Annotated in this window: 47 protein-coding genes (2 of these 47 running past the window's edge); 27 read left to right on the top strand and 20 right to left on the bottom strand. The window is 41.1% G+C overall.

Annotated elements, in window-relative coordinates:
• The 3 genes from ACZ5AE_RS02650 to ACZ5AE_RS02640 all read right to left on the bottom strand — a co-directional run.
• Window positions 1-793 carry the 5' portion of a creatininase family protein gene (locus tag ACZ5AE_RS02650; protein WP_464569237.1) on the bottom strand. 59 nt of this gene lie to the left of the window's left edge, so 793 of the gene's 852 nt are visible here — the first part of the coding sequence; its start codon is at window positions 791-793; the stop codon falls past the left edge of the window.
• 48 nt (window positions 794-841) lie between these two features.
• The gene (locus ACZ5AE_RS02645; protein WP_464569235.1) at window positions 842-2,206 is read right to left on the bottom strand and encodes an MFS transporter; all 1,365 of its coding nucleotides are present in this window, start codon (window positions 2,204-2,206) and stop codon (window positions 842-844) included.
• A 190-nt stretch (window positions 2,207-2,396) separates the two neighbouring features.
• Window positions 2,397-3,149, bottom strand: a complete 753-nt coding sequence (locus ACZ5AE_RS02640) for a helix-turn-helix transcriptional regulator (protein ID WP_464569233.1) — start codon at window positions 3,147-3,149, stop codon at window positions 2,397-2,399.
• A 407-nt stretch (window positions 3,150-3,556) separates the two neighbouring features.
• Here ACZ5AE_RS02640 and ACZ5AE_RS02635 point away from each other — a divergent pair, with 407 nt between their 5' ends.
• A complete protein-coding gene (locus ACZ5AE_RS02635) occupies window positions 3,557-6,589 on the top strand; it encodes an efflux RND transporter permease subunit (RefSeq protein WP_464569231.1) in 3,033 nt (1,010 codons plus the stop codon).
• Between the two features lie 146 nt (window positions 6,590-6,735).
• On the opposite strand, the gene ACZ5AE_RS02630 is transcribed toward ACZ5AE_RS02635, so the two are convergent.
• The 4 genes from ACZ5AE_RS02630 to ACZ5AE_RS02615 all read right to left on the bottom strand — a co-directional run bounded on the left by ACZ5AE_RS02630 (window position 6,736) and on the right by ACZ5AE_RS02615 (window position 12,170).
• Window positions 6,736-8,814 (bottom strand): HAMP domain-containing sensor histidine kinase, encoded by a 2,079-nt coding sequence (locus ACZ5AE_RS02630; protein ID WP_464569229.1) that lies wholly within the window; start codon window positions 8,812-8,814, stop codon window positions 6,736-6,738.
• Window positions 8,789-9,475 (bottom strand): response regulator transcription factor, encoded by a 687-nt coding sequence (locus ACZ5AE_RS02625; protein WP_464569227.1) that lies wholly within the window; start codon window positions 9,473-9,475, stop codon window positions 8,789-8,791. Before ACZ5AE_RS02625 ends, ACZ5AE_RS02630 begins: the two co-directional genes overlap by 26 nt.
• A 233-nt stretch (window positions 9,476-9,708) precedes the next feature.
• Window positions 9,709-10,572 carry an alpha/beta fold hydrolase gene (locus ACZ5AE_RS02620; RefSeq protein ID WP_464569225.1) on the bottom strand — a complete coding sequence of 288 codons (864 nt, stop codon included), beginning with the start codon at window positions 10,570-10,572 and terminating at the stop codon, window positions 9,709-9,711.
• Between the two features lie 371 nt (window positions 10,573-10,943).
• Window positions 10,944-12,170, bottom strand: a complete 1,227-nt coding sequence (locus ACZ5AE_RS02615) for an MFS transporter (protein WP_464569223.1) — start codon at window positions 12,168-12,170, stop codon at window positions 10,944-10,946.
• A gap of 105 nt (window positions 12,171-12,275) precedes the next feature.
• On the opposite strand from ACZ5AE_RS02615, the gene ACZ5AE_RS02610 reads away from it, so the two are divergent.
• Complete coding sequence (locus tag ACZ5AE_RS02610) at window positions 12,276-14,045, top strand: ABC transporter substrate-binding protein (RefSeq protein ID WP_464569221.1); 1,770 nt, start codon at window positions 12,276-12,278, stop codon at window positions 14,043-14,045.
• Window positions 14,046-14,087: 42 nt separating this feature from the next.
• On the opposite strand, the gene ACZ5AE_RS02605 is transcribed toward ACZ5AE_RS02610, so the two are convergent.
• The 3 genes from ACZ5AE_RS02605 to ACZ5AE_RS02595 all read right to left on the bottom strand — a co-directional run bounded on the left by ACZ5AE_RS02605 (window position 14,088) and on the right by ACZ5AE_RS02595 (window position 17,151).
• Window positions 14,088-15,455 carry a dipeptidase gene (locus tag ACZ5AE_RS02605; protein ID WP_464569219.1) on the bottom strand — a complete coding sequence of 456 codons (1,368 nt, stop codon included), beginning with the start codon at window positions 15,453-15,455 and terminating at the stop codon, window positions 14,088-14,090.
• 102 nt (window positions 15,456-15,557) lie between these two features.
• Window positions 15,558-16,754, bottom strand: coding sequence for an MFS transporter (locus ACZ5AE_RS02600; protein WP_464569217.1), 1,197 nt, complete (start codon window positions 16,752-16,754; stop codon window positions 15,558-15,560).
• Complete coding sequence (locus ACZ5AE_RS02595) at window positions 16,735-17,151, bottom strand: MarR family winged helix-turn-helix transcriptional regulator (protein ID WP_464569215.1); 417 nt, start codon at window positions 17,149-17,151, stop codon at window positions 16,735-16,737. Before ACZ5AE_RS02595 ends, ACZ5AE_RS02600 begins: the two co-directional genes overlap by 20 nt.
• 398 nt (window positions 17,152-17,549) lie before the next feature.
• Between ACZ5AE_RS02595 and ACZ5AE_RS02590 the strand changes: the two genes are divergently transcribed.
• The 5 genes from ACZ5AE_RS02590 (at window position 17,550) to ACZ5AE_RS02570 (ending at window position 24,761) form a co-directional block, all read left to right on the top strand.
• Window positions 17,550-19,118, top strand: coding sequence for a transporter substrate-binding domain-containing protein (locus ACZ5AE_RS02590; protein WP_464569213.1), 1,569 nt, complete (start codon window positions 17,550-17,552; stop codon window positions 19,116-19,118).
• On the top strand, window positions 19,118-20,482 hold the full coding sequence (locus ACZ5AE_RS02585; protein ID WP_464573519.1) for a sigma-54-dependent transcriptional regulator: 1,365 nt from the start codon (window positions 19,118-19,120) through the stop codon (window positions 20,480-20,482). The genes ACZ5AE_RS02590 and ACZ5AE_RS02585 overlap by 1 nt, the downstream gene beginning before the upstream one ends.
• Window positions 20,479-21,465 (top strand): TAXI family TRAP transporter solute-binding subunit, encoded by a 987-nt coding sequence (locus tag ACZ5AE_RS02580; RefSeq protein WP_464569211.1) that lies wholly within the window; start codon window positions 20,479-20,481, stop codon window positions 21,463-21,465. The genes ACZ5AE_RS02585 and ACZ5AE_RS02580 overlap by 4 nt, the downstream gene beginning before the upstream one ends.
• A gap of 1,015 nt (window positions 21,466-22,480) precedes the next feature.
• Window positions 22,481-23,800 carry an MFS transporter gene (locus ACZ5AE_RS02575; protein ID WP_464569209.1) on the top strand — a complete coding sequence of 440 codons (1,320 nt, stop codon included), beginning with the start codon at window positions 22,481-22,483 and terminating at the stop codon, window positions 23,798-23,800.
• 163 nt (window positions 23,801-23,963) lie between these two features.
• Window positions 23,964-24,761: a fumarylacetoacetate hydrolase family protein gene (locus tag ACZ5AE_RS02570; protein ID WP_464569207.1), complete on the top strand. Its 798-nt coding sequence runs from the start codon at window positions 23,964-23,966 to the stop codon at window positions 24,759-24,761.
• Between the two features lie 161 nt (window positions 24,762-24,922).
• Here ACZ5AE_RS02570 and ACZ5AE_RS02565 read toward each other — a convergent pair whose 3' ends face one another.
• The 3 genes from ACZ5AE_RS02565 to ACZ5AE_RS02555 all read right to left on the bottom strand — a co-directional run bounded on the left by ACZ5AE_RS02565 (window position 24,923) and on the right by ACZ5AE_RS02555 (window position 27,937).
• Window positions 24,923-25,138: a hypothetical protein gene (locus ACZ5AE_RS02565; RefSeq protein ID WP_464569205.1), complete on the bottom strand. Its 216-nt coding sequence runs from the start codon at window positions 25,136-25,138 to the stop codon at window positions 24,923-24,925.
• Between the two features lie 118 nt (window positions 25,139-25,256).
• Window positions 25,257-27,452 carry a DEAD/DEAH box helicase gene (locus ACZ5AE_RS02560; RefSeq protein ID WP_464569203.1) on the bottom strand — a complete coding sequence of 732 codons (2,196 nt, stop codon included), beginning with the start codon at window positions 27,450-27,452 and terminating at the stop codon, window positions 25,257-25,259.
• Between the two features lie 74 nt (window positions 27,453-27,526).
• Complete coding sequence (locus ACZ5AE_RS02555) at window positions 27,527-27,937, bottom strand: hypothetical protein (protein ID WP_464569201.1); 411 nt, start codon at window positions 27,935-27,937, stop codon at window positions 27,527-27,529.
• Window positions 27,938-28,316: 379 nt separating this feature from the next.
• Here ACZ5AE_RS02555 and ACZ5AE_RS02550 point away from each other — a divergent pair, with 379 nt between their 5' ends.
• Window positions 28,317-29,189, top strand: coding sequence for a tyrosine-type recombinase/integrase (locus ACZ5AE_RS02550; RefSeq protein WP_464569199.1), 873 nt, complete (start codon window positions 28,317-28,319; stop codon window positions 29,187-29,189).
• Entirely contained in the window at window positions 29,186-30,328 is a 1,143-nt protein-coding gene (locus ACZ5AE_RS02545) for an IS91 family transposase (RefSeq protein WP_464569197.1), read from the top strand. The genes ACZ5AE_RS02550 and ACZ5AE_RS02545 overlap by 4 nt, the downstream gene beginning before the upstream one ends.
• A 320-nt stretch (window positions 30,329-30,648) precedes the next feature.
• On the opposite strand, the gene ACZ5AE_RS02540 is transcribed toward ACZ5AE_RS02545, so the two are convergent.
• Complete coding sequence (locus tag ACZ5AE_RS02540) at window positions 30,649-31,020, bottom strand: hypothetical protein (RefSeq protein ID WP_464569195.1); 372 nt, start codon at window positions 31,018-31,020, stop codon at window positions 30,649-30,651.
• A 23-nt stretch (window positions 31,021-31,043) separates the two neighbouring features.
• Entirely contained in the window at window positions 31,044-31,562 is a 519-nt protein-coding gene (locus tag ACZ5AE_RS02535; RefSeq protein ID WP_464569193.1) for an acyl-CoA thioesterase, read from the bottom strand.
• Between the two features lie 412 nt (window positions 31,563-31,974).
• Here ACZ5AE_RS02535 and yedE point away from each other — a divergent pair, with 412 nt between their 5' ends.
• From yedE to ACZ5AE_RS02495, 8 genes are all read left to right on the top strand, one after another.
• Complete coding sequence (gene yedE / locus ACZ5AE_RS02530) at window positions 31,975-33,204, top strand: selenium metabolism membrane protein YedE/FdhT (protein ID WP_464569191.1); 1,230 nt, start codon at window positions 31,975-31,977, stop codon at window positions 33,202-33,204.
• 69 nt (window positions 33,205-33,273) lie between these two features.
• Window positions 33,274-33,450, top strand: coding sequence for a sulfurtransferase TusA family protein (locus ACZ5AE_RS02525; protein ID WP_284037878.1), 177 nt, complete (start codon window positions 33,274-33,276; stop codon window positions 33,448-33,450).
• A gap of 298 nt (window positions 33,451-33,748) precedes the next feature.
• A complete protein-coding gene (urtA, locus tag ACZ5AE_RS02520; RefSeq protein ID WP_464569189.1) occupies window positions 33,749-34,990 on the top strand; it encodes an urea ABC transporter substrate-binding protein in 1,242 nt (413 codons plus the stop codon).
• 129 nt (window positions 34,991-35,119) lie between these two features.
• A complete protein-coding gene (gene urtB / locus ACZ5AE_RS02515) occupies window positions 35,120-36,022 on the top strand; it encodes an urea ABC transporter permease subunit UrtB (protein ID WP_464569187.1) in 903 nt (300 codons plus the stop codon).
• A gap of 25 nt (window positions 36,023-36,047) precedes the next feature.
• Window positions 36,048-37,127 carry an urea ABC transporter permease subunit UrtC gene (gene urtC / locus ACZ5AE_RS02510; RefSeq protein WP_464569185.1) on the top strand — a complete coding sequence of 360 codons (1,080 nt, stop codon included), beginning with the start codon at window positions 36,048-36,050 and terminating at the stop codon, window positions 37,125-37,127.
• Window positions 37,078-37,860 carry an urea ABC transporter ATP-binding protein UrtD gene (urtD, locus tag ACZ5AE_RS02505; RefSeq protein WP_464569183.1) on the top strand — a complete coding sequence of 261 codons (783 nt, stop codon included), beginning with the start codon at window positions 37,078-37,080 and terminating at the stop codon, window positions 37,858-37,860. Before urtC ends, urtD begins: the two co-directional genes overlap by 50 nt.
• Entirely contained in the window at window positions 37,838-38,533 is a 696-nt protein-coding gene (gene urtE / locus ACZ5AE_RS02500) for an urea ABC transporter ATP-binding subunit UrtE (RefSeq protein WP_464569181.1), read from the top strand. Before urtD ends, urtE begins: the two co-directional genes overlap by 23 nt.
• A 152-nt stretch (window positions 38,534-38,685) precedes the next feature.
• The gene (locus ACZ5AE_RS02495; protein ID WP_464569179.1) at window positions 38,686-39,102 is read left to right on the top strand and encodes a DUF1284 domain-containing protein; all 417 of its coding nucleotides are present in this window, start codon (window positions 38,686-38,688) and stop codon (window positions 39,100-39,102) included.
• 51 nt (window positions 39,103-39,153) lie between these two features.
• Here ACZ5AE_RS02495 and ACZ5AE_RS02490 read toward each other — a convergent pair whose 3' ends face one another.
• On the bottom strand, window positions 39,154-39,591 hold the full coding sequence (locus ACZ5AE_RS02490; protein WP_464569177.1) for a protein-tyrosine phosphatase family protein: 438 nt from the start codon (window positions 39,589-39,591) through the stop codon (window positions 39,154-39,156).
• A 246-nt stretch (window positions 39,592-39,837) separates the two neighbouring features.
• Between ACZ5AE_RS02490 and ACZ5AE_RS02485 the strand changes: the two genes are divergently transcribed.
• The 3 genes from ACZ5AE_RS02485 (at window position 39,838) to ACZ5AE_RS02475 (ending at window position 41,965) form a co-directional block, all read left to right on the top strand.
• A complete protein-coding gene (locus tag ACZ5AE_RS02485) occupies window positions 39,838-41,277 on the top strand; it encodes a L,D-transpeptidase family protein (RefSeq protein WP_464569175.1) in 1,440 nt (479 codons plus the stop codon).
• 140 nt (window positions 41,278-41,417) lie between these two features.
• Complete coding sequence (locus ACZ5AE_RS02480; RefSeq protein ID WP_464569173.1) at window positions 41,418-41,738, top strand: YbjQ family protein; 321 nt, start codon at window positions 41,418-41,420, stop codon at window positions 41,736-41,738.
• Between the two features lie 2 nt (window positions 41,739-41,740).
• A complete protein-coding gene (locus ACZ5AE_RS02475; RefSeq protein ID WP_464569171.1) occupies window positions 41,741-41,965 on the top strand; it encodes a hypothetical protein in 225 nt (74 codons plus the stop codon).
• A gap of 68 nt (window positions 41,966-42,033) precedes the next feature.
• Here the strand turns inward: ACZ5AE_RS02475 and ACZ5AE_RS02470 are convergent, their stop codons facing one another.
• From ACZ5AE_RS02470 to ACZ5AE_RS02460, 3 genes are all read right to left on the bottom strand, one after another.
• Window positions 42,034-43,218, bottom strand: a complete 1,185-nt coding sequence (locus ACZ5AE_RS02470) for an amidohydrolase (RefSeq protein ID WP_464569169.1) — start codon at window positions 43,216-43,218, stop codon at window positions 42,034-42,036.
• Window positions 43,219-43,263: 45 nt separating this feature from the next.
• A complete protein-coding gene (locus tag ACZ5AE_RS02465) occupies window positions 43,264-44,679 on the bottom strand; it encodes an MFS transporter (protein ID WP_464569167.1) in 1,416 nt (471 codons plus the stop codon).
• 215 nt (window positions 44,680-44,894) lie between these two features.
• Window positions 44,895-47,237 carry a helix-turn-helix domain-containing protein gene (locus ACZ5AE_RS02460; protein WP_464569165.1) on the bottom strand — a complete coding sequence of 781 codons (2,343 nt, stop codon included), beginning with the start codon at window positions 47,235-47,237 and terminating at the stop codon, window positions 44,895-44,897.
• Between the two features lie 309 nt (window positions 47,238-47,546).
• Here ACZ5AE_RS02460 and ahpC point away from each other — a divergent pair, with 309 nt between their 5' ends.
• From ahpC to nspC, 4 genes are all read left to right on the top strand, one after another.
• Entirely contained in the window at window positions 47,547-48,110 is a 564-nt protein-coding gene (ahpC, locus tag ACZ5AE_RS02455) for an alkyl hydroperoxide reductase subunit C (RefSeq protein ID WP_464569163.1), read from the top strand.
• Window positions 48,111-48,122: 12 nt separating this feature from the next.
• Entirely contained in the window at window positions 48,123-49,652 is a 1,530-nt protein-coding gene (ahpF, locus tag ACZ5AE_RS02450) for an alkyl hydroperoxide reductase subunit F (RefSeq protein ID WP_464569161.1), read from the top strand.
• Window positions 49,653-50,273: 621 nt separating this feature from the next.
• Entirely contained in the window at window positions 50,274-51,515 is a 1,242-nt protein-coding gene (locus tag ACZ5AE_RS02445; RefSeq protein ID WP_464569159.1) for a saccharopine dehydrogenase family protein, read from the top strand.
• Between the two features lies 1 nt (window position 51,516).
• Window positions 51,517-52,644 (top strand): carboxynorspermidine decarboxylase, encoded by a 1,128-nt coding sequence (nspC, locus tag ACZ5AE_RS02440; RefSeq protein WP_464569157.1) that lies wholly within the window; start codon window positions 51,517-51,519, stop codon window positions 52,642-52,644.
• Window positions 52,645-52,713: 69 nt separating this feature from the next.
• Here nspC and allB read toward each other — a convergent pair whose 3' ends face one another.
• A complete protein-coding gene (gene allB / locus ACZ5AE_RS02435) occupies window positions 52,714-54,123 on the bottom strand; it encodes an allantoinase AllB (protein WP_464569155.1) in 1,410 nt (469 codons plus the stop codon).
• A 185-nt stretch (window positions 54,124-54,308) separates the two neighbouring features.
• Here allB and allC point away from each other — a divergent pair, with 185 nt between their 5' ends.
• From allC to ACZ5AE_RS02420, 3 genes are all read left to right on the top strand, one after another.
• Window positions 54,309-55,562, top strand: a complete 1,254-nt coding sequence (gene allC, locus ACZ5AE_RS02430) for an allantoate deiminase (RefSeq protein WP_464569153.1) — start codon at window positions 54,309-54,311, stop codon at window positions 55,560-55,562.
• 136 nt (window positions 55,563-55,698) lie between these two features.
• Window positions 55,699-56,772, top strand: a complete 1,074-nt coding sequence (locus ACZ5AE_RS02425) for an ABC transporter substrate-binding protein (RefSeq protein ID WP_464569151.1) — start codon at window positions 55,699-55,701, stop codon at window positions 56,770-56,772.
• A gap of 108 nt (window positions 56,773-56,880) precedes the next feature.
• On the top strand, window positions 56,881-57,671 hold the 5' portion of the coding sequence (locus tag ACZ5AE_RS02420; protein WP_464569149.1) for an ABC transporter permease. Its footprint extends 25 nt past the window's final position; only the first 791 of its 816 coding nucleotides appear in the window; it begins with the start codon at window positions 56,881-56,883; its stop codon lies off the right edge, out of view.

The raw sequence follows: 57,671 nt of genomic DNA, 5'->3' as shown, positions 1-57,671 counted from the left end.
ATTCATCCACTTGACGAAGTGTTTCAACGATAGCCGGCATATCTAATGCTTTTACAAGTTCATTAATTGCTTGTACACCTGCATCTGCATACACTTCTCTTTCTTCAGGCGTTGTCAATAGCGGTGTAGCCATATGATCGGATGGCTCATAGAAGTAAGAACCCACTGCACCGGATTGATAAGCGTACTTCCCTAGTGTATTACCAGGATTCTTACTCATTCCCGCTAACATATGCTGCACATCATAAGTCACAGAATGAGATTCAGGTACATTCAATGGAACATCTTCTAATCTGCCTAAAATTTTATAAGCACCAATCGACATATCATGGAATGCATTCATCAGATCGAATTTGGCTGCCTCCGCTGCTTTTAATACGTCCATATATAGAGCAGGCACTTTCGTTTCATCAAAGAAATCACGAACCATGCCGCTTACGGTTAAATAGGCTGGGCCATGGCTGGTGATATAAATTTGCCGTCTAAAGCCTTGATTCAGCAATGACTTTGCAATTTTATCTAAATATGCCATACCGTCTTTAACGCTCATTTGAATGGTTCCCCGGCCGACAATCGTTCCGCCTGGGAAGAAATATGGCAAATTGTGCAATACAAGCCCATCTGATTCTTCCGCCATTTTTAAAGCAATAGCTTCTGCTAAAACCGTTTCAGAATCCAGCGGTAAAGCTCCATGTGTTTCCGTTACTCCAACAGGAACAAATATGATATCATTTCGATCTAAATATTCTTCGACTTCCCCATTTGTCAGTTTTGAAAGGAATCTAGTACGCATATAAACTTCTCCTGCCATTTCATTTTATAAGGATAAGGAAATCCCTTATTAAGACGCTCTTTTTTCTTTTAATGCTGCATACATTTCATTCGTTCTTTTTGCATTTAGATTATAGATTAATCCTACACCGATCAAAATGATGATAAATGCAAGGATTGGCATACCGGTGTACATTTTTGCTACGCCCTGTGCTACTGCTGGTGATTGAGATTTTGCACCAGAAACGAAACCGACCCAGCCCAAAGCGTAACTTCCAATCGCGGAACCTAATCCCATCCCTACTTTACGAGCAAAGGAATAGAGGGAGTAAAGTGTTCCTTCGTAATGTTTTCCAGTTTGAAGTTCAGCATAATCGATACAATCTGTTACAAGGGCCCAAACAACCATAACGAAAACAACTGAACCGATTGTAGCAAGGTTATATAAAACCATGAACACATAGACATTTTCAATCGTAACTAATGACATTACTAGTGATGCAGCTAAACTGAAGAATGCGGTACCAATCACTAAATTTCTTTTATTAAACTTAACAACGAGTTTAGGAACGATTGCGAATAACACAAGCGTAATACCAATGCTAATGAAAGAGTTAATTGCGAAAGCACCTGGCATATGATAACGTTCTGCAAAGACAATAGGAGCCAATTGGCTTACACCATTAATCATCAGGAGTGAGCCAACTGATGCAACCATCATACCGATTAATGGTCTATTTTTAATTGCTACCATAAACGCATCCTTAAATTGATAGTCGGAATTTGTTCCTGGGCCCTTTTCATCACGAATACGTTCAGTTGATAATTTTACAAGTCCTGTATAAGCTAATACGGACAAAATACTAAAGACAATGGCAATTTGAAAGAATGCCTCTGGAACCACTTTTGCGGCCTTATCATAAATAAACATTGGAACGAATGATAAAAATCCAAGGCCGACAACCATCCCGCCAATAGCACGGGCGCGAGATAATTTTGTGCGTTCAACAGGATCATTTGTAATAACAGATGCAAGTGAACCGTAAGGAATGGAATCGGCTGTATATGCAACACAGAAGAATAAATAAACGAATACTACCCATATATGAGTTGCTGCAGATCCCCAACTGGATACGTTCGCAAAAGCTAATAAACAGGAAACAGCTAATATCCATTTAGAAATATTAATATACGGCAAGAATTTATCGCCAGATTTGCCTAATTTCCAACGGTCAGGAAGAGTTCCCATCACTACATTGCAAATTGCATCAAAGAATTTACCTAATAAAAACATCGTCCCCATAAAGTAGGGGCTTACACCTAATACATAGGTACAGAAGATTAAGAAAAACCCTCCTATATATAGGTTAACAAAACTCCCCCCAATATCCCCCAGCGCATATCCAACCTGGTCTCTTACCCCAAACTTTTTCATACAAGCCCCCCATTTTTCTGTGTGTTTTTTTGTAAACGCTTAAATTAATTCTTGAAATTAAGTATATATCTCTTGGTTAAAACCTTTTTATATTATAGTTGCATCCTTTTATAGTATAATTGCGAAATTTTCTGTTTTATTAATTGTCCTAGAACGCACAAAATAAGCACATGAAATACTCATGCGCCTATCATTTCCTTTTCATTTTTTTAAATTCGACTGGGGTGATTCCTTCTACCTCTTTAAAAAATTTGGAGAAATATTGGGGGTTGCTGAAGCCAACCATGATGGCAATTTCCGTCATCGTTAGATTTGAGTTTAAGATGAGCTCCTTTGCTTCCTTCATTCTTCTTAAGTTCCGGTAATTACTAATCGTTATGCCTTTTTCCTTTTTAAATGCACGCATTAAATGAGAGGGATGAACATGTATTTTTCGGGCTATTTCCTCCATTGAAATGTCCTCTGCAAAGTTCATCTCTATATAGTTTTCTGCCTTCTCTACAATTGTTAAGCTGCCAGTATTTGATTTTCGAAGTTTAGGGTCAGAATACTCTTTTATCATAAATGAATGAATCTGATCTAGTTTCCCAATGGTTTCGGCATGCTCAATCATAATAGCATATTTTTCAGATATAAAGTGGCATTGCCATGGACTTAATCCTCCTTTTTCTGCTGCATAGCTATAGAGGGTATTGTGCGACAATAGAATATTTTTATAGGATCGCATTTTATTATTAGGGACTCTGTTTAGAAGGTTAAATTGGTCATCACTTAACTTCAAAAATGGATCCTTTTCAAAGTCAGTTATTAACTCCCGATCACCAATTTGAATTCTATAGAGTAATTTTTCTCTGAATTTATGGCCGGCTTCAATCAACTCAGGTGTAAGTCCATTTCGATTAATAGTTGAATTTGGGGTATCTGGTTGCAGATGATCGTTCATTCATATTCCCTGCCTTACGCATTTGGCTTATCCCCCTATTATATTATTTTTTACTACTATCTTGCATTTAATTAGAGACCTCATCCTACTCTCACTTCTACATCCGATTTTTAATGACAAAAGGAATCTAACTTGCAGACTTATGTCAAAGAGATCCATGTGAAAACGAGGAAAAAGAACCTTACTGATGCCTCATTGATGACGAAAGTCACATAGATTTATTGACTTTGGTTACTACATTGGAAATGCCCTGTGGCCCTATAATCAAGAGTGTTAAGTACAAACTGCCAGCTGAATGTCCCCTAAGGTTATTTTTTTGTAAATTTAGAAAAACGGACTATTCAGAATGTGGTAAAAAAGGTATAATTTACCTGTTTGTGATACTTTTGTACTAGGAGGTACATATTATGACTTGGTTTACAAAATGGGCGTTACGGAATAAGGCTGCATTAGCTTTTTCTGTCATTGCCTCAATGATTTTTGGTATTTTCAGTTACACCACGATTCCCATGGAGCTGATGCCCTCTGCTGATCAGCCATACGTTACGATTTCAGTCGTCGGCAACGGCGTCGATGCCGTAAGCATGGATGAACAGGTTACACAGCCAATTGAAAAAGCCATAAACGGCGTTAGAGGAAAACAAAATGTAGTCGCACAAACCGGGAATAACTTTACCCAGTTGACTGTCACTTTTGAGTCCAGCATTGATGTAAAAGAGGCAAAACAGCAAATTCAAGAAAGAATTTCGATGGTGAATCTCCCCAATGGAGTCATGAAACCATACGTAGTCAACCTCAACACATCGGAAATTCCAATCGTCGAATTAGGCCTTACCTTTGATAAGGAAATCGGCAATACCGAGCTAAATCTCATCGAAAACGAGATCATGCCGATGTTCCAAGACCTTAAAGGTGTCGGCAATGTCATCGTAAGCGGCGGAAGAAATCAACAAGTGATGATTAAAGTCGATCCAGAAAAATTAGCGGCTGCTCAATTCCCACTTGAAAAACTTTACACCCTTCTCCAAGGGAAAAATGCCTCAGTAGCGATGGGCGAACAAACGCTAGCCAACAAGGCAACTAGCATTATTGTAACAGGAAAATTAGAATCACTGGATGATCTCAAAAACATCAAGTTAATCGGTGACATCAAACTGCAGGATGTTGCTGACATTACCTTGCAAAAAGATACCGAAAACATCACCCATTTGAACGGGAAAACCTTTATTGATGTCGTGATCCAGAAGGATTCCACTTCCAATGCTGTAACTCTTGGAAAAGAAGTTCAAGACGTAGTTAAAACCATTAATAAAGACTACAAAGGAACATTGCAAGCTACGACTGTAATGAATTTAGGGGACACTGTCCTTGATTCGATCAATTCAATGACAAGAGAAGTATTGACCGGAGCACTATTTGCTACACTCATTATTTGGTTATTCCTGCGCAGTTTCCGCATGACCCTAATTACGATTGTCAGCATTCCATTGTCTCTATGCATTACAATGATTCTTCTTTCCTTCTTTGGCGTTACCCTAAATATTCTCACGCTTGGAGGAATTGCCGTATCAGTTGGACGATTAGTCGATGACAGCATTGTCGTAGTCGAAAATATTTATCGAAGAAAGAAAGATCATGAGCTAACCCCTGCCTTTTTAATTGAGGCAGTAAAAGAAGTGGGTGCAGCGATCACGTCATCCACACTCACAACAGTGGCAGTATTCCTTCCTATGCTGATTGTTTCTGGTGGTTTACGAGATCTTGTTGCCCCGTTCGCTATAACGATTACGTGTTCCTTACTATCTTCACTGCTGGTGTCGCTGACAGTGGTTCCGGCACTCAGCGCCCGGATGATGAAAAAGGTAAAGGTGAAAGAACACAAAAAGAATTCCTTTTACCCGTCCCTGTTGAAATGGTCACTTAACCATAAGTGGCTTCCAATTACAATAGCCGTTCTCGTTGTGGTTGGGTCTGTCGGGTTATTTGTCAACATGCCAAAAGGGTCTGTCGATCAGAAGGATTCCGCTTATATTGAAATTGACCTTCGCTATCATAACGGAACTCCATTTAGCGAAATGGAAGATGGAGTTGCCAAAATGGAGGACATTCTTGCCGATAAAGAAGGGGTAAAAACCCATATTGCCATTGCAGGCGTCAATGAGGACGCTGCCCAATATGGAAATCTGCAGGATGCAAACGTGGTCCGCTTTATGGTTTTTCCTAAAGAAGGGACCGATTCTGCTAAATTCGTCAAAGACATCCGAAAAACAAAAGACCAATTTCCAAATGCGGAGCTGACGGCAGATACAGCTGGCTTGCTAGGAGCAAATAAAACAACTGTCTCTGTTGATGTGATTGGAAAAAATGATGCTGATATTAAAAAAGCAGCAGATAAGGTGAAGGAAAAAATCAGCGGCATTGATGGTGTAATAAAAGTAGAAAGCAATGATCAAAATACAAAGCCAACCGTTACCATTGAAGTTGATTCAAAACTAGCCAATGCACAGGAAATCTCCCAGGCGATTTATGCGATGATTAATCCTGCTGCGATTGGAAGCATCAAAATTGATGGACGGACCACCGCCGTTAAATTGGGCGCTCTCAAAGAGATTCAAACTGCGGATGATCTAAAAAATCTGGAGCTTATAACGCCAGATGGACCTGTTGCTTTATCCAGCATTGCGAAGATTGAAGAAAGCAAGCAGCAAGGTACCATCTTCACCAAGGACGGACATCATTATCTTCAAGTCACGGCTCAAGTCAATCCAGACAAAATGGTGGACGTAGCCGGCAAAATTCAGCAGCAGCTTCTAACTTGGAGCAAAGATGATACGTTTGCCAAAGGAACAAGTGCAGAACTTACCGGTTCATCCATGCAGTCATCCGATCAATTAGGAGAACTAGCTAAACTGGCCATGTTCTCAATTGGAATCGTGTTTATGATTTTGCTTGTGACCTTAAAGTCGTTCCGGGCAAGCATCGCTATCTTGATTTCGCTGCCGCTTGCCGCAATCGGTTCGCTGTTAGGGCTGGTTGTTACCAACTCCAGCATTAATATTTCTTCTGGTATCGGAATGCTGATGCTCGTCGGAATTGTGGTAACGAATGCGATCGTGCTGGTTGACCGAATCCGTCATAATGAGGAAAGAATGAGTATTCGCGAAGCGATATTGGAAGCTGGAACTGTACGTTTACGGCCAATTTTGATGACAGCACTTGCAACGGTATTTGCCATGCTGCCACTCTTGTTTGCGCATGAATCAGCAATGAGCCTAAATCTTGTTTCCAAGGGACTTGCAGTTGTCGTTATTTTCGGACTCATCGTGTCTACCTTGCTGACACTGATCGTGATTCCGACATTCTATGAACTATTCCATTTCCGGAAAGCAAAGAAACAAAGGATGCAATCAAGCCAGGTAGAAGGTACTTTAGGTCAATAATAAAGTACGGGTACGTTCTCAAGCATCAATTTTGGTTTATGGATGAAAATGATGCAGCGGAACCGTCCCCAACCTCAAAAAAAGTGCCTGTCACGCCCCGAGTACAAAGCTGGAAGTGACAGGCGCTTAACTTGTTTTGAAGGCTGTTATTGATCCTTCGGCATATAGATCATCGACTTGAATAGGTCTCCATCAATTTGAATTGCAAAACTTCCTCCTTGATTTTCAATGAGGCTTTGGGCAATCGACAGTCCTAAGCCGCTGCCTTGGCTGGTCCTGGATTCATCCCCTCTTTTGAAGCGTTCCATTAATTCATCCGCTGAAATGTTTAATTCATAAGCAGACATGTTTTTGAAGGTTAGAAGAATCTCGTTCCCTACATCCTCGAATTGAATATAAACCCTTGACCCTGGGAGTGCGTATTTGAAAATATTGGATAATACGTTCTCTATTGACCTCCACAATAGTTTTCCATCAGCTTTGATAAATAGCTTTTCATCAGGGTAGTGAATCTTCAGGTACAGCCCAGAAGCTTCAATTTTATCGCTTACTTCCCCTAGTCCCTGGGTGACTAACGAGACAATATCGACCCGCCCTAATTGAACTGGAATATTTCCACTGGAAGCCTTTGCTGCCTCAAATAAATCATCCGTTAAATTTTTTAGCCTCTTTGACTTCTGATCTAATACTTCTAGATATTTTTCTGCTTTTACAGGGTCTTTCTCTTGTTTTAATAAATCGACATAAGTAATGATGGCTGTTAATGGCGTTCGTATATCATGAGAGACATTCGTAATTAGTTCCGTTTTTAACCGCTCGCTTTTCAGTTCACTATCGACTGCTGATTTCAAACCATCGGTAATGCTGTTAATATTCTCAGCGAGACCAGCAAACTCTCCCTTTTCACCAACATGGATACGATGATGGATATCGCCCTCTTTAATTTTGGCAACACCATCCTTTATAGCTTGGAATGCCTTGACCTTCTTAAGGGCAAACCAGGCCGCCAGCCCAATGGTAATTGGGAACATGAAAAACGTCAAAGCAATCAGCACTGGGTATCCAATAACGATTAATATCGTCTTTACGGCGACACTTCCGCTCTCATAAACATGTCTTACAAATTGAATCAGCCTATAAACAATTTGATAGATTACGGTATGCTTGAAGATGGTTCGATTTTTGATATGCCTGATGAGTGATAAGATCAAGAAGAGCACTGCTGCCGCTAGCGGGATTGTAATCGGAATCACCAATTTCGGGATATTTGATGACGATGTGAAGTTATCCATCAGTGCCACCCACAATGCCATTAATCCTATACATATCAGGATATTGAATTCTACAAATAATTTATCAATCGTTTGCAGGCGCAGCTCTTCATCCTTGAATGACTTTCTGCCCGTCGTGATTACTAGATACAGGAAGGAAAGAATGAAACCAGTCAGATAGGCCAGCAATTTATAGAAGTTTGCAGTTGCTATTGCTTTAGTCTCTTTCCAGTCTTGAATTTTCGTAGATAAATACTCTTTCGAAAAAGCTACATAAACGACCTGGCCTTTCAAACCCCAATCCTCTTTACTTTGGATCACCTGAAGGAGATTTTCATTCTCCTCGGCCTCTTTTGGATACAGCTCGTTTTTATAGTCTTCTAAAATTAGGTAGGAAGGGAAGGATTGGAACTGTTCTTTCTCTGTATTCGAACTGTTCTTATAGACATTGACGCCATCACTGGCATAATAAAAAGGATTTTTAACCTCTTCTACCCTTTGCAATAGCGAATGAAAATCTCTTAAATCATTCCTGATCAGCTCATCCCTAACATTGGCGATCTGATCTGCGTATTCGATTTTAAATTTTTCAAAGTTTTCCGCTTCTGTTAAATTGGGATTATAGCTCTTCGAATTACTTTGAAAGTCCCAAAATAACTCTTGTTCTCGTCTTTTTAATTCATCCCCATTGATCGTTCCGCCATTTAAAATATGTTCCTCACTCTTATAAAACCCAACCAGCCGGGTGAGATCCTCCGCAAGATAACCACTTTCTTTTACAAAGGAATGGCTTTGAAAATAATTGTCATGAAAAGCACTGCTAAATTCCCCTTCATGAACCACTTCTACATCAACAATCGTTTTAATTAACCCTGTAAAACAGGTAATCACCAGGAGAAACACAATCATCTTTGTGATGATTGAATGGCTATATTTTTTCAACCTTGTATCCAACTCCCCACACCACCTTCAAATATTTTGGCTCTTTCGGATTGATTTCTATTTTCTCTCTGATTTTTCTTATATGAACAGAAACCGTATTTTCTGGACTGTAGGCCGGCTCGTTCCAAACCTTTTCATAAATATCTTCGATGGAGAAAACTCTGCCGGCATTAGCCGTCAGCAGCTTTAAAATCTTATATTGTACCGGTGTAAGGTGAACGTCCTCTCCATCAACCGTGACGATTTTGCTTTCATCATCGATGACAAGCCCTCCCGTTTGATAAACATGACTCTTGGTTTCCAAGCTTCCCAAGGTGGTATATCTTCTAAGCTGGGATTTCACTCTTGCGATTAGTTCCAGCGGGTTAAAGGGCTTCGTTATGTAGTCATCCGCACCGACGTTTAGCCCCAGAATTTTATCGTAATCCTCTGATTTGGCTGAGAGCATAATCAACGGGATGTTATTCGCTTCTCTAATTTTCATAGTTGCCCGAATTCCATCCAGCTTAGGCATCATAATATCCATGATGATCAAATGGATTGTATGATGATCTATGATTTCAATTGCCTCTAACCCATTATAGGCTGTAAAGACTTGATACCCTTCATTTTCTAAGTAGACACCAATCGCCTCAACAATTGCCTGATCATCGTCACAAACTAATATATTCATTAGAACAATTCACCCCTATATCTGTATCGGATATCCGCTTCTCCCCTTTATCTTTCGTTCTGAGATCATGATACCCAGCAAATCTTAATAAACCCATGATGTAAATCTTAAGATTTTCTTAACATGTACCTAGCATACCGTATTTTGTATCTAAGAAAACCTTGAAAAACGGGAAAAGGAACAGCTTTTAGAGCTGCTCCCTTAAATTACTTATCTTAAAATGGAACTTTCGCCTACTCCCCCAAATGCTGCACGACCAATTGATTCACGATATGTGCTTGTTCAGCTGGCAAACAATGTGAACTGTTTGGAATCAGGTATACCGTCATTTTTGGCGATTCATCGGCACGCTTCATTGCCTGATGGACAGACGAATAAATTACTTCATTTTCACCGATAAGAACTAAAGTTTCTGGCAGCAATTTTTCCAGTTCTGCTTCTTTAAAAACGGTTGGTGCTACTTTTAATTGAATTCTTCCAAATTTATACCCTGCTAAGAATTGATCGTACAGTATTTGGTTTGGCGTATTTTGCTTTGCAAACATCCACTCATACAATTTTCTTATAGAATAGGAGTTTCTTAATAAAGTTGCCGGGAGCAGTTTGAAAGGGAATTTCCAGTTCAAACCGGAAAAGCTCATGACTGGCGCCAGTAAAACCAATTTCTTTACTCTATCGGACTGAAAGCTAAACTGAAGTGCAATCCATCCCCCCATGGAGTGACCAACTAAATAAAATTCTTTAACATTCAATGCATCCAGCACCTCGTTTAACCAGCTGTTTATTTCCAGTCTAGTTGTGACCGGACGAACACATTCGCTTTTTCCGAAATCGCCAATCGTGTCGATGGCATAGACTCGATAGTTTTGGGACCAAACAGGAGCATTCGCAAACCACATTGTCGAACTCACAGTCATGCCGTGAAGCAACACAACCGGCTGTGCATCCTTAGGGCCACAGACAATCACATGCGTTTTCCCAAAGGTCGTTTCGATATAAAAAGTCTCTATTTCTATGTTCCATTGTTTTAGTGAATGGTCATAATTTTTATAATACAACTCTCTCTTAACTGGATCTGGAAAGATCAAATTTTTCATATTTCACCTCATAGGTTATTTTTAAGTTCTTTTCTAATTGATTGTTTTCTGAAGTTGGGAATAAATATCTTTCATAACGACCGGGGACTAGATTTTTCCAAGAGTTCGGGCGTTATAAACCTCTCATAACGACCGGGGACATGTTTTTTTCTAGGGTTCGGGCGTTATAAACCTCTCATAACGACCGGGGGCAAGATTTTTCCATGGGTTCGGGCGTTATCAAACCTCTCATAACGACCAGGGGCAGGATTATCCCAAGGGTTCGGGTGTTATGAACCTCTCATAAGGACTAGGGACATGATTTTTCAAGGGTTCGGGCGTTATGAACCTCCCAAAATGATCAGCGCTACACGTGACATCCCCAAGAAATCCTATTTCAATTTCCACAAAAAAGTTATGCGATACGCAAGAAACACAATTAAATTCACGAGCCCTGCCGTGAGAAAAATCGGAGCAGCTCCCCAGACATTCATCACCCAGCCCGACAAATAGACCGTAACCGGCATCCCCACCCTGAAAAACGTTCCGGTTATGCCGCTGATCCGGCCAATCAGTTCAGGGGGTGTTTGTTCAAGCCTGAACGTATACGCACAAACAGAGTAAAATGATGTTGCCATTCCGCTGATGAACAGTGCTATAATCAAAATATGGTAATTATTTGAAACAAACATCAACAAATAAGCAGCCGAATGGAGAATGGCGGATACGCCAAACAACACACCGAGACCCCACGACTTCCGCAGCTTGCTTGATAACAAACTGCCAACCATTCCGCCAATCCCGACAGCCGAGATCACCATCGCTACTCCAGAAGATGCGAGGCCAAGTTCTGTTTTTGCAAAAATAACCACTGTTGTCTGGACAACGACCATGGTTGAATTTAATAACATGATAAACATGGTCATCATCCATAGAGGTTTGTTTGCCTTGAAGGCATTCCACCCCTCACGAAAATCAGCCAGGACACCTGAATTCGACTGACGGTGTGATTCCGATTGGTGGGATAACCGTGATAGGATGACAAAGCAAAGTACATAAGCCAAAGCGGTAACCAACACGCCATTATAGAAAAACGGCAACAGCAGCAGCATCCCGGAAATGACCGGTCCCGACACACTTACAAATGTCTCAATGAACGAGAATTTTGCATTTGCCGAATGGAAATATTCAGTTGGGATGTTCATTTTCACAAGCCCTACCTGTGCATTGAAATAACCATAATTGCAGGTCATCAGCAAAAATCCAATCAGGTAATATGGTGCCAGCCAGGCTGTTTCCATTTTCAACATATAGGCCAAACACAAGAGCAGACCGGCTTGCAGACCAATTGACCATAGTGCAAGCTTCTTTTTATTCAAGCGGTCAACGAACACGCCAATGAAGATGCCAAACAGCAAATTGGGCAATAACTCCGAGGTCCGCATCGTGGTGACTGCAACCGAGGAATTCGTCAATTCCAATAGAATCAATGGCAGCAACAGTTCATAAATCCGATTTGCAACGCTCAGTAGAAACGTCGAACTCAGCAGAATGAGGAAGGATTGATTCCTCCAAATACTCACTGTTTTTTTGTTTACCTTCAAAGATGATATCGACAAGATTACATCCCCTTCCGATCTTTGCTTTTTATTGTAAGGGGAGTTTTCAATCGTAAAAATGGAAGAAATGTTGCAGATTCATTTCGAGTTTTTAGGAGTGAGAATATGAGATTACTCGAGGACTACAAAGCCATTCGTGATTATTACCAGCACAAAGCCGATCAAGCACCATTTCCCACTACAATGGAAGAGCTTTCGAACATTTTGTTTTGTTCGCAGCGTAATGCCAAGTTTATTTTAACGAAGCTGGTGGAATCCGGTTTGGTTTCCTTCTCACCCGGCCGCGGGCGCGGAAACAAATCTCATCTTACTTTTTTAAAATCAGTTGACGATGCTGTTTTTGCCGAAGCAGTTGCTCTTTTCAAAACTGGACAGATTACCGAGGGCTTGGAGCTTGCGGCACGGTTCGGCACTCCCGCTTTAAAAAACAGGCTTTTGCAGTGGCTGGCCCATTTTTGGGGACATGAAAAACAAGAAGTGAGGGATATCATCCGTCTTCCAATGTTTCGGACCTTTAATTCCATGGTGCCTTCACAAGCCTTCTTCGATTTTGATGTCCATCTCACTAAACAGGTGTATGATACGATTGTTGCATATGATTATTCATCTGAAACAGTTGCGGGGAAACTTGCCCATCATTGGGAATGGAACGAGGATCAAACTGAGTGGACATTCTATCTAAAAAAAGGAATTCTATTTCACAACGGTAAAAAGCTGACCTCGAGTGACATACATGACACATTTTCAATGCTGATCCACCCGGATTTCATGCAATTTTGGCTTGTCAAGAATATTCGCTCCATCGAATGTTTGGACCCGTATGCAGTACGATTCCATTTGCACAAACCCAATGCCCTATTCCTGGCCTTCCTCAGCTTTCCGGCTCTCTCAATTATTTTTTCGGGGAGTTCGGGCTATATCGGTACTGGACCTTTCAAGGTTCATACATACAATAAAAATTACTGCGTTCTCGAAGCCAACCCCCATTATTATGAGGGAAGACCCTTCGTCGATCGCTTTGAGATCCTGAATGTCCCAAAAGAGTATGAGAAGGAATTGTTAGCGGATAAAAGCAGCATTTTTGTCAACACAGGCGAAAGCCATTACTATGGCAATTCAGAACAGGAACTGATAGAAGGAAGTTATGAAGGAAGCACTTTGTTTACGTTCAATTTGCGAAAAAAGACCGGCCCGCAACAAAACATTTATTTTCGACAGGCGATCAGCAAACTGATCGACAGAAAGAAACTGATTGCAGACCTTGGCCCCCCAAGGATGATCCCTTCCTATAGTTTTGAAATGAACCAGTCATTGCTCACGGCTTCTAAAAACGCGGATGTTGAGGAAATCCAATTTCTTTTGCAGAAATCGGGCTATCTAGGAGAAACCGTTCAACTTTTCACTTATGACCGTCATCAACCAGATGCAGAATGGATTAAGACTGAAACTGCCCGATATGGAGTCTTGATGGATGTCACGGTTCTCGGCTGGAATGAAATATTAATAGAGGAAATCATCGACCAAGCAGACTGTATCTTATTCGAGGCAGTGTGGGGAGAAAAGGAATTGTCAAAACTCGAACTCTACCAATCCGGCTTTAGTTTTTTACGGCGACATCTCAGTCAGAACACCGCGGATTTTATTGATCGGAAAGTAGAAGCTATTCTATCAATACCAAGGGAAAAGGATCGTTCGCTTCTTTTTTCAGAAATCGAGGCCCGCCTCCTTTCAGATCATGCTATGGTGTTCCTGGTACACAAGAATATTGGGTCAACCTTCCATCCTTCCATTAAGGGAGTAGGGTTAAATCCACATGGTCACGTTGATTTTAAAAATATCTGGATCAAGCCGGAGATAATAAAAACAGGGAAATAACATGACTGTTTTTTCCCCTGTTTCAATATACATTATTGTGAATTACTTTTTAAGCAGCTCCAAAAACGAACAAATCGTCAAAATGCCCTTATCAAAGTTCTCCAGGTTAAAATGCTCATTCGGAGCGTGAAGATTTTCATCCGGCAACCCGAAGCCCATTAAGACAACAGGTGCATTTAGTGATTGATTGAAATCCGATACAATCGGAATGGAGCCGCCTTCTCTTTTGTAAACAGGCGATTTCCCGTACACTTTTTCATAAGCTTCTGCCGCTGTTTGAATCATTGGGCTGTCGATTGGCGTTAAGAATGGATTACCCGTATCCTGTAGAGTCACTTGTAATGTGCAGCCTTTTGGCGCGTGCTCTTCTAAATGATTTTTGATTAAGCCCTGAATCTTTTCTGGGTTTTGATTATGGACGAGACGGCAGGTGATTTTGGCATGTGCCTCATTCGGGATGACCGTTTTTGTCCCTTCGCCCTGGAACCCGCCCCATATTCCGTTTATTTCCAATGTTGGCCGGGAACTGATTTTCTCTGGGTATGGGTAATTGTTTTCCCCTCCCGTTAACTCCGTTAACCCTAATGATTTTTTTAACTTTTCTTCATCAAAGCCCAACGCTTTAATCTGTTCCTTTTCAAAATCTGTCAGTTCCACAACATCATCGTAAAAATGATCCACATTTACTTTACCGTTTGCATCATGAAGGGTGGACAGCAGCTTGACCAATAAATGAGTGGCGTTCTGAACTCCCCCGCCGAACATGCCTGAATGCAAATCAGAATTAGCTGTTTTAAGAGAGAATTCGAGTGCACACAGCCCTCTTAATGAATAGGTGATTGCAGGAACTCCTCTATCCCACATATCTGAATCTGAAATCACGACCACATCACAAGCTAGCTTTTCTTTATTTTCGGATAGATACGTTGGTAGATGAGGACTTCCGATTTCCTCTTCTCCTTCGATACAGAATTTTACGTTAACCGGCAATTTTTCATTTAACGCTAGCAGGGTTTCCACTGCTTTGATATGTAAGAACGTCTGCCCTTTGTCGTCTGTTGCCCCTCTGGCATAAATCTTTTCATCGCGGATCGTTGGTTCAAACGGAGGGGTTTCCCATAAATGAACTGGGTCAACAGGCTGTACATCATAATGCCCGTAAACTAACACAGTCGGGGCGTTCTCCTGATGAAGCCAGTCCGCATAAACAATCGGATGCCCTTTTGTCTGGACAATTTGCACATGTTCCATGCCAATGCCTTCTAATTTATGGGCAATCCATGTAGCTGCTTTTTGGATGTCCTCTTTATGCTCAGATAGGGAACTAACGCTGGGAATCCGGAGCAATTCTTTTAATTCCTCGACATTTTGATCATGATGGCTGGATAAAAACTCGGATAATTGACTCATGTTCTCACCTTTTCTATTTTATTTTCCCTTCTTATTTTATCGAAAACTGGAGAAAACAAGCAAATTGAGGCATGAGAAGCTTCCCATGCCTCAACCTATGCCTCACAGTCTGACTTCTGCAAGGGTTTCTTTTCTTTTTCCGTGCATGATGTAGTAGAGTACCGTGCAGGCTAAGGCGACAATAGCCATGATGAGATATAGGTTACGGTAGCCGGTTAACGGGATGATGAAGCCAATCGCGTATGGCCCGAATCCCAATCCGGCATCTAGTGCGATAAAGTACGTAGATGTCGCCAATCCCATCCGCTCAAGCGGTGTGACTTTCACTGCAATAGCCTGTGAACAAGATTGGATATTTCCGAATCCGAATCCAATCAGGACACCGGCAAGCAAGAAGATAGTGCCGCTGTTTGCCGAGCTTATTAAGAATAGTCCAGCTGCAAATAAAATAAAGGTAGGATACATCACATAGTTGGCGCCTTTCACATCCATTAATCTTCCCGTGATGGGGCGTGATACTAAGATTGCTACCGCATAGACGATAAAGAAGAAGCTTGCCACACTTACTAAATTAATTTCAATGGCATAAAAGTTAATAAAAGATAGAACGCTTGCGTAACAAATGCCGGCAATCAGTGTAACTAAGGCAATTGGCAGCGCCTTCGGCTCAATATAGTTGGAAAGCTTGAATCCTCCCTTAACTGCCGCTTTTTTGGCAGGAGTTTTGAACTCCGGCACTTTCATAAACAAGGCAATAATGAAGCTGATAAGGCCTAAAGCCAAACAGAAACTAAAAATAGCTGAATAGCTTGTATGCTGATTCATGTATAATCCAATGAAAGGGCCGATAGCAGTGGCCATTGTGGTACTCATGCTGTAATAGCCGATCCCTTCGCCTTTGCGTGTTTTCGGGATAATCTGGGCAACAATCGTTCCTGTTGCCGTACTGGCTACCCCTAAGGCTAAACCATGTACAAAGCGGGTAAATAGTAAGAAGCTAACCCCTGAATCGATGTAATATAATAACGATGTCAAAATAAAAAAGATGAGACCCAAAAGCATCGTTTTCCTATTTCCAACGGATTCGATGATGCGGCCGATCACGAGACGGCCAATCAAGGTACCGATTATGAAAATTCCCGTCACCAGTCCCGCTTGGCTTTCACTGGCATGATAATGATTGACGGCGTAAACTGCGATGGTCACCAATAATAAATAAAAGATTAAGTATAAGAAAAAGTTTGCAGCCGAAATAATGATAAAATCCTTCGTCCACAATTTAGGTCTCGCTTGTTCCAACTTCTCCATCTCCTGATTGAATTATATTTTTTCGGATATCATCCATTACACGGATGGCCGTTTTAAGATCCTCCTCTGAAATCCCCCTTAAAATTTCAACTTCATAGGCATCAACCGTCTCGCGGACCTCTTGGTATAACTGTTTGCCAGCCTCCGTTAATTGCATCCGCTTTTCACGCTTATCCTTTCCACGAACCTGCTCGACATAGCCTAATTCTTCTAATTGGCCGACGGTTCTGGTAATCGTCGGTTTCTCGACGCCCTGGTAATTGGAAAGTTCAACAAGGGTGGCAGGATTAAGGTTTTCCAAATAATAAATGATTGTCCATTGTGCCCTGTGCAGGTCATGCTTTCCGAGCTCGGTATTGAGCCTTTTTTCAAAAGGACGATACAGCATTAATAGTTTATGGAAAAATTTCCGCGAATAATTAATGTAAATCACCGCCTAATATAGTTACCTGTGGTAACTGTTATCAAAAGTAACTATATTACCTTAGCAAGATTTAATAAACCTGTCAATATTGTGAACATAAAAAGTGACTATCATGCACTTCATAATGTCGAAAATTGGCGGCGTTGGCAGGCACTTTTTTCTATACCGAGTTCTATCAGGGAGTTCACAGATTTTACTTATCGCTTGTTCAGTACAGGTACCATACGAAGCAGCCTCCCTTGCATCTTCCTGATCCTAACGCAGAAGCTGTTTGATTAAGCATAAGAGTGATACAATAAATAAAATAATTGGGTTATTACCCCCACTGATCGAAGTTTCTCTTTATATGGGGAGGGCTTTTTTTGCGATATTTAGGCTTACTAGTTTTTCTAACACTCCTGCTTTTCCCTGCCTTCCCACAATTGGCGGCAGCGGAGGATCAGCATGTGATTCGAGTCGGATTTGATAAAAACTTACCGCCCCTTTCCTATTTGGATCATAATGGCGAAGCTGCCGGATTTGACATTGAACTGATCCGGAAAGTGGTCGAACACCAAGGATATCAGCTCCAATTTATTCCGCTTGAGTTGGAAGATGCCATTCAAATGCTGAAGGCTGGTAAGCTGGATGTGATGGCAGGATTAAAATATACCAGTACCCGTAACTCTTTTATTGACTTCAGCGATTCCTATCTAACGATGTCGGACGCTGTCGTAATTCCCTCCGGCATTCGAGATATTTCCGGTATGAATGATTTGAAGGAAAAAGTTGCAGCGGTTCAGCGGGAAGATGCTGTCATTTCACAACTGGAAAGTATTAGAGGAAGTCAAATATTAGAATCCTTTAATCAGCCTGATGCGCTCGACATGCTTTTTTTAGGAAGAGCTGATGTATTCTTGGGGAACCGTTGGACGGCTGAATACGTTCTCCAAAATGCTGACAAACAAAAACTCTATCGAATTCGGACGGGACTTATCCCGCCAGCGGATTATGCTTTTGCCGTACGGAAAGGCAATTACAGTCTATTAAATGCATTGAATAAAGGTTTAGCAGAAACCCATCAAAACAGCACTTACGAACGCTTATATTCCCAGTATCTTGAACCGTATAGCGGTTTAGCGATTGGCTGGTGGCGAAATCTGGTCTATGGACTGCTCATCGTGATGGGAATCATTTTCATCATTTTAATAGGGAGCTTCATTTGGAATAAACGATTACAACAAGAAGTTAATAGACAAACAGAAGCATTAATAGCACAGGAAAAGATGCGGGCTTTAGGTCAGTTGGTCGCCGGTATTGCTCATGAACTCCGCAATCCACTTACAGCGATTAAAACCTTTGTTGAGCTGCTTCCTAGAAAAATAGATGATCCGCGGTTTCGAACTGAACTTGTCCGCCATGTCCCAGAAGAAGTAGGAAGGATGAACCGAATTATTGAGGATTTACTAGACTATTCGAGGGAAAAGCCTATGTACCGCAAAAGGGAAAATCTGCAAGAATTGGTTCAATCGGTTACAGATCTTTTTATGAAACAAATCCGAAGTGAAGGGATCCTGTTAGAAATTAATATTCCCCCAACCTCAGATGTATTTATAGATCGAGACCGCATTAAGCAGGTGCTTATCAATTTAATCCTTAATGCTATTGAGGCAATGGCAGAAGCGAAGGAAAAACGATTGACTTTCCATGTTTCAACCGAAGGGTCCAAGCTAGTTCTCAAGATAGCTGATTCGGGGAAAGGGATTAAGGAAGAGGATGCTCTTCATCTATTTCAGCCTTTTTATACCACCAAGAGTCAAGGAATTGGATTAGGACTGTATATTAGCCAAAAGATTATGAAGGAGCATGGAGGACGGATTGAAGTGAACAGCGTCAATAATACCGGAACAACTTTCAGCTTATTTTTCGCTAATGAAGGAGATGCTTCATGATGAATATTTTAATCATTGATGATGAACAGGCTATTTGCTCCTCCCTTTCGTTCGCTCTTGAGGATGAATACACAGTTTGGACGGCTTCTAATGCGGAGACCGGCCAAAAATTGCTGGAAAGCGAAGCAATTGATGGGGTTTTGCTCGACCTTAATTTAGGCAGATCGAGCGGAATAGATCTTCTTCGGCTCATCAAGGAAAAGTGGCCGGATACAGTTGTGATCATGATGACCGCCTATGGCACAATTGATTCCACCGTTGAAGCCATTAAAGAAGGCGCCTATCATTATCTAACAAAGCCCCTAAATCTGGAAGAAGTTAAATTAATGCTAAAAAAGGCCCTAACTTTTCAGCAGCTGCACCAGCAAGTTCAAGTGTTGGGCCATGCGGTACGCCAGCGGGAATCCTATGCTGGTTTAATCGGCAAGAGTGAATGTATGCAGAAAGTATTCCAATTAATTGAGAAGGTGAAGGATATTCCCTCTAACATTATGATTACGGGGGAAAGCGGAACGGGCAAAGAATTAGTGGCCCGTGCAATTCATTTTCAAGGCATACGCCAACAAAACGCGTTTTCTGTCATTAATTGTGCAGCCATTCCAGAATCATTGCTTGAAAGCGAACTGTTCGGGCACGAAAAGGGCGCGTTTACAGGTGCTTATCAGCGCAAACAAGGCCTTTTTGAACAATCTGATGGCGGCACCATCTTCTTAGATGAAATCGGCGAAATGCCTCTTGCCCTTCAAGCGAAGATTTTGCGGGTGATTCAGGAGAAGGTGGTCACTCCTCTCGGTTCACAAGCGGCGAAAGAAGTGGATGTGCGAATTATATCTGCGACACATCGAAATCTGCTAGAAGAAGTGGCGAAAGGGAACTTCCGCGAGGATCTTTACTATCGCTTGAACGTGATTCCAATCCACGTTCCTCCATTAAGGGAGCGAAAGGAAGACGTTCCGCTTCTTATCGACCATTTTTTAGCTTTCTATTCTGCTAATCTGAATATCCGGACGAAATCGTGCAGCCTTGATGCAAAACGGATGCTTTACCAATACTCCTATCCTGGTAACGTTCGGGAACTTTCCAATATAGTAGAATATGCGGTTGCCCTATCGGATAACGATGTGATCCAGCTTTCAGACCTCCCTGAAGCCGTTTATCGAAAGGATATTCCTTCTAAAGAAGCGCCTGAAGAGAACGGTCTACTCCTTCCGGAAGGCCTTTCTCTTGCAGAGGTAAATAAAGAATATATCCTTTATACTTTGGAAAAAAATCAGGGTCACCGCATCAACACGGCTAAACAATTAGCCATCAGCGAGCGGGGCTTACGCGAAAAATTGAAGCAATATTTGAGGGAATCAGAATGAAAAAGTTCCTATTAATAGCGGTGATTGGGCTGTTCACTCTAGGGACCTTTACACTTGGATGTACGAAACAGCCAGAAAAAATATCTCATCGTCCGGCAAAAGAACAAAACTATTTAACGATTGCGACCGGCGAGGTTTCTGGTCCCTATTTCACCATTGGAGAAGCATTAGCGAAAGTGTATAAAACGAAACTTGGCTACAAGACTGCTGTTCGGTCCTCTGACGGATCAGTCGAGAATGTGAGCCTATTGGAGAATCATAAGGCGGACCTGGCTTTTGTCATGTCCGATACAGCTGCCTTCGAGCTGGACCGCTATGTAAAATCTAGGGATGAAAAATCCAGGCACCCGTCATTTAAAGCAGTAGCTGGACTTTATTTTAACTATGTTCAGATTGTTACTCTGAAAGATGAAAACGTTCATTCCATTTACGATTTAAAAGGAAAGCGAGTCGGTGTAGGTGCCCCGAATAGCGGGGTTGAGAGGAATGCCCGAATGATTTTGCAGGAACATAGCATCACCTATCAGGATATACAGCCTGAATACCTTTCCTATGCTGAAGCAATGGAGCAATTAAAAAACAAAAATATAGATGCAGCCTTTGTTACTTCCGGACTTCCCAATAATGCAGTCGTGGAGTTGCAGAAACTGAAGGAAGTTTCGATTGTTCCCATTCAAGCTAACATAATCGATCGTTTAACGAAACAATATCCATTCTTTGAGAAGGCAGAACTACCGGCAGGTGTTTACCAAAATAACGAACCCATTCCGACAGTCGCCATTCGTAACATACTTCTGGTTCGATCCGATTTATCAGATAATCAGGTCTATAAAATCACCAAGACATTTTTTGAAAACTTGAATAAAGTGCAACGAGCACATCAAGCTGCAACTAATATTAATCGAAACGGAGCAGGAAAAGGCCTGGTTGTACCCCTCCATCCGGGAGCAATGAAATATTTTAAAGACTATGGAATTCAGTAACAGGTTTACTTGTGAGGTGCAAAACGGTAAATCACAACCCTAACCACATAGCAAATCACATAACCTTTCAGAACACAAATCACAGTATATTGCACAGTCCATAAGGTTTTGAGATGAAAATATCTCTAAGCCTTTTTTCAAATTTTCTTTGTCTGACTAAAGCAACCGCAAGTTGTATAAGTTCATCAGACACTAAAGAGAGTTTGATAAGCGGAGAAAATTCCCTTATTTAGTAAATAAGATTAAGAATAACTTAAATAGGCGAAGAAATTTCCCCTATTAACTCAAAAAACTTCAATATTGGGGATTTTGCTTTGTTTAAGCGAAGAACCTTCCCTTATTTACGTTGGAATGAGTCCTATTCTCCATTTAGCGGAAAAATCTTCGCTTATTTTATTATCACTAGTTACTCAATTAAGGATAAGACTTCTAAAGTTTCAAAAAAATCAAGTGAACCCCATTTAGATGCATTGAGGGTAGTTTAAAATTCACACACCCTCTAATAATTATTTCATACCCTGTGATTTACTATGTGAATTAGAAAATGATAATCAATTAAAACTCTATAAAATGGTGATAAATCAATAAAAATCGCACTCTGAATCATATTGTGAATTTAAGTGTGTTTTGCCGTGTGGTTTAAAATGATTGCACCTCTAAAGTAAACCCGTTAGGAATTCAGTAGGTATTTATTTATGGAGAGAAAAAAAATCCGTTTCGGTTGAATACATCCGGCAAAAAGTTCCGTTTTAATCGGAATTTTTTGCCGGATTATTTTTTTAGGAAGAAAAATATTTTTTAGCCTTTTCTGTATAATCCTGTCGAAAAAAGGGACTGTTTCACATGAAACAATTTGGCATGAAAATTGCATGATAAATAATTGAATTTTTAAACAACTCCGAGAGAAATTCACTCCGAGTTTTACCTCTTTATGAATTCGTTTCCCACATAAATAAGGTGGTAAGACTCTATAGCATTTCACTCGGGAAGCTTATAAACAAAGGGGGAGTTAAAAATGAAAGTACGAAATGATCGTGCAGCGTCACGACGTATTACAAGCAACATCTTCAAGGGATCGCTTGGAAATCTAATTGAATGGTATGACTGGTACGTCTATTCAGCTTTTGCTATTTATTTTTCTTCTGTATTTTTCCCACAAGGAAATCCCACCATTCAATTGCTTAATACAGCTGGGATTTTCGCTATCGGATTTCTCATGCGTCCTATTGGAAGTCTGTTAATGGGAATATATGCTGACCGGCACGGCCGCCGGGCTGCGTTAACACTTTCCGTCACCATCATGGCCGCGGGTTCTTTAGTCATTGCCTGTACTCCTGGTTATAGCAGCATTGGTATTCTATCACCTATCATTCTCGTTGTTGCCCGGCTGATTCAAGGGATTTCGCTCGGCGGCGAGTACGGAACTTCCGCCACTTATTTATCAGAGATGGCTAGCAGCGGCCGCCGCGGCTTCTACTCTAGTTTCCAGTACGTTACCCTTGTCGGCGGGCAGTTGGCGGCACTTGGTGTAATGATTATCCTTCAGCAGGTACTTAGTGATAGCGCTATGCATTCATGGGGCTGGCGTATTCCATTCGTCATTGGCGCATTAGGAGCATTGGCCGTATTATGGTTACGCCGTACAATGGACGAATCTGAACAATTTTCGAAAATGGGCAAAGAAACCCGTAAGAAAGCTGGAACCCTTAAGGTTTTAATGAAATATCCAAAAGCAGTTTTAACAGTAGTTGGCTTAACGCTCGGCGGAACAATCGCCTTCTATACGTTTACTACTTATTTACAGAAGTTTATGATTAACACGGTAGGAATCGATAAAGAATCTGTCAGCTGGATTAACTTTCTGGCATTACTAATATTTGTTGTTCTGCAGCCACTTGCGGGTATGCTTTCCGACCGAATTGGCCGCCGTCCGCTATTATTAGGTTTCGGAGTATTTGGAACCATCCTGACGGTACCGCTTTTTATGCTTATGCAACAGACAAAAAATCCAGTCATGGCTTTTCTGCTTATGATGGTAGGCCTCGTAATTGTGACGGGCTATACATCCATCAACTCGATTGTAAAAGCGGAATTATTCCCAACTGAAATCCGGGCACTTGGCGTAGGATTTCCGTATTCGCTCACCGTCGCTATATTCGGCGGGTCAGCTGAGTTCGTTGCCTTATGGTTAAAGAATGCCGGAAAGGAATCTCTCTTCTTCTATTACGTTGCCGTTTGTATAGCAATAAGTCTATTTACCTACTGGCGTATGGGTGAATCTTCTAAAACATCCCATATTGAGTCTGAACTTATTTCCAATAATAAATCAGCATAGACAAAATGCCCTACAAGATCATCAATAAACTTGTAGGGCATTTTTGCACGTATATCATTGTAAATTCATTGGTAATAAAATTAATTTAATAAGAAAAAGAACACTATGTTATAATCAGCAGGCAGGTAAATTTCATCAAGTAAGTGAAGGAGTTCATATGGTAATGCAGGTGCTTCAAAAAACACAAACGATAGTTCGTTATCAGAAACCTGATGGTAAAGCTTCATATGGAATTGTGGAAGATAATGAGATATTACAATTGTCTAGTGATTTTGCTGAAATTGTAAAGAATGATCTGAAATATGATGGTGTAAGGGTTAAATATAGTGATGTGAAGATTTTAGTGCCGGTAGCTCCCTCTAAAATCGTTAATTTTGGCTGGACATACGCTGGACACGCAAAAGAAACTGGCGGAACTGCCAATCTCAAAGAACCGTTTTTATTTTTAAAACCGAACTCTTCCTTGGTCCCAGATCAAGGTGAAATCATCCTTCCATCACCTGATTTAACGCAACAGGTAGAATTGGAGGGGGAAGTGGCAATCGTTATTGGAAAGCGGGCCAAAAATATAAAAGAAGAAGAGGCAATGGATTATGTTTTTGGCTACACTTTATTTAATGATGTAACAGCAAGGGACCTTACAAAAACTGACCCTCAATTCACAAGAGGCAAAGGCTTTGATACTTTCGGTCCTTTGGGTCCAGTTATTGTGACTGGTTTAGATCCGACTAATTTACGAATCGTAACGAGATTAAATGGAGAAGTTGTACAGGATGGCAATACCAATCAGATGTCACTTTCCATTCCTTTTCTCATCAGTTGGATTTCACAGGTTATGACACTTGAGCCAGGTGATGTTTTGGCTACTGGCTCGCCTTCGGGAAGCTGCCCAATGAAGTCCGGAGATGTTGTAGTTGTTGAAGTAGAGCAGATTGGTAAGCTTTGTAACTATGTGAAATAATAAATCCAATAACATTCTTTCAAAAATTCCAAAAGGTGTTAAAGGCAAAATTTTTTCATTCTTGCCTTTAACACCTTTCCTTTTACCATAACTCTATTACGATAAATGCACATCGTCCAAATAGCCTCTAAAATCTCGTTACCTGCCCTATGGCGATGAGATTATTCACTCTTCTTAATCATGTGGATTGCGCTAACAAGTTCATCAATCTTTGCATTTCTTTCTTGATCTGATTTTGTTTTTGCATCCATAAATTTAATTACTTTAATCACAAAATAAATTCCAAAACCAGCAACAACTATATAGAAGATAATGGGTAAAAAAGTTAACAAAACAAATAAACCTTCTGATGCAAACAATGTACCGCCGTTAAACATATTACTCCCCCAAGACTAAAGTTATATAGTCTATTTTAACACAAATTGGAAATACCCTATGAATGAAACAAAGAGACGGCACTTCTGCTTTTGAGGCAGAAGTACCGGTCTCTGTGCTTCATTTTAGCAAGTACTCACACACTCTGCTGGAGCTTAGTCTAGCCGCTACATAAGGGGGACGGATTTCTCTTGCTCCTTCGAGCGGGAGTCCCAGCCACAACACCTTTTCGTCGAGCATCACGAAGGGAAACGGAACGTTGTCTTCCTGGCCTGAAATAATGGTTAATTTCACCTTTTCGCCCTTCTTCATTAGCTGTCCCTTCCATTCTTCCGTTAACTTGGCCCTCTCCGGCAAGGAGATTGTAATCGATGCCTTAGCCGATGTCATGTCCCGAAAAACAGCTTCTAATTTTAGTGCATGAATCCACCTTAACTTTGAATGGTGGTTTTGAATCCACGAACCTATTTCTTTATTTGTGACCGTTTGTTCGTGCCGGACCTGATAATCAACGAGCTGCCTTAGAGTTTTTCCAGAATACACATGCTTTTGGATAAAATCACTGTTGCTGACGTGAATAAATTTCCCTTTCGTTCTCGTAATGGCTACATTAATCAGGCGTTCACTATCCTTTCCGGTCAATAACATACCTGCCCGGTTCTGCGGGCCGCTGTCAACTGTATCAAAGATCATGACATCTCGTTCACTCCCTTGGAATCGATGGACCGTAGCCGCAACAATATCCCCTCGGGTGCGCTCATCTGTGTAAATCTCTTCAAGAAGCATCTCCATCAGATTTGCCTGAGCCCTGTATGGTGTCACATAGCCAATCGATTTAGCACCTCCCAGGCAGGATTCATGAATCAATTGAAAAGACAACAGCAGCTGCCATAGGTTGAATCTTGAATTAGTGGTTTTATCACTCATGCCATGCAAGCCCGTGAAACTTGTATCCACAAGCACTGCCGCCTGCTCTTTAAAGGGTGCAAGGCTTGTAATTCTGTTCCTGCTTTTATAGACGCTCTCATGATCTCCTACCAGTGAATGATAAATGAACTTGTTGGTAAAAGCAGAAATATCGGGGTGCATCCTCCGCTGTTCTTTTAATAATAAAACTTGCGGATGCAGCTTCCCTTCATTCAAAGACTCCACAACCCCTGCATGATGGAATACATCTTCTTTCAGCCATTTGGCCACAAGCGGATCCCGGCTTGCGGCAATCGGCGGCAATTGCTTGAAATCCCCGCAAATGATGACCCGATGACCAAGCGCAGCCGCAAAAGCAGCCTGCGGTACATAGGCCATACTGGCTTCATCGAGGATAACGACGTCATAGTCTTGTTCATAAACCGCATTGTCACTGGCCGCCTTTGCCAGCGTTGTACCGACAATAAACGCCTCTTTTACTAATTGGACTTCTTTCTTCCGGACTTTTTCGAGAACCTTGGCAATCTGTGTTTCTAGCTCCAGTAGATGTTCCGAATCCCGCTTGCTAAAAGAGTGAGCCAAATCCTGTTTTAAGTTACGTCTTTCATCTATTAGTCTCTCTCGATCCTGGGCTAGGAGCGGGTCCTGTTTTTCAATGAGCAGACCAGTGGTAATTTCATGGCAGGCCGACAGCGTATCAGCTCCGCCGCCACCATAGCGGAGTACATCCCCTTCTCGGAATCGATTTTTCCTTTTAATAAAATCAGTCAGTTCATTCATCAATACATCGACGGCTTGATTGCTATGCGACAGAATCAGCACTTTTTTCTGCTGAAAATATTTGTTGGCTGCTGTTCTGGCCAGGGTATATGTTTTCCCGGTACCCGGCGGTCCCCAGACGAACGTGACCGGATTGTATTTTGACCTCAGGACCAATTCGTGGACATTACTTTTAATTTTTTCCACGGGATGCTTGGTTTCCATGGACGGATTCATCAATCTTTTCACTCTCAGCCGCTTTTGCTTGCTTTTTTTGATTTCATCTAAGCGTTCGATTAATTGCTCTAGCAGCTCCCAGGGATCGTGCAGCAAAAAAGCATCGGAAATGAGGTCGCCAAAGCTTTGCTCCAATGCAAGGATGACTCCCCTGCCCTCAGAGGAAAGTACTTTTCCGCTGCTTTTCATCGCGCCCCATTCCAATTTGATCGCTGAACCGACGGGTATTCTTAACGGGATGGCTGTATCAAAGTAATAGCTGTAGGCTTCATCATTTGATAACAGCCGGCCATTCGTCACAATATAACGGCTTCCGCCAAACTTTTTTAGGTGATTAATCTCATTTTGAAGGGCTTGCTGCCACTCTTTGAGATAGATTTTGGTTGTTGTCATTTGGATCTCCTTTTGATGCATGGGGACGGTTCTCGCGCATCAGAATGATGCAGAAGAACCGTCCCCATGCATCATTATCCTTCCTCATCTTCTTGCTCGTCTGTCTCTTGCAATTTTTGAATTTCATCGGTTAGCTGCTCAAACGCTTGGAGTCGGAATTTTGCACTGGCAATTAGGTCATCAATGATTTGCAAAAACGTTAGATATTCAATCCGGTTTTCACTGCATTCTTGGATCATTTTTAATAAATCCACTTCATACAATTGATATCTCTCATTAAAGGTTTTTTCATTCATCGTAAGAAAATACTCTTCATCCACTACGAATTCATTAAATATCTTTTTAGTCAATCGTTTCTTCGTGATTCTTATCTCTTCCTGATCCTGCTCACTGTCATAATGCTGCGCATCCTCATATTCCGAGCAAAGCGTCGCATATATCTTTTCCAGCAGCTCAGTTGGCTCTAAATATTTTAAATTCGGCATCTCAAATCCTCCCTTACCTAGTTATTTCCAAATATCTATTATCAAACACGAAAGTGATGCATGGGGACGGTTCTTGTGCATCAAAAAAGGACGGATCTTCTGCCTCATGAAGCAGAAGAACGAAATCGCTCCGCGATGGCTTTTTGGTAAATTTTCCATCCTAAAAAAAGCATAAAAAAAATGAAAAAGTATGTCTCCTGTGGTATTGTTTAATCGCCAAACCAAACAAACCATGAAAGAACATACTTTTTCATATGGAGATTTTAACACGAATACCGCGAAAAATACATATTAATATTTCCCATATTTCCGAGAGAGCTCCTCCTGCCCTTTTGATTATTGATTTATTTACTTTAAACAATCATCAGGAGGCAACACCATGAAACAATATGATCAAAAAATTGAGCTTTTCTTTGAACTTAAGGGAACCCCAGATTCCACCCAGGAATCTTATTGGCGAAGAATGCGGGCTTTTTTAAACTATATGCAAGAACTAAAAAAACCCATAGAAGAAATGACCCTTGAGGATATCCAACAATACATCCTTTATCTCAAACGAGATAAAGAACTTACGGCAGGGACTATCAATAATTACATTTCAGCCATTAAGTTTTTCTATACTTATGTATTAGAAAAGGAATGGAACTCAATGAAAGTTCCAAGGATGAAAAGAACTCAGAAGTTCCCTGTTGTTCCCTCACGGGAAGTTATACTTTCCCTATTAAATTCAACTCATAACTTAAAGCATAAGGCTATCCTTTACCTTGCTTATGGCAGTGGCCTTCGGGTAAGCGAAGTGGCTAAATTAAAAATTAGTGATATTTGTAGTAAGACCATGCGAATCCGTGTTGATAATGCTAAACATAATACCAACCGGTATACAATCTTATCCCAAACAGCACTGGAAGTGCTTCGAGAGTATTTTAAAACTTATTTCAGTGCTAAAAACTATAAGCCAAATGATTGGCTGTTTCCCGGCCAAAACCCCGGCGAGCACATTACTGTCAAAACGATAAAGAATACATTAATAAAACTTAGGAACAGTCTTTCTCTTGATCCAAATATATCTTCCCACACTTTACGGCACTGCTTTTCCACCCATTCCTTAGAAGACGGTGTAGATCCAGTGTTTATCCAACAGATGCTTGGACATAAGAGCCTTAAAACAACATTAACGTATCTGCACATGACCTCTAAAAGTCTGATGGGCATTAAAAGTCCGTTAGATTCAAAGGGGAATCATAGGGAATGACTACCATCCAAGATATATTTATGGCGTTCTATGCGCAGTATAAAGAAAAATATAAGCCATCCCCTGAACAGGCCAAAGCAGCCAACGACATCATTAGATGTCGAACAAGCAGCTTAGGTGGACATGCCTATGAATGTGATACATGTGGTCATACCCAGGTTCGATACAATTCATGCCGGAATCGTCACTGTTCCATGTGCCAAGGGGTTAACAAAGAAGTTTGGGTGGATAATAGAAAAAAAGATATTCTCAACGCCCCCTATTTTCATGTGGTATTTACCATGCCGGCGCAGCTGCACATGTTAATTTATCATAATCAGAAGGTACTCTATGATTTAATGTACAAATGCGTCGCAGAAACGCTTGCGGAGCTTTCCATTGACAAAAAGTATCTGGGGGCGCAAATTGGCTTTTTCTCTGTCTTGCATACTTGGGGACAAAACTTGCATTTTCACCCTCACATCCATACGGTTGTCTTGGCTGGAGGACTTTCCAAGCAGAATAAGTGGCGTCACTCGAGTAAAAAGTTCTTTATTCCTGTAAAAGTTCTGTCCAAAAAGTTCCGTGGAAAGTATCTATTTTATTTAAAGCAATATTATGAACAGAAATTGCTTGTCTTTTATAACGACGCAAAAAAGTACGAAGACCCAAAACAGTTTCAGTGTTTAATAGATGAATGTTACTCACTAAACTGGTACAGCTACACTAAACGGACTTTTTCAGGTCCATTGGCAGTGGTTCAGTACCTTGGGCGATATACACATAGAATCGCCATATCGAATAATCGAATTGTTTCAATAGATAAAAACACAGTTACAATCAGGGTGAAGGACTATCGAAACAATAATCAAATAAAGACAGTAACCATGAAAGGTGTAGAATTTATTCGCCGATTTCTCATGCATATTCTCCCGAAGGGATTAGTGAAAATCAGACATTATGGTCTACTGGCTAATAGAAATAAGAAAACCAAACTCAAACTGTGCCGAAAGTTAACCAATAGCCCGACTTACAAACCTAAATTTACTGGACTTAGTACCATAGAAATTATCAAGCAAATTACGGGAAAAGACGTAACAGTATGCCCATCCTGTAATAAGTCTCATCTAAAGTCAGCTGTCCATGGAGCCGTGCCATAAATGAAGAGAAATAAATACATTTTTTAAAAGCCTCTTAATTGGGGAGGGGGAAATTGTATCTAAAAACAGATAGAAATAACAAAAAAATATCTGTTTGAAAATGAAAACAGGTAAAAAAATTAAAAATCAAGGATCGCCCGAAGATTGAAACCCCACAGACCAAATCCGCGACTTCATTCTTCTATGGCAATCAAAAATTTTGCGAAAAGATCTTACCCATAAATACACCAAGGCCCGATTAGCACCTATCCACTAGTCGGGCCTTTTTACGCGCAAAACTTCCGATTGTCCTCTTAAAGATCCGTCCCTTTGCATAAATATTAATGGATTATCGCAGTGCCTACTAATGATGTTGGGTTTTCTCCTAATGCCAACTTGCTAATGTTTGCATAGCTAATTTGTTTGTATGAATTTAACAATTGTTTTATTTCAGGAAATCTTTCATCGTCCTTAAATTTTTCGATTTCGTTTTGATAGATGGACAATACATAATCATCTTGGAACTGCGGCTGAAATTCACTTGGGTCCTCATCCATTAGTAACGCGCCCATATATTGATATCCATACTGCAATTGCCTTGTCAGATGAATGATATTTAAGAACTTTTCATAAATCGATGGTTTATTTGTATGTAAGTTTGCAATCGCCATTTGCGCATCCTTTAATTCGTCATAATCTGGTGAAACTAACACAAAATCAATCTCCTTTGGTTTAATTATTGATCCCATGGTTTATTGATAGTAAGTCTAGACACAAGTTCTTTATTTTGTTCTCTTTTTAACTTACGGATTCTTTCACGTTCTTTTCCGGTTTCAAATAAATATTTCTCTTCCTCTGTTTCTGGAATAATTCCAGGCACCTCAAGCGGCCTCTTGTTTTCATCTAAAGGAACAAAAGTAAAAAATGCATTTGCTGCGATTCGCCGCTCTCCTGTTTCAAGATCTTCCGCAATCACTTTACAAAAAATCTCCATTGATTTTCTTCCTGTATAGGTGACAAACGATTCGATACAAACCGAATCGCTTACTCGAATTGGCTCCAGAAAATTAACAGAGTCGGTCGATGCCGTTACACATTGCTTAACCCTCGTATGCCTGCGGGCTGAAAGGGTCGCACAAGCATCCATCTTCTTCATTAAAACCCCGCCAAATAATGTATCATAATTGTTTAAATCATTAATGAGGACCTGATCCGTATGAATAATTCGTGTTTCACTAACTTTTCTTGCCTCCACTTAAACATCACCTTTATACAAAATATACTTACTTTACGTCCCGCTCATCTGAATAATTTTTAATCTTGAACATTAATAATATGTCCATATTAAAATTTATCATGTAAATCTTATATTGAATTCGTTATTGCACTCAATACCAACCAGTATTCCTCTATGAATCTAGATATCGAATCTTTGATTTTACCAATAACTTCTGGAATCTAAAATTATTCATATCGCCAATAACGATTGATATTAATCGTATTCATCTATATATCGAATTGCATAAATATCAGATCTCAGTAACATTAGTAATGGAAGTTCTTTATAGAATGCCTAGTTAACCCTTGGCATTTTTGTTATGTATACGAACTATTGCTTTATTTCACATTTTTTTTGAAGAAAAAAATGATAGGGGTGTTGCAGCATTATGAAAATTTACGCAAAAGTCTTCAAAGAATATTGGAATCCCTATGTAGCTATTAGTATTGCAGGATTAGTTAGTGCACTGTATTTTGGCATTACGGGTACTGTTTGGGCTGTCACTGGGGAATTCACAAGATTGGGCGGACATATTTTAGGGTGGTTCGGTGTCGATGTTTCGGATTGGGCCTACTTTCAACTTGTCGGCCTCCAAGGAACTCCCGTCAGCCGAACAGATGGCTGGATTGTCATTGGGATGCTGGCTGGCGCACTCATTACGATTCTCTTAAGCAACAGTTTCAAAATCCGAGTTCCGAAACAAAAAAGGCGGCTGGTTCAAGGATTTATTGGCGGAATTATAGCAGGGTTTGGCGCTCGTCTCGCTCTTGGCTGTAACTTAGCCGCCTTTTTCACAGGCGTCCCTCAGTTTTCATTTCATTCATGGATTTTTATGGCAGCCACTGCAATCGGGACCTTTTTTGGTGTTAAGGTTGTGAACACAAAATGGTGGCGAGGCAAACCAACACTGATGAAAGGGACGATGACCCCTGTTGTTACCGAGCATGACCCAAAAAGGAACATCCAGCCTATCTTGGGCGTAATCTTTGCCTGTCTTTATATTGGTGTCATCCTTTACTTTTTCGCAGCAGGCAAAACTCTTTTGGCGGTCGCATGTATAGCTGGTGCCTTGTTCGGCATTCTCATTGAACGCGGACAAATTTGTTTCACTTCTGCTTTCCGCGATTTATGGATCAGCGGCCGTGCCGTTATGTCAAAAGCCATTGCCGTCGGGATGATGATTAGTGTCGTGATAACATTTATTTATATTCAAAACGGCTCTATTGCTCTCATCAAAATTGCAGCTCCTAGTACCGTAATTGGCGGGCTGTTATTTGGATTTGGTATTGTTCTTGCCGGCGGTTGTGAAACGGGCATGATGTACCGGGCAATGGAAGGTCAATTATTATTCTGGGTTGTCGGTGCAGGAAATATCGTCGGAGCTACTTTCTTGGCATACGGCTGGGACCACCTTGGGATTTTCCACGCCCTTGGGGAAAATTGGCCGAAGGTAAACTTAATCGAACAATGGGGACCAGCAGGAGCCCTTGTCGGTACAATGGTTATGCTGCTTGTTTGGTTTTTACTTTCAAACTGGTGGGAAAAGAAGTTCCGTTATGGGACTGGAATCACACACGAAAAGAAAGAACGGATTTCTCACGTTACAAAGGAGGCTTAATCCATGTCACAGGTGATGGATGTTAACTACACGTTAGACATTCGCGGCGAGCCTTGACCTTACCCTGTCATTTATGCGCTGGATGCGCTAAAGTCTATGAAAATCGGGGAAGTATTACAGGTCATCGCGGACTGCCCGCAATCCTTCCGCAGTGTGCCGGAGGAAGCCGTCAAACACGGCTATAAACTACTAGCGGAACCGAAAAAGGTCGGGCAGGATATCTATTTTTATATTAAAGTAGTGTGAAACATGGGGACGGTTCTTCTGCATCATGAGGCAGAAGAACCGTCCCCATGCATCATAAAAAAGGATGTCTCATAAGGGGTTTACCCTTATGGGACATCCTTTTTTCATTAAGAAGATACAGGAGGATAATCTAACATATCAATCAAGAATAATTAATGCCATTTCCCCCTCATTCCACACAAACCTCACAAATCCATGTCATGAGATCTAACACGTTTATAGAAAATACAATTTTTAACTGATAATCTATGTTTTGTAAGAAATATTAACAAAAATCAGAAAAAAGAGGTGGAAAGATATGAAACATAGTCAAAGATTGTTAGCTTTACTGTTGGGAACAATGTTACTCGTATTAACAGCCTGCTCAGGCGAACAATCCTCATCAACCAAAAGTGAAGAAGGATCGTCTTCTTCACAATCAAGCGACACTATTAAAGTAGGAATCTTACATTCATTAAGCGGAACAATGGCGATTAGTGAAACCTCTGTCCGTGATGCTGAGCTCTTGGCAATTAAGGAAATTAACGAAAAAGGCGGCGTACTTGGCAAGAAGATTAAACCGGTTGTTGAAGACGGCGCTTCTGACTGGCCAACCTTTGCCGAGAAGGCAAAAAAGCTCTTACAAAAAGACAAGGTTGCCACTATTTTTGGAGGATGGACATCTGCCAGCCGTAAAGCGATGCTTCCCGTCGTAGAAGAAAACAATGGATTGCTTTGGTATCCAGTGCAATATGAAGGAATGGAATCTTCACCAAACATTTTCTATTCAGGGGCTGCACCGAATCAGCAAATTGTCCCTGCAGTGGAATGGCTGTTAGAAAACCGAGGAACTAAATTCTTCTTACTAGGTTCCGATTATGTTTTCCCTAGAACAGCAAACGCAGCCATTAAGGAACAATTAAAGGCAGAAGGCGGCGAATTGGCCGGCGAAGAATACACGCCGCTTGGACATACAGACTATAACACCGTTATTGCAAAAATTAAAAAGGATAAACCTCAAGTCATTTTTAATACATTGAATGGCGACAGCAACGTGGCCTTCTTCAAACAATTAAAGGATGCCGGGATCACTTCCAAAGACATCACCGTGTTATCAGTAAGTATAGCGGAAGAAGAGATACGAGGAATTGGTGCCGATAACTTAAATGGCCATCTGGCAAGCTGGAATTATTACCAGACAACCGACACCCCTGAAAACAAGGAATTCGTAAAGAATTACAAAGCGGAATATGGCGAAGACCGCGTAACAGATGATCCAATTGAAGCAGCATATTTCCAGGTATATTTATGGGCAAAAGCGGTGGAAAAAGCAGGTTCCACAGATGTTGATAAAGTGAAAGAAGCGGCAAAAGGCATTGAATTTAACGCCCCTGAAGGAACCGTCCAAATTGATGGCGACAATCAACACGTATACAAAACAGTCAGAATCGGAGAAATCCAGGCGGACGGTCAATTCAAAGAGGTTTGGAATTCAGGAGAGGCCTTAAAGCCAGATCCATATTTAAAAGGATATGATTGGGCTTCCAAATTAAGTAAATAGAAATACACTTGTCGCTGGGGCTCTGCAATTCTAAAGGTCGGAATTTTTATACTTATCATTAAAGTCTTGAAGAAGGATTCTTCCTTCTTCCCTTTTTTTCATCCTGTATGTTTCAAAGGAGGTTTCCAAATGGCATCAACCTTATTAACTCTTTTTAACGGTCTAAGTTTGGGGTCCATATTGCTGCTAATTGCCCTTGGGCTCGCGATTACATTTGGCTTAATGGGAGTCATCAATATGGCACATGGTGAACTTATCATGGTGGGGGCCTATACCACTTATGTAATGCAGTCTTTTTTTGCAAGTGCCCTCCCTGAAAAATATTTGGACTACTACTTTCTGTTGTCCATCCCAGTTGCTTTTCTTATCGCTGCAGGTTTCGGAATGATCATTGAAGTGACCCTCATCCGCTTTTTATATAATCGGCCGCTCGACAGTTTACTAGCTACATGGGGTGTTGGGTTAATTCTCCAACAGTTGGCCAGATCCATTTTCGGTGCACCAAATGTTGGGGTAAAGGCTCCCCACTTTTTGGATGGCGGGCTTCAACTAGGAGAGCTTGTTTTGCCTTATACTCGGATCTTTATCATTGGTCTTGTTGTCATTTGCCTTATTTCTATTTATCTGTATTTTTACCGAACTGCCAATGGGCGTAAAATCCGTGCCGTTATGCAAAACCGGCAAATGGCAGAGTGCCTTGGCATTAGAACACGGAAAGTCGATGTGATCACCTTCGCAATTGGCTCCGGTTTTGCCGGCATTGCCGGATGCGCCTTAACCCTTCTTGGCCCAATCGGACCGACCATCGGAACAAACTATATTATTGATGCATTCATGGTGGTTGTCGTTGGAGGCGTCGGAGCCTTGGCCGGATCTGTTGCTGGGGCATTCGGAATTGGTTTCTTTAATACAGTCCTTGAGTACCTGACATCGACGTCGATCGGAAAAGTATTGATTTTTATGATGATTATTGCCTTTTTGCAATGGAAACCGGCCGGTCTTGTTCGTTCCCGCTCGCGGGCACTGGATTAAAAATATGATGTAGGAGCGTTGATTTATGCAAAAATTAATGGCAAATAAAAAGGTAATCGTTTTTGGACTCTTACTTTTGCTGCTTTTAATAGCTCCCCTTTTCTTATCCGAATTTCGTCTGAACTTGTTAGGTAAATATTTGGCATTCGCCATTGTTGTACTGGGATTGGATTTATTGTGGGGCTATACAGGAGTATTAAGCTTGGGTCACGGAGTCTATTTTGGCTTAGGTGCCTATGCGATGGGCATGTATTTAAAACTGGAAGCAGCCCATGGCGGCCTTCCTGACTTCATGCAGTGGAGCGGCATCCAGAAACTGCCGGGATTTTGGATTCTTTTTCAAAATCCGATTATCGCCATTTTACTAGGAATCTTCATTCCTACTTTTATCGCGGCGATATTAGGATTTTTAACATTTCGAAATCGAATTAATGGTGTCTACTTTACCATCTTGTCACAAGCACTTGCTGTTATTGTTGTAACCTTATTTATTGGTAAGCAGGAACTTACTGGCGGGACTAATGGATTGACTGGATTCACATCCTTTTTTGGATTTTCTCTATCTTCCCCAATGACACAAACTATCATTTATTTTGTTACAGTCGTTATGCTGGCATTATCTTATCTAATTTGCACAAAACTCGTTAACGGCCGGCTCGGCCAAGTGTTAATCGCGATTCGCGATGGTGAAAACCGCCTCCGGTTTATCGGGTACGACCCATCTGTTTATAAAACTTTTATCTATGCCCTTTCCGCTGGATTTGCCGGGCTTGCAGGGATGCTGTTTGTTCTTCAGGTTGGTATCATTTCCCCCGCCATGATGGGTATTATCCCCTCTGTGGAGATGGTGCTTTGGGTTGCCTTGGGAGGACGGGGGACATTAATTGGACCTATCATTGGAGCGATTCTGGTTAACAGTGCGAAAACAGGCTTTAGTGAATCTTATCCAGACATTTGGACATATTTCCTCGGGTTTTTATTCGTAATTGTCGTCGTATTTTTGCCAAATGGCATTTCTGGCTTGTGGAAAAATATCAAGGAAAGGTGGCCGTCCCATGTTGGAAAACAGTCCAGTCATTCTCCACTCAAAAAACATATCAGTTAGTTTCAATGGTTTTAAGGCGATCAGAAATCTTGATTTTCAAGTATTAAAGAACCGGGTCCATTTTGTCATTGGCCCAAATGGTGCCGGAAAAACCACCCTACTGGATATTATTTGCGGAAAAACTCCTATTACAGAAGGAAAAGTACTGTTTAAAAATCAATTTAATCTATCAAAAATGAAAGAATATCAAATTGTCCGTAAAGGCATCGGGCGGAAATTCCAGGCGCCGTCCATTTTCTCCAATTTAACCGTCTATGAAAATTTAATGATTTCCATGAAACAAAATAAAGGCCTTTTTGCCACCTTGAAAGCAGTGGTCACAGGGAATCAGGAAAAGAGGATTTCCGATATGCTGAAGCTCATTGGATTGACCTCTGAACAAAACCGAAAAGCAGGGTCACTTGCCCATGGACAGAAACAATGGCTTGAAATCGCCATGGTCCTCCTGCAGGAACCCGAATTGGTTCTTTTAGACGAACCGATTGCGGGGATGTCAAAATCTGAACGGAATAAGACAGGTGAACTGATTCGCCAGATTGCAAAGGAACGAGCTGTCCTCATCGTTGAACACGACATGGACTTCGTCAGAGAATTTGCGGATATTGTAACGGTCATGCACGGTGGGCAGCTGTTATGTGAAGGCAGTATGCAAGAAGTCCAAAACAATCCAAAGGTGCGTGAAGTGTACTTGGGAAAAAAGGAGGATAAGCATGTTAAAGCTCGAGCAAATTGAAGTCGGTTACGGTGACAGCATGGTTGTCCGAAACGCCAGCTTACAGGCAGACAAAAACCAGGTGGTATGTCTTATAGGAAGAAATGGGGTTGGAAAAACAACCATTTTAAAAGCAATCATGGGAATCCTTCCTCCCAAACATGGAGACATCTTTTTTAAAGGTGAAAATATTACGAAAAAATCTCCTTCGGCCCGAGCGAAAAAAGGAATTGGTTATGTGCCACAAGGCCGTGAAATTTTCCCTAAACTAACCGTTTATGAAAATTTACTGTTAGGTCTCGAGGCCAGCTCTGAAAAGAGAAAAACAATTGACGAAGAGATTTATCAATTCTTCCCTATACTAAAAGATTTTTCGAAAAGAAATGGCGGAGATTTAAGCGGCGGGCAGCAGCAGCAGCTTGCTCTGGCAAGAGCCCTTGTTTCCCAACCATCATTTCTACTATTGGATGAGCCAACAGAGGGAGTTCAGCCCAACATTGTAGAGGAAATACAAGAAGTCATTCATACGATTAAACAAAAAGGGCAAACCTCTATGATCCTCGTTGAACAAAACTTGGAATTTGCCAAAAGCGTCGCTGACTATATATATGTCATTGATCATGGATCCATTGTTTACGAAGGTCATGCAGACCAGATTGTCGAAGAGGAAGTTATTCAGTATTTAAGTGTTTAACTGAGACATGGGGACGGTTCTTCTGCTTCATTAAGCGGAAGAACCGTCCCCATGCATCGTGCTTAATGTGGTATGATGTGAATAATATGTTAACCAAAATATTACCAAGTTAACATTTAAAACTAAATAACCTATATATTGGGGGGATAAATTTGTATAGGCTTCGGGGTCATCATCTTTTTTGCCTTCTTGGCTATCGAGGAATGGGTTATTCTGAAGAATATGTGAAGAATATGACACGTTTGCATCAAAACTTGAGGAATAACCCCACGACTTTAATTCATCTTGTCAATGGACCTGATCAGTTGTGTGAAAAATTCCCAAACTCTGGGCAATACCATTGTGAAGACAATCATATTTATGTAAGAGATGCGGCCATTTTAGAAAAAATGGGGCTTACCATCGGACAGATCCTGAGTTGGGAAGAGATCGAAACGCACATCCGAAAGTTTGTCGTCCCCGCCGATATTCAAACCATCTGTGAAACATGCTCCTGGCGTTCATACGGAGTTTGTGAGGAAGGGATTCAAGAGATTCATGATGGCAAGGGCTTAAGGGAAGTGAAATGAAATATGGGGACGGTTCTTCTGCCGCTGAGGCAGAAGAACCGTCCCCATGCATCATTTTAGACCCAGAAATTTTTCGTATCTTGATAATACTTCCATATAAATGGGCGGTGGTGCGACATCTGGTTTCCTTTTCCTGACCTTCCGCAGCGCCTGTTCACAATCTAACCGATATCGGTACATATAAAAAGCCGTTAGGACAAAACCCGTTCGGTGTATGCCAAACCTGCAATGGATTAAAACTCGATGCCCCCTGTCCATCAGCTTGTTTATTTGTTTCATCAAATTATCTAACCATTCCACACTTGGTTTAACCCAAAGAAAGATTGGGGACCAAATCATAACTCTCCTTGAAAAATCAAATTCAGGCTGATCAGGGGTTATGCGCAGGTTTACGATTGCTGATATTTTTCTTTTAACAAAGTCCCAGTCATCGGAAGAAATACTCCCCCCTGCGTACAATCTTCCTGGGATCATTTCAATATAGTTCAATTTGTTTACTCCTCCATACTTGATTAATTCACTTTATGAAAATGGAAGCTTTAAGTGCCCCATCATACATATCCCAATATTTTTTATGAGCAAACAAAAAACGACAATGTTTGACGATTACATTTAGTAGAATAGTAGTTACAATTTAATGCTTTTGTTAAAAAATAGTAAAACTTGAAACACAATCAACATATTTAACGTCTATAAGATTGATAGTTGAAATTACCTAGGGTGGGGGGATTCTTTTTGGAAAGTACGGTAAATATTAATGAAATCAATCAACAACGCGCAAATCCAACAAAACGGTTTGCAAACTGGAAGTTCATCACAGGAAGTATCATCGTTGGTCTTGCAGTCATTGCAGCAGGCAGCTATTATCAGGCCACCCACTTTAACTCAAATATCAAGATTAATAGCATCAAAGTCAGTGGAATGAGTGCTGGGCAAGCGCTGGAAACATTAAAAACTTCCGAATTAAAAAATGTGGTCTATATCGGCGACCAGCAAATTTTAGATGGTGAAGATACGAAGATGGCATTCACAGACAAAGATTTGGCCGATGTTAAAAAATTATTAAAGGACCAATGGACGTTTTTTCCGTCTTCAAAAGCAAAAGATTATTCATTACAGCCAGTGAATCAGGACCAGTACCGAAACCAGACTTTGAAAAAACAGTTGGAAGAAAAGCTGCTATCCATGAATCCGACTTTAAACGCACCAAAAGATGCAACGATTCATTTAGAACAAGGGAAGATTGTTGTCACTAACAGCGTTGGCGGTGAACAGTTAGATGTTGCCGGTCTTCTAAAGGACTTCGATAAGCAGGAATACACTAGTGAAATCCATCTTAATCCTACATATATACAGCCCATTAAAGAAGACAGCGAGATGATAAAAAATCAACAGAAAAAGCTCGAGGCATTCCTTGCGCAATCCGTTGAATATAAGGTTCAGGATAAAGTTTATTCGTTAAAGGCCAGCGAATTAATTAAAAACGCGTCCATTTCTAAAGATTTGCAGATTAAGATTGATGATGCAGGTGATATAAAGAATAAGATCGCTGAAATTAATAATTCACAATCCACGTTGAATAAAGATTTCTCATTCAAGACCCATTCAGGTTCAATGATATCGGTAAAAGGGAAAGGCTATGGCTGGGCCATAAACGTAGATAAAGAAATACCGAGGATTCAGGAGGCTTTTGAAAATGGGGAGAAATCTGTTGACGCCTCCAATATTTACGGTAAGGGCTGGAAAGGTGAAGGCTACGGATATGATACGATTACGAATAATGGTATTGGCGATACTTATGCCGAAGTCTCCATTGCCGAGCAGCGGATTTGGATATACAAAAATGGACAATTAGTTGTCACGACGAATGTCGTAACAGGTACGCAGAACACCGGTCATGGCACAACACCAGGAGTGCATTATATCCTTTATAAGCAAACACCTGCCGTCCTAACCGGAAGAGAAAATGGAAAAATCACTTATCAGGTTGATGTTAATTATTGGGCACCATTTACAAATGACGGCCAAGGATTCCACGACGCCAGCTGGCGGACAAATTGGGGAAGTAAAGCCTATCTTGCGTCAGGATCACACGGCTGCGTCAACACACCGCCAAGCGTTATGAAAACCGTGTACAATAACCTCAGTGCCTATGAGCCAGTTATAGTTTATTAAAGATGACAAAAGGGCCGGTTCTTCTGCTTCATTTTTTAGCAGAAGAACCGGCCCTTTGCACAATAAAAGTAATGGTATTTATATCCAATGGAAAGTAAAATAGACATGTAGGTATTATTTTTGTTAAGGGGCGGATCAGTATGATTATCGTTACAACCGAAAATATTGCAAATCATAAAGTGACAGAAGTATTAGGTCCTGTATTTGGGTTAACTGTCAGGGCGAGAGGAATTGGTAAGGATATCATGGCTTCTTTAAAGGGGCTTGTAGGCGGGGAGATCAATCAGTATACGGAAATGCTTGAAGATGCCAGAAAACAAGCAATCGACCGGATGGTGAAGAATGCTGCGACAATGGGGGCAAACGCAATTATTATGATGCGCTTTGACTCGGGCGAAATCGGACAGAATATGAGTGAAATTGTTGCTTACGGAACAGCTGTTGTTGCGGAAAAAGAATAAACATGAAGTGGATTTTAGGTTTTTACGGCATCCAACTCTTCATCCTGATTATTCTTATCATCCTCTCCTGGTTCATTTGGGACCGCCGCTTCAAGAATAAACATGGACAGCAAGTACCTAAAGGCTTCATCCGAACAAATGAAGTTTCCATTGATCCAACCACAAATAAAAAATTAGTCGTTTACTTCAATCCTGAGACCGGAGAGCGCTTTTATAAAGAAGACTAAACAAAAGGTAAATCCTGGGGAAGGTTCTTCTGCTTTATTTTTTGAGGCAGAAGAACCACCCCCTTCCATCATATTCCATAATAACCGCAAACAACCTGGCCGACAGCTTTTGCGGCCACTAAAAGGGCATCTTCGTCGATATCGAATTTAGGATGGTGGTTGAAGTATGGTTTTTCCACCCCTTTTGGTGTACAGCAAATGTAGAAGAAGCAGGCCGGGAATTTTTTTGCATAGTGTGCAAAGTCTTCGGATGGAGACAACTTTGGAAATTCCCTTACTTCTGTAATATCTTTATCATTTGCGTTCTTGAGAACCTCTGCGACCATCCCCGTAAGTTCCGGATTATTATAAAGCGGCGGATAGTCTGGTGTATACGTCAACTCACAAGTGACATCAAATTCTTCCTCAACCCCTTTTGAAATACGGCGAATTTCTGCTTCGATTAACTCCCGGGTTTCATCTGTCATGGCCCGAACATCGCCTTCAATTTCCACACTATCTTTAATGACATTAAAGGTGCCCTTCCCATCAAATGACCCAATGGTGACGACGCCCATATCAAATGGGTTTAAGCGGCGGCTGATAACGGTTTGAACAGCCGTTACAAAATGAGCTCCGGCGACAATCGCATCATTGGCTAAATGCGGCGAAGAACCATGACCGCCTACCCCTTGGACCTTTAATTTAAAATAGGCACGCCCTGGAAAGACAAATCCGCTGTTATATCCAACAACCCCGGAAGGTCCCATAGGCAGTAAATGAATACCGAAAATATTGTCCAAATCATCAAGCAGCCCTGATTCAATCATGCCGATTGCGCCGCCTGGCGGTACTTCTTCAGCAGGCTGGTGAATAATTTTAATCGTACCAGGAATTTCATCCTTTAACTGGATTAAACAGTCTGCCAGAACCATGAGATAGGCAGTATGGCCGTCATGTGCGCAGGCATGCATGACACCCGGTTTTTTTGATTTAAATGGTACATCTGTTTCTTCAAAAATAGGCAGGGCATCGAAATCAGCGCGTAATCCAATCGTCTTCCCTGGCTTTCCGCCTGTTATCGTCACAATTAATCCATTGCCGCCGCCCACTTTCCGATCGACCTTAACATCTTTCCCTTTGTAAAATTCTTCGATATATCTGCTTGTGTTTTCTTCTTCAAACGATAGTTCAGGATGTTCATGAAGATATCGGCGAATTTCTATCATTTCTTCTTTACGCTCTTCTAACATTTCCATTAGTTTGTTCTTCATTACCAGTTCCTCCATTCAATCTTTTTTGCAAAAATTCTCCGCACATTAACTTGCTTGGGGTTTGGCCATTATTACACGCTCCCGCTCTTTCTCTTTCCCTGCATTTTGCGGAACCATGACGATAATTGATAACAGTGCCAGCACACCAAAGATCACATTCACGATCACACCTGCGGTTGCTGCGACTTCAATGCTGGTAACGGCCGCCATTGTGCTGTATACCGTTGCGGAAATCGCCACACCGAAGGCGCCGCCAAGCGAACTTGCCATTTTATAAATTCCAGCTGCTTCCCCCACTTTATTGGACGGGGCATTGGATACTGAAGTATCAGTAGAAGGTGTTGCATAAATTCCAAGTCCCAGGCCAAATAAAGCAAAGCCAATAAACACGGCAATGGTATATGGTAAGTCATTCAAAAAGGTTAATCCCATCATTGCAACGCCAACAGTTGTAATAATCGTTCCCCAAATCATTGGTTTCTTTGCCCCAACTTTTTGAAGAATTTTCTCTCCAACACGAATCATGGCTAACACAGCAACCAAGTAGCCGAGTGAAAGCATACCTGATTGGAAGGCTGTGAATCCCCTGCCGACTTGTACGTAAGTGTTTGCGACAACAAGTGTGCCTGCAATCGCATTTAATAGGAAGTTTGAATAGGTTGCTCCTGCATATGGTTTATTTTTAAATAAAGAAAAGTCAATTAGTACGATATCTTTGTTTTTTTCAACCTTGAAAAAGACAATTGCTCCAACAATCGCAACTGTTGCAAGAATGATGGTGGTTGGGCTTGTCCAGCCTAAATCTGCTCCAAAAGCGATAAATACGTTTAACGCAAGCATGGTAATAATGAAGATGACTAAGCCCGCATAATCGAATTTAAAAGCACCAGATGTTTCTCCCTTACTCTCTGGAGTATCCTTGATTAGGAACATACCAAGAAGAGCAAATATGATGGAAAAAATAAAAATCCATCTCCATCCCATGTAGGTAGCAATTGCGCCCCCGGCGAACGAACAGACCCCTGATCCTCCCCAAGAACCGATGGACCAAAAGCTTAATGCCCGCTGCCTGTCCGCTCCTTCATAATACGCTTTTACTAACGCAATGGTTGCCGGCATAATACATGCTGCAGATAAGCCTTGAATGATACGTCCGATAATTAGAAGAACCGCCCCTTGGGCAAACACTAAACAAAGTGAGCCGATAATGCTTAAAATCAATCCAATATTAGTAATTTTTTTACGGCCTATTTTATCTGCGAGCCCGCCCGCAGCTACAATAAACATCCCTGAAAATAAAGCACTTAAACTAATCGCAACATTCAACGCCTCGAGCGATACCCCTAAATCTGCTTGAACAGATGGAACGACGTTGACCATTGCTTGTGCAAACAGCCAGAATGTAATAACGCCAAACACAATCCCGGTAATTAATTTATTAGAACCTTTATAGGTCATCATAAATTCCTCCTTGACCAATATAATTTGTTTTTTGTGTCTTGGTTAAACTGCAAACTTTTAAAAGTAAAACAGGTGATTTAAATCATCTTGTGCCTCTATTATAAAAAAATGACCCCTTTTAAATGGAGTCATTTTTTGTGCAGATTACGGTATCGTCAAAGGCATTTATTAACTTGAAAAATAGGAACGCAAAATTTCACGGTCAATTTTTTACCTTATAGAATTACTTTTCTTATTTCAAAAAAGTGAACCGCATTAATAGTTAGATAGGAGTAAAACGACCACTCCTCATCAATCATTTCATCAAAAACCTCTAAACTTGGATGGCTTGTCCGGATAATATAGTCAATAATCTCTTGGTCCATCCCATATTTACTATTGTTTTCCCGCCAGTTTTTATAAAGGGCCCCATGGTCTTTATCAAAGACATATTTGCGTATTTGATATTCACCACTAGGAATTCCTCTAATCGTAACCCGCGTTTCTCTCATTAATTTTTGCAGAAAAGTTTCTTCATTTGAAAAATAGGGGTTCACAATATTACTGTTCATTAACACAAGCTGATAGCCGAGTTCATTTTCTGTCATGATATATGACGATCCCTTTGCGACTACTTTACCTTGCAATTTTTTGAAAAATGACATGGCATAATAGACAGGCCGCTTGCCATTAAAATAATGAAACAACTCCATTCCTTCTAGAGGAAGATCTTTTCCTCCGATATTTTGCTCATGTGTTTCGGTATTAATCCAGAAACCGAGCGTTTTCACGTCAGCTGAAACTTTAATGGCATCATTCAAGATTAAAGCACCCCGGAAAAAGGTTCCGTTCGTATAACGGGTATTTCCTGAAATGGTGTTCCAAGTCAGCAAATGCAGCGGCTTCTCAATGGAATGTGCTTTTAAATATTGCTTTAATTTTGCCGTTTTTTCCTTTATAAAATCTTTTGCTAATCCATAATGATGGTCGATTAATTCTTTAAAATCGATCACTTCATTAGGGCTCACTTTATAGGAGATAAAATCAATTTCCGCAGCTTGCTGCAAAATCCATTTATACTGGTCATTTGTTGTACCTGCGGTAAATGAAAAAGGTAAAAACGCCCCTACTTCAATCGAAGGAATTTCTGTTTTTATTAAATTCCGTAGTTTCAAATAAAATTTCTCTAATTGTTTACTCTCAAAAACCTGATCAAATGTCTCTGAAAATAAAAAGCACCATGTGGCAAGATAACTTTCACCGAATACTTGTAAGCAGTGTTTTAAAAAGCTCTGCAGTTTATGAAGATAAACATTTTCATCGGATGATATTTCGGCATAGTTTACTTGAATATATAAGGACAAATCATTCGTTTTCATAAACTGAATGACTTCATCTGAATTATAATACGGTGATGTCGTCGGTATTAATTCATCTGTTTCTACCGCTGGAGAGATTGTCCTCCCACTCAGTAATTTCTGAATTCCAACATATTTGATTTGTAAATCTGTTTTTGCTAACAGTACTTGTGTTCGAACGGGTTTCTTCAGTAATTCCCTCAGTTCGCCAATCATTAAAATATTATTCGGATGGTTTAATATTTTTCTGTTTACCGAACTCACATCAATTTCTAGCTCTTCAAAGCCAGTTTCCGTATTACTAAAGGGTTTAGTAGTTTCACCTTCTGCTATAACAACGCCTAATTTCATTAATATATCAGGAGAACTAAGAAGGATCTCTGATTCTTGCAGCAGAAGGCTTTCAACTATAACAACTTTTTCCTGTGAGTGTTTTTCACGAAAGGTATGCGGCGTTTCCCCATAAACCTTTTTAAACAAATTCGAAAAAGATTTGGTATTAGGAAAGCCATTTTTCAATGATATATACGTAATTGATTCGGTTGTATAGAGCAAATCCTTAACGCTGTGCTCTAAACGAATATTCATTAAAAAATTGATAAAGCCTGTACCTAATTGCTGTTTAAAATATCGAGAGAAATAACTGGGAGACAGATAAAATTTATGAGCAACGTCCTCTAATGCGAGCTGTTCTTCATAATGCTGTTCAAGATATAAGATAATCTGTTTCAGCCTGGTATCCTCGACATGAATATTCTCAGAAATCCTTCCCTGCTTTTTAAATCGTCGAATTAAAGTGATTAAAATCTTACAAAGCATTTCGTGCATTTCAAGACGGTAGCCTTCTTCCTGTCTACAATAAATAACCATTAATTGTGCAAGTAGTTTCCGCATTTCCAACATCAAATTTTCTTTACCTCTATCTATTTGCCGGGAAAACAATTCAAATTGATAACGACGGTACTCCGGATAATATTGCGAAATAAAAGAATCAGAAATACTTAATGTCAATACCGTATTTTTCTTCGTACCTTGGACTTGATATATTTGATTTCGGTTAATAACAAGGTAATCATATTCTTTAAGGTGATAAAATCGGCTATTCGTTTCAATCACTAATTCACCATCAAGGACAAGGAAAATTTCAATTCCCGAATACAAAGTGGATGATAAAAGCGCAATATTTTGTAAACGTAACTCAAAGTCTTTTTCCGCTGCCACTTGTTTCACTCCTTCATTTATTCATTGTATCCAAAAAAGATGAATGGGGACGGTTCTTTTGAATCATTTAATTGAGAAATGCTAATAACAATTGAAAATTAGAGTTTTTTTGTCAGCATATTAATTGGTGCTAATTATTTTAAATAAGAGTTCATTCTCCTTGACAAAACGACAATATTTATATAATAATATCTCTTGTATTAGAATTATTTTAAAAAACTAATTATAATTAAAAGCATAATAATTAGTTTCTGTAATTTTGGCTATACTGCTAAAGTGAACTATTTAAAACACAGGAGGAATCACATTATGTCTTTAATCGGTAAAGAAGTACAACCATTCTTAGCACAAGCTTACCAAAACGGTGAGTTTATCTCAGTTTCTGAAGAAACTTTCAAAGGTAAATGGAGCGTCCTTTGCTTCTATCCAGCAGACTTCACATTCGTATGCCCGACTGAATTAGAAGACCTGCAAAACCAATATGCAACTCTAAAAGATCTTGGCGTTGAAGTATACTCTTGTTCAACAGACACTCACTTCACTCATAAAGCATGGCATGATCACTCACCAGCTATCAGCAAAATCGAGTATGTTATGATCGGCGACCCTTCCCAAAAGGTTACTCGTGCATTCGATGTGCTTGACGAAGCAGAAGGTCTTGCACAACGCGGAACTTTCATCATCGATCCGGACGGTGTTATCCAAGCAATGGAAATCAATGCAGATGGCATTGGCCGTGATGCAAGCACAATCGTTAACAAGATTAAAGCTGCACAATACGTTCGCAACAACCCAGGTGAAGTTTGCCCTGCTAAATGGCAAGAAGGAGCTCAAACTCTTAAGCCTAGCCTTGATCTAGTTGGCAAAATTTAAGGAGTCCTAACCATGATTCTAGATGCAGATATAAAAGCACAACTAGCCCAATATCTTCAAATGATGGAGGGCGATGTGCAACTTAAAGTTAGCGCTGGATCTGATGATGTGTCTCGTGACATGCTGGCCCTAACGGATGAATTAGCTGCCATGTCAACCCGTATTAAGGTTGAGAAAACAGAATTGCAGAGAACGCCAAGCTTTAGTGTAAATCGGATTGGAGAAGACACGGGGGTAACATTTGCCGGAGTCCCACTTGGACACGAATTTACTTCCCTAGTGTTGGCACTGCTTCAGGTTAGCGGAAGAGCACCGAAGGTTGACCAAAAAGTCATCGACCAAGTGAAAAACATAAAAGGTGAATATCACTTTGAGACTTACGTTAGCCTAACCTGCCACAACTGTCCTGATGTTGTACAAGCACTGAACGTGATGAGCGTTCTTAACCCCGGCATCTCTCATACAATGATTGATGGTGCGGCATTTAAAGAAGAAGTTGAGAGCAAAGACATCATGGCTGTTCCAACGGTTTTCCTAAATGGTGAAAGCTTCGGCAGCGGCCGTATGTCACTAGAAGAGATCCTTGCCAAGATTGGCAGTGAACCAGATGCATCCGAGTTTGCTAACAAGGAGCCATTCGATGTTCTTGTTATCGGCGGCGGTCCTGCTGGTGCCAGTGCGGCAATTTACGCTGCACGTAAAGGCATTCGCACTGGTATTGTGGCAGAACGCTTCGGCGGACAGGTGATGGACACTCTGGGTATCGAGAACCTAATCGGCACGAAATACACTGAAGGTCCTAAGCTTGCAGCGAGTCTCGAAGAGCATGTGAAAGAGTACAACGTTGATATTATGAATTTACAGCGTGCGAAACGCCTGGAAAAAAATGACCTTGTCGAAGTTGAGCTTGAAAACGGCGCTGTTCTAAAAAGTAAGACAGTCATCCTTTCAACAGGTGCACGCTGGCGTAATGTCGGTGTTCCAGGCGAAGCTGAATTCAAAAACAAGGGTGTTGCCTACTGCCCTCACTGTGATGGTCCATTGTTTGCCGGCAAAGACGTTGCTGTTATCGGCGGAGGTAATTCCGGCGTTGAGGCTGCAATTGACCTTGCGGGTATTGTCAAACACGTAACTGTTATTGAATTTGCTCCGGAGCTGAAGGCTGATTCCGTCCTGCAAGACCGCCTAAACAGCCTTCCTAATGCAACAGTCATCAAGAACGCACAAACAAAAGAAATTACCGGTACTGACAAAGTAAACGGTATTACCTATATTGATCGTGCAACCGGCGAAGAACACCATGTTGAATTACAAGGTGTGTTCGTTCAAATCGGCCTTGTTCCTAACACCGAATGGTTAGAAGGTACGGTTGAACGTACTCGCTTCGGTGAAGTTATTGTGGACAAGCACGGCGCTACGACCATCCCTGGAGTCTTTGCTGCAGGCGATTGTACCGACAGCGCATTCAAACAAATCATCATTTCAATGGGATCAGGAGCAACTGCAGCCTTAGGCGCATTTGATTATCTGATCAGAAATTAAAACATGGGGACGGTTCCTCAGCTTCATTTTGAAGTTGAAGAACCGTCCCTTTGCGTTTATTTGATGTATTAGAACAGTCCCCAAACACCACCAATTTTTGTTAATTTAAAAAAAGTTTAAAAATCTATTGACATTTATCTCATATATGGATAATATGAAGAAGCGTTATTTTGGAAAGCTAAAATATATCTTATTCTTGAGTCTTTCCAAGCAGATAATTTTGACCACTTCCTAACGGGAGTTAAGGCAACGGTTCGCCGGGTCAAATGCCGATTGGCAACTTGGTTGCCTTATTGATTGAGTTAAAAGCTCAAATTTTATAAGTTGGTTACTTTACAACCAGTGCATATGCACACAACTTGTGAAACGGTCAATAAGAGTAGTAAAAGTAATTATTTGCTATATAGACTCTGATCAAATTTGATATATTTGAATATTAATTAGCTTTCTTCATAATGTCCAATTGACGATTATGGTAGAGGTATCCGTGCATTTTTACGACGGTATACTTATGCTTTTTAATATGACGACTATATCTAAAGCAAGTGTTGTGCGCGATAATATGCGAATTACACTTGCTTTTTTTGTTGGAAAAATATTACTAAGTGAGGGGATATCAAAATGGGTAAAGCACTTATTATCGGGGCTGGCGGCGTAGCATCTGTTGCCGTTCATAAATGTGTTCAAAACAGCGAAGTATTCGAAGAGATTTGTATTGCAAGCCGTACAAAATCAAAATGTGACGAGCTTAAAGCTAAATTAGACGGCACAACCAAAACAAAAATTACCACTGCTCAAGTAAATGCAGACAACGTTGATGAGCTAATCGCGTTAATTAATGAAGTAAAACCAGATATCGTTATGAACCTGGCGTTACCGTACCAAGACCTAACCATCATGGATGCTTGTCTTGCTACTAAAACACATTACATGGACACAGCTAACTATGAGCCTGAAGATACTGCTAAATTTGAATACAAATGGCAATGGGAATACAAAGAGCGCTTTGAAAAAGCCGGTATTACTGCCCTTTTAGGAAGCGGCTTTGACCCAGGCGTGACAGGCGTATTCTCTGCTTATGCATTAAAACATTATTTCGATGAAATTGAATACATCGACATCCTCGATTGTAACGGCGGCGACCATGGCTATCCGTTCGCGACTAACTTTAATCCAGAAATCAACATCCGTGAGGTTTCTGCTAACGGACGTTATTGGGAAAATGGAGAATGGATTGAAACGGAGCCAATGGAAATCAAACGCGTATACAACTTCAAGGAAGTTGGCGAAAAGGATATGTATCTTCTATATCATGAAGAGCTTGAATCCCTTGCGAAAAACATGCCAGGACTTAAGCGTATCCGTTTCTTCATGACATTCGGCCAAAGCTACCTTATGCACCTTAAAGCTCTTGAGAACGTTGGAATGACTTCTATCGAACCAATCGAATTTGAAGGAAAGCAAATCATTCCGCTTCAGTTCCTGAAAGCAGTATTACCAGATCCTGCTTCCCTTGGACCTCGTACAGTTGGTAAAACTAACATCGGCTGTATCTTCAAAGGGAAAAAGGACGGCAAAGAAAAAACTTATTACGTATACAATGTTTGTGACCACCAAGAGTGCTACAAAGAGGTTGGTTCTCAAGCTATTTCCTATACAACAGGTGTTCCAGCCATGATCGGCGCTGCCATGATTTTAACGGGCAAATGGAACAAAGCTGGCGTTTACAATATCGAAGAATTCGATCCAGATCCATTCATGGAAGAGTTAAACAAATGGGGACTTCCATGGGTAGAGGATTTCAATCCAGTTCTTGTTGATGAACTGCCAGAAGACGCAAAAAAGCCGGAGCTAGTTCGCTAAAATGCGGTTTGAAGAACTGCCAACACCATGTTATGTAGTCGATGAAGAGCTTGTTGAAAAAAATCTTAAAATCCTTAACGGCGTTATGCAGCGTACCGGAGCGAAGATTGTTTTAGCGCAAAAAGCTTTTTCTATGACAACAATGTATCCCCTCATTGGACAATATTTAAGTGGTACTACAGCAAGCGGTTTGTTTGAAGCACGATTAGGCTACGAAGAAATGGGCAAAGAGAATCACGTCTTTGCCCCTGCCTACCGTGAAGATGAAATTGATGAAATCATTTCGATTTGTGACCATATTATCTTTAACTCTTTCTCACAGTTAGAAAAATTTAAGGATAAAGCCTTGAAAGCGGGCCGAAAAGTGGGCTTGCGCATCAATCCGGAATGCTCCACCCAAGTTGGACATGCGATCTATGACCCATGTTCACCTGGTTCCCGTTTCGGCGTCACTAGAGAACTTTTCCGTCCAGAATTACTTGAAGGTGTGTCAGGTCTTCATTTCCACACCCTTTGTCAGCAAAATTCTGACGACCTAGAAACAACTCTAAATGCAGTCGAAGAAAAATTTGGCGAATGGCTCCCGCAAATGGAATGGATTAACTTTGGCGGCGGCCACCATATTACAAGAGAAGATTACGATATTCCTAGACTAGAAGCTTGTATTAAAAGAATGCAAGAAAAGTACGGCTTGGAAGTATATCTTGAGCCTGGCGAAGCAATTGCTCTAAATGCTGGCTATCTGATTACATCTGTCCTTGATTTACATCAAAACAAAATGGATATCGCTATTCTTGACACGTCTGCAACCTGTCATATGCCTGACGTATTAGAAATGCCTTACCGCCCTCCTCTCTTTGGTTCAGGGGAAGCCGGCGAGAAGCCATATACATATCGTCTTGGCGGGCAGACTTGCCTGACAGGCGATGTGATTGGCGATTATTCATTTGACCAGCCATTAAAAAGCGGCGACCGCTTGGTGTTCGGTGATATGGCCATCTATACCATGGTTAAAAATACTACCTTCAACGGCATGGGACTTCCTGCCATTGCAGTAAAAGGCAAAGACGGCGATTGCAAAATTGTTCGTGAATTTGGATATCAAGATTTTAAAATGCGCTTAGCTTAAAAAATTATCTATAAAAAACCAGACTCTGAAATATTGAGTCTGGTTTTTTACTAACACAGGAATTCATAATTATTTTGAACACAGAAATTTCCGATGAATTTTATAAGAATTTTCTCCCTCTTCTATTTGCATCACCTGCTCCCCCTGCGGTTCCCCAACGATTCCTTCCCCCAGACTATAGACTAATTTTCCGCGCAGGAAGGTTTTGGTAACACAAGCCCCAATATTCATTCCGATATACGGACTATGAGGATTTTTGTAATACAGATTCTCTTTACGAACAGTATGGGACTGGTCAGGGTCGATAAATATAAGGTCAGCGTCAAAACCGACAGCAATTTCCCCTTTCCCCTGCAATGAGAATCTTTTAGCAGGATGAGTTGCAATCAGTTTGGCAAAATAATCGACACTCATTCTGCGCTTCTTCACGGCTAAATCAAACATCACGTCAACACTATTTTGGGCGCCCGAAATTCCACCGTGTGCTTCGAATATGTTTCCTTGTTTTAAATCCGCTGTACAAGGGGAATGGTCAGAACTGATCCAATCTATTTTTCCATCAAGCAGGCATTCCCAAAGTGCTTCCTGTTCCCTTGGATAACGAAGTGGTGGCTGGCATTTAGCCACAGAACCAATACGCCCCAAATCATCAGCATTCAGAGCGAAGTAGTGCGGGCATGATTCAAGTGTAATATTAATACCCTCCAGCTTTGCTTTTTGAATTAAATGAACTGCCTCGGCGGAACTGACGTGAACGATATGTACAGGACAGCCTGTCTCTTTTGCAAACAAAATCACCCGTGATACCGCTTCGGCTTCTGCCAGGATTGGACGAGAATCGACAAAGTCGTAGGTACTCGTTTTCCCTTCTTCAATTTTTTTCTTTTCCAAACCATCCGTGACTTGGTCATTTTCACAATGAATGAGCAGGATTTTCCCAAGTGTTGCAATTCGTTTCATACCTTCCAAAAGGGTATAATCATCAATGCTCCTGAAATCCCCTGGCACACCCGTTTGATAGGTTGATAGAAAACACTTAAATGCAACAGCTCCAGCATCTGCAAGTGCTTCTAAATCATCAAGGTTATCAGGAGTCAGCCCACCGTAAAAAGCGTAATCAATATAATTTTTGCCGGAAGCGAGTTTCTCCTTCTCCTCAAGGGCTTCCCTTGTCGTAGTGGCCGGTAATGCGTTAAGCGGCATATCAATATAAGTAGTTACGCCTCCAGCAGCAAGCGCACTCGAACCGGTTACAAACCCCTCCCAGTCTGTTCGGCCAGGCTCATTCATATGAACATGAGTATCGATCATACCAGGAAGGATATACTGCCCCTTAGCGTCAATCACCTCTATCGCGTTCATCCTTGGTATGGCCTCTCCAATCAACGAAATCCTCCCCTCCGTAATCATGATTTCTCCTTCCACTAGTCCATTTCCAGTTACAATTTTACCGTTCGTGATGATTTTTGCTCCCGCCATGTTCCATACTCACCTCTTTAAAATTAATATTGTCCCTAATCATAACAAAAGATTAGGAGTTTTAAAGTATTGTGTAAGAAAACCTAACAAATAACTTGCAATACCACTGCCTTCAATACGATGATAGAAACCAAAATAAAAGAAAACAACACAAAACACTAGTTGTTTTCCGAAAGGATGATTTTATGTCAAAACATAATGTAAAAGAAAATGACTCTAAAACGATGTCCACAAATGGTGCCTGTCACCCATTATTAAAATGGCTTGCCGAGTACGGAAAAACGGCCGAAGATGGGATTACCCGGCTTGTTTACACGGATTCCTGGCTGCAGGCACAGCAGGCATTAAAAGAATGGCTGGAGAAGGAAGGTTTTTCTGTTGAGATTGATGCCGCTGGAAATCTGCTTGCGAGTATCGAAGGCTCCAGTTTACCGCATGAAGTGGTGTTGACGGGCTCGCATTTGGATAGTGTGGTAAATGGGGGAATTTATGACGGCCAGTATGGAATTATAGGTGGAGCGCTGGCCATCATCCTACTTCTCAAAAAATATGGGCAGCCAAAAAAAACGCTTCAGCTTGTTGCCTTTGCAGAAGAAGAAGGGAGCCGTTTTCCATATGCCATGTGGGGAAGCAGAAACATGTTTGGCCAAGCGAGGCTAAAAGATGTAGAGGGCATTATGGATGCTGAAGGCGTATCCATGATAGAAGCAATGACTGCGTTTGGCTATTCAGGCAAACAGCAACCGAAACATGATGTGAAAGCTTTTATTGAGCTGCATATTGAACAAGGCAGTGTCCTTGAGAAGGAAAACAAAGAAATTGGAATCGTTCACTCCATTGTAGGCCAGCGCAGATTTCTTGTGACCATACAAGGTGAAACCAATCATGCGGGAACAACGCCAATGAGCTATCGCCGTGATCCCATGAAAGCGGCCAGCATGATGATTAGCCGGGTGATGACGCTGGCTGATGAAGCTAGGGATCCTCTCGTTGCCACAGTAGGTAAGTTTGAATTAGAGCCAAACATTCCCAATGTCGTCCCTGGAAAAGCAACATTTACCCTAGATATCCGCCACATCCATGCATCCGTATTAGAAACGTTCACCAGCCTGGCAGCAGCAGAAATCCACTCCATAGCAGAACAACAAAAGGTCGAGGTGCAAATCGAAACTTGGTTTACCTCTGAACCCGTCCCGATGGATGAAAAGATCATTAAGCTCTTGAGCGAATGCTGTGAAGAAAGGAATATTCCGTACAAGCTCATGCATAGTGGGGCGGCTCATGATGCCCAGGTCGTGGCAGCTGTTGTTCCAACTGCGATGGTATTTGTTCCGAGTCAGGCAGGAATCAGTCATTCCCCCCTTGAGTATACAAATGATCAAGCACTGGAAAATGGAATTGATGTGCTCGCGGAAACGTTGCGCCGGCTCGCTTATTAACTGATTTTTTTAAAATGAGAAAAAAATCCATGTTACAAAACCTTACAAGATAGTTGTCACCAAACCCATCAAGTAGGATGATAGAGTCAAATTTCAGTAAAAAACAAATAAATGATTTTTGAAAGGGTGGTTGTTTATGAGAAAAAAAGTTTTATCGATGATTTTATGCAGTGTAATTCTATTTGTCCTTAGTGCTTGCGGAGCAGCTTCAAAAGAAAGCACTGCTTCCGATTCTTCAAAAGTGTCGACAGAATCCAATAGACAGAAGACAGATGGATCAGCTGAAATCAAACTTGGTTATGCAACCTGTGCTCACTGTTTAGCGATGTCCTTACTCCCTGATTATATTGAAAACGTAAAGGTGGATGCAAAGAACTTCCCTTCTGGTAACGACGTCTTAACCGCTCTAGTATCCGGCAGCCTTGACGTGGCCCAGGTAACCTATCTTCACTACATAACCGCATTGGATAAAGGCTTAGACTTAGTAGCGATTTCCGGTCAAATTAACGGCGGTTCTGAAATTCTCGTTGGCAACGACATCTCTCTAAAAGAGGATGATTGGGATGGTTTTAAGAAACTGGTTGAGGACCGTATGAAATCAGGTAAAAAATTAAAAGTAGCAGCATCCCGTGGGAATGCACAGGATATCCACATGCGCGGAGAGTTCGCGAAACATGGCATCGATCCTGTGAAAGACATAGAGTTCATAAATATCGCCAATCCTGCTGATCACGCAAGTGCATTAGAAAGCGGGCAGGTCGATGCCATTTCAACAGTGGAACCATTTGCTTCGCAAATACGCCTGAACCATTCAGGTAAACACTTCGCCTATCCATATGACCAGGCGGCAGGCAATTTGACGAACTTAATTGTAACTCGTTCAGAGGTTGTTAAAGAGCATAAGGAAGAACTTCAGGAAGTGGTAAACGGCGTGGTGAAATTAGTAGACAATCTAAAACAAGATAACCATCTCTGGCTAGAGGTCATCAGTGAAAAAACATCCTTATCTGAAGACGTAGGAAAAGAAGCCCTTAAAAACTCTTTCCCGGATTACAATATGCATCAAAAGGAAACTCTTGCGATCGCGAAAATGATGAAGGACTTGAACTACATTCAGACGGATGTGAAGGAACGAGCAGCGAAAAATATGGACTATCGTTTCCTGGTGAAGGCAACTGGCATGACTGAAAAAGAGCTTGGTAAAGAATAACCGATATTCTATTAAAATCTAAATTTATACAGGAAAGCGGGCGGATTCTCCCCCGCCCCTGCTATCTGAAAACTGCCCCACAATTGACCGAATCAGGGAGGAATTATTGTGAAACTAAAACAAATAGCAAAGTCCTTTTCAACCAAAATCGTGGTCCCTCTCAGTATTATTTTCATTTGGGAAATCCTTTCCCGATCAGGCTATGTATCTAGTGCACTATTACCAGCTCCATCGCGAATTCTCGCATCCATTAGCGACTGGATTTTTGGGACGACTGGAGTTGCGGAGGCAAATAGCGGTAAATGGCTGCAGGATGCAGGCAGCAGCGGAATGCGTGTATTCGCAGGGTATAGTTTAGCCGTTGTAAGTGCGGTAACCATTGGCATTATTATTGGCTGGTCAAGATTTGCCGAAAAATTACTGGAGCCGACCATCCAAATGCTTCGTCCGATTCCACCTGTTGCTTGGATCCCGCTTGCCATCATTTGGTTCGGAATCGCCAATCGGCCAGCGATTTTTCTTGTTTTCCTAGCATCCTTCTTTCCTATTTTGGTTAACACCATCCACGGTGTCCGCACCATTGATAAGAACTTGGTTCGGGCTGGCGGCATGATGGGGGCAACCCAGTGGCACCTGTTGCGGTTTGTTATCCTTCCAGCTGCTCTGCCAAGTATTTTTTCTGGAATGAGAATTGGGGTAGGATCAGCATGGATGCTAACGGTAACCGCCGAAATGATTGCTGTCCAAAGTGGTTTGGGTTATGTGCTCTGGGACTCCTATTATTTCCTGCGGTACGACCTAGTTATTGCCAGTATGGTAAGTATTGGAGTGCTGGGATTTTTAACGGATCTGATGTTGAAAAAGATTATCGCGGCAGTATTGCCTTGGCAACGCGGAGT

The organism is Neobacillus sp. S1227, assembly GCF_055385255.1.
Note: the sequence above shows the minus strand (reverse complement) of the source record. Positions and strands in the feature narration are given on the sequence as shown.

Coding starts and splice junctions, on each gene's coding strand:
- ACZ5AE_RS02645 (WP_464569235.1), bottom strand. CDS start 2,206: ATGAAAAAGTTTGGGGTAAGAGACCAGGTTGGATATGCGCTGGGGGAT.
- ACZ5AE_RS02640 (WP_464569233.1), bottom strand. CDS start 3,149: ATGAACGATCATCTGCAACCAGATACCCCAAATTCAACTATTAATCGA.
- ACZ5AE_RS02635 (WP_464569231.1), top strand. CDS start 3,557: ATGACTTGGTTTACAAAATGGGCGTTACGGAATAAGGCTGCATTAGCT.
- ACZ5AE_RS02625 (WP_464569227.1), bottom strand. CDS start 9,475: ATGAATATATTAGTTTGTGACGATGATCAGGCAATTGTTGAGGCGATT.
- ACZ5AE_RS02620 (WP_464569225.1), bottom strand. CDS start 10,572: ATGAAAAATTTGATCTTTCCAGATCCAGTTAAGAGAGAGTTGTATTAT.
- ACZ5AE_RS02610 (WP_464569221.1), top strand. CDS start 12,276: ATGAGATTACTCGAGGACTACAAAGCCATTCGTGATTATTACCAGCAC.
- ACZ5AE_RS02605 (WP_464569219.1), bottom strand. CDS start 15,455: ATGAGTCAATTATCCGAGTTTTTATCCAGCCATCATGATCAAAATGTC.
- ACZ5AE_RS02595 (WP_464569215.1), bottom strand. CDS start 17,151: ATGCTGTATCGTCCTTTTGAAAAAAGGCTCAATACCGAGCTCGGAAAG.
- ACZ5AE_RS02585 (WP_464573519.1), top strand. CDS start 19,118: ATGAATATTTTAATCATTGATGATGAACAGGCTATTTGCTCCTCCCTT.
- ACZ5AE_RS02580 (WP_464569211.1), top strand. CDS start 20,479: ATGAAAAAGTTCCTATTAATAGCGGTGATTGGGCTGTTCACTCTAGGG.
- ACZ5AE_RS02575 (WP_464569209.1), top strand. CDS start 22,481: ATGAAAGTACGAAATGATCGTGCAGCGTCACGACGTATTACAAGCAAC.
- ACZ5AE_RS02570 (WP_464569207.1), top strand. CDS start 23,964: ATGCAGGTGCTTCAAAAAACACAAACGATAGTTCGTTATCAGAAACCT.
- ACZ5AE_RS02565 (WP_464569205.1), bottom strand. CDS start 25,138: ATGTTTAACGGCGGTACATTGTTTGCATCAGAAGGTTTATTTGTTTTG.
- ACZ5AE_RS02560 (WP_464569203.1), bottom strand. CDS start 27,452: ATGACAACAACCAAAATCTATCTCAAAGAGTGGCAGCAAGCCCTTCAA.
- ACZ5AE_RS02555 (WP_464569201.1), bottom strand. CDS start 27,937: ATGCCGAATTTAAAATATTTAGAGCCAACTGAGCTGCTGGAAAAGATA.
- ACZ5AE_RS02550 (WP_464569199.1), top strand. CDS start 28,317: ATGAAACAATATGATCAAAAAATTGAGCTTTTCTTTGAACTTAAGGGA.
- ACZ5AE_RS02545 (WP_464569197.1), top strand. CDS start 29,186: ATGACTACCATCCAAGATATATTTATGGCGTTCTATGCGCAGTATAAA.
- yedE (WP_464569191.1), top strand. CDS start 31,975: ATGAAAATTTACGCAAAAGTCTTCAAAGAATATTGGAATCCCTATGTA.
- urtA (WP_464569189.1), top strand. CDS start 33,749: ATGAAACATAGTCAAAGATTGTTAGCTTTACTGTTGGGAACAATGTTA.
- urtB (WP_464569187.1), top strand. CDS start 35,120: ATGGCATCAACCTTATTAACTCTTTTTAACGGTCTAAGTTTGGGGTCC.
- urtC (WP_464569185.1), top strand. CDS start 36,048: ATGCAAAAATTAATGGCAAATAAAAAGGTAATCGTTTTTGGACTCTTA.
- urtD (WP_464569183.1), top strand. CDS start 37,078: ATGTTGGAAAACAGTCCAGTCATTCTCCACTCAAAAAACATATCAGTT.
- urtE (WP_464569181.1), top strand. CDS start 37,838: ATGTTAAAGCTCGAGCAAATTGAAGTCGGTTACGGTGACAGCATGGTT.
- ACZ5AE_RS02480 (WP_464569173.1), top strand. CDS start 41,418: ATGATTATCGTTACAACCGAAAATATTGCAAATCATAAAGTGACAGAA.
- ACZ5AE_RS02475 (WP_464569171.1), top strand. CDS start 41,741: ATGAAGTGGATTTTAGGTTTTTACGGCATCCAACTCTTCATCCTGATT.
- ACZ5AE_RS02470 (WP_464569169.1), bottom strand. CDS start 43,218: ATGAAGAACAAACTAATGGAAATGTTAGAAGAGCGTAAAGAAGAAATG.
- ACZ5AE_RS02465 (WP_464569167.1), bottom strand. CDS start 44,679: ATGATGACCTATAAAGGTTCTAATAAATTAATTACCGGGATTGTGTTT.
- ahpC (WP_464569163.1), top strand. CDS start 47,547: ATGTCTTTAATCGGTAAAGAAGTACAACCATTCTTAGCACAAGCTTAC.
- ahpF (WP_464569161.1), top strand. CDS start 48,123: ATGATTCTAGATGCAGATATAAAAGCACAACTAGCCCAATATCTTCAA.
- ACZ5AE_RS02445 (WP_464569159.1), top strand. CDS start 50,274: ATGGGTAAAGCACTTATTATCGGGGCTGGCGGCGTAGCATCTGTTGCC.
- nspC (WP_464569157.1), top strand. CDS start 51,517: ATGCGGTTTGAAGAACTGCCAACACCATGTTATGTAGTCGATGAAGAG.
- allB (WP_464569155.1), bottom strand. CDS start 54,123: ATGGCGGGAGCAAAAATCATCACGAACGGTAAAATTGTAACTGGAAAT.
- allC (WP_464569153.1), top strand. CDS start 54,309: ATGTCAAAACATAATGTAAAAGAAAATGACTCTAAAACGATGTCCACA.
- ACZ5AE_RS02425 (WP_464569151.1), top strand. CDS start 55,699: ATGAGAAAAAAAGTTTTATCGATGATTTTATGCAGTGTAATTCTATTT.